We start from the raw sequence: 57,671 nt of genomic DNA, 5'->3' as shown, positions 1-57,671 counted from the left end.
TTGATCAGCGCCATCGCGCCGCCCGCCACGTTACGCGGCAGCATCTCCGGGATAATGGCGAAGAACGGGCCATAAGGCGCATACATCGCCGCACCGGCCACCACCAGCAGGCCATACGACACCCAGAAGTGGTTTGCCCCCACCAGATAAGAGCCGAGGAATGCCAGCGCGCCAATCAGCAGCAGCGGCCAGACGAACAGCTTACGGTTCTGCATTTTGTCAGAGAGCCAGGAAACCACGATCATCGCCACGGTGGCGGCGAGGTACGGCCCGGCAGAGAGCCAGCCCGCTTCCACCATGCCCATCTCCATGCCGCTGCGCAGGATAGACGGCAGCCACAGCACAAACCCATACACGCCGATGCTCCAGGCGAAATACTGCATACAGAGCAGGATCACATTGCGGGAACGGAACGCCTCGCCGTAGTTACGTACCGCTTTGATGCCTTCCTGCTCTTTCTGCAATTGCGCTTCCAGCGCCGCTTTCTCTTCCGCACTCAGCCAGGTGGCCTGTGACGGTTTGTCTTTTACCAGCACCCACCAGCAGAAAGCCCAGATCACCGCCGGGATGCCCTCGATGATGAACATTTCGCGCCAGCCGAATGCGTGGATCAAATAACCGGACACCACGGACATCCACAGCACCGTAACCGGGTTACCAAGGATCAGGAAGGTATTGGCACGTGAGCGCTCGGACTTGGTGAACCAGTTACTGATGTAGATCAGCATCGCCGGCATCACTGCCGCTTCCACCACACCCAGCACGAAGCGGATGGCCGCCAGCATCGGGATATTGCTCACCACCCCGGTCAGCGAGGCGCAGCCGCCCCAGACGATCAATGACCAGAAGATCAGCTTTTTCACGCTGCGGCGTTCGGCATAAATCGCGCCGGGGATCTGGAAGAAGAAATAGCCGAGGAAGAACAGCGCCCCTAACAGGGAGGAGATGCCCTTGGTGACGCCAAGATCCTCGTTAATGCCGGCGGCCGAGGCAAAGCTGAAGTTAGCGCGATCGAGGTACGCCAGGCTGTAAGTAATAAACACGATCGGCATGATGTACCACCAGCGTTTGGTGGCTATTTTGGCTTCGTTCATGTTCTGGTCCTTTGTCAGGTCAACGCACTCAGCGCACGTCTGTGTAGGGCAGAGGCTGCGATGCTGAGTAAATAGGGTATGTGTTCTGTTATCGGGCGAACTCCCGTACCGGATGCATCACGCGGCTATTCACCGAGGGCGGCGCGGGTCGGCAGGCCTTCGCTGTCCCCGACGGCCTGCACGGCCAGGCTGCCGATTTTATTGCCGCGCCCGACGGCCTGGTGCAGCGATAATCCCTCCAGCAGGGCGCTTATCACCCCGACCGCGAAGCCGTCACCGGCACCCACAGTATCCACGACATTCTCTACACGACAGGCCGGAACAGTGGCCTGTTCGCCGTCGGCACTTTTAAACCAGGCACCGTCAGCCCCCAGTTTAATTACCACGGCTTTTACCCCACGGGACAGGTAAAAATCAGCGATCTCTTCCGGGGTCTGTTTACCGGTCAGGATCTGGCCCTCTTTCAGCCCCGGCAATACCCAGTCTGCCTGGAAAGCCAGCTCATTCAGTGCTTCCACCATTGCCGCCTCGCTGGGCCACAGCACCGGCCGCAGGTTGGGGTCGAAGGAAATCGTTTTACCCATCCGGCGCATCTCTTTGGCCGCATGGCGCGCCAGTGCCAGCGAGCTTTGGGACAGGGCCGCCGCCACGCCGCTCAAATGCAGGTGGCGCGCCGCGCCGAAGTAATCGGCGTTAAAATCTTCCGGCGAGAGGTGGCTGGCTGCCGACCCTTTGCGGAAATACTCCACGGTGGGATCGGTGCCATCCAAACGTTTGTCTTTTAACTGGAAACCGGTGGGGTAGCGCGCATCCACCGTGACCTGCGCGCTGTTGACCCGCTCTTTTTCCAGTTGTTGCAGGGTATAGCGGCCAAACGAATCATTACCGACCCGGCTGGCCCAGCCGACGTTCAGCCCGAGGCGGGCCAGGCCAATCGCCACGTTCAGTTCTGCGCCGGCAATCCGTTTGGTGAAGTGTTCGGCCCCGGCCAGATCGCCGGGCTGGTCAGCGACGAACATCGCCATCGCTTCACCAAAGGTCACTGCGTCCAGCGGGGTCATTGCATTATTTTCAGTCGTCATCATCACTCCGCGCGAAGCAGGTCAACATAATGGCGGGTAACGGCAATCAGGTCGTCGCCCTCCAGGGGGAATTCAATGCCGCGGGGGGCGTCCATCGGCAGGCGGTTCAGCAGCTCGCGCCACTGGCCGTCGCTGTTGTCCAGCGCCACCGCTTGCCATTTTCCGGCGTGGCGTGTGGCGGCTTTGACGTGCACATAGGTCACGTGATCGGCCAGCGTGTCCGCCGCGCAGTGCGGCGCCTGCCCGACCCAGTGCCAGTTGCCCATATCAAACGTCATGCCCAGCGGCAGGCCGGCGTCTGACGCGGCGCGCAAAAAGGCGCTCATCGGCAGCAGGATGCCGCAGTCCGGCGTCTGGTCATTTTCCACCACCAGCCGCACCGGCTGGGCGTCCAATACCTTTTTCAGCACCGACAGATTGGTGCCGGGGCGGTAGTGGCCCAGCGAGAGTTTCATCACCCGCGCGCCCAGTTGCTGTGCTTCCAGAAAGAAGCCCTCCAGCCCGGTATGCAATGCGCCATCCTCGCGGAACAGCGCCTCCGGCACGGAGTAAACACACCCCAGCTGGTGATGGGCGATGGTGTCGCCTAATGCCGGCAGTTCCGTCAGCGACAGGGTGTCAAACAATTCGCGGCGGATCTCCACGCTGTCGGCCCCGGCTTTGGCAATCACCGGCAACAGCGCCGCCTGGCCGCCCAGCTCACGCACGCGATCGCTGCCGTAAGCGGCGGTTACTACAACAATTTCTCTGGTCATCTCTGTTCCTCATTGGCGGAATGTCCGCCGCACTCAACCCTGATGAACGGTGAACGTTCAAAAACCGGCCGTTGATGTTAATCACACGTTAGATGGAACCGGTTCCACTGAAAAGCGGGGAAATGCTGATTTACGATCGCCGTCACAGAGTTCGTTGAATCAGAGAGAAGGCTTTGCAGGGTTTCTCGGTCGGCGCAATGCCTGTTCACCCTGATAACGGCTGGGCCAGATCACCGCCGGGTGAACTTCCAGCGCTTCGGCTATCAGCCATTCGCCTTTCGGCCACGGGCGTACCAGTGTGTTGGACAGGGTAGACCGCGCCAGCCCGGCCTGGCGGGAAAGGGCGGAGAGATTGGTGCCGCGTTTTTTCAATGCGGCGATGATGTCGGCTGAGTGCCAGTCCTGAGGTTCCATGTGCATTTCCTTTGCCAGATCAGATTGACGAATTATCCGGTTTTGGGATAACCGCGTAAATAGCTGATATTCGATTTTGGGATAAAAGCGAGGCGTCAGGCATGTCATCTATTTATGCGGAAGAATACCAACGGCTCATCAGCCTGTTACGCACGGCAAGGCGTGAGAAAGGGCTGACCCAGCAGCAACTGGCGTCAGCATTAAAGCGCCCGCAATCCTTTATCGCGAAAGTGGAAAATGGCGAAAGACGGTTAGACGTGATCGAATTTGCGCATTTGGCCCATTTGCTTTCGCTTAACCCAGCCGATGTGCTGGGCGCAGTGATGAACCCTATGCCGAAGCCCTGAGCCTCACAGCGACGTCGACCCCCGCACAATCAGTTCGCCGGAAAACGCCTGTTCGCACGGGTCGTCCTGGCAGCCCTGGATGCGCTTCACTACCTGCTCAAGCGCAGCGTAACCCATTTCATACGTCGGTTGTTTGAACGTCGTGATGCCGACGCCCGCCAGCTCTGCCCACTCCAGCTCATCAAAGCCCAGCAGGCCGATGTCACTGCCCCAGCGGATGCCGAGGCGGCGCATAGCGCGGGCTATATGTAACGTCAGTGCACCATTTGCCGAGAGCACCGCTTTGCGGCGGCCACGGTTGCTGCGGCTGAAATCGCTGAGCACGGCATCGAGCTGCGCGCTGTCCGTCAGCAGCACTTCCGCGCTCCGGGCCTGTAAATCAGGGTAGGCCTGCATGGTGGCGCGGTAAGCGTCCAGCCGCTCCAGCCGCGTATTCACGGTGCCTACCGGCTCACTCAGGAACAGAATCGCCTCAAAGCCCTGATCGATCAGGTGGTGGGTGGCGAGCGTCGCCGCTTCGCGGTTATTCAGCCCCACCACATCACAGGTGAAGTCAGGGATTTTGCGGTCAATCAGCACCATCGGCAGCAGCGATTGTTGCAGCATCGACAGCGCCTCTTCACGCATCCCCACTGCGTTCACCACAATGCCCTCTACCTGATAGCTGCTCAGCAGTTGCAGGTAGTGCTGCTCCTGGTTGATCTCATTGTTGGTGTTACACACCAGCAGGGTAAAGCCCTGACGGCGGCAGGCGGCTTCGACCCCGCGCATCACGTCAACGGAGTAGGGGTTGGTAATGTCAGCAATGATCAGGCCGATAAGCCGGGTCTGGCCGCCTTTCAGGCTGCGCGCCATCTGGCTCGGCCGGTAATTGAGTGAATGAATTGCCGTCTCGATGCGCTGTTTCAGGTCATCGGAGAGCAGGTTCTGTTCGCCGTTAAGATAACGCGACACGCTGGTCTTACCGGTATTTGCCGCTCTGGCGACATCGCTGATGGTTGCGCGCCCCGCACCCTTACTTCTGTTCACTGCATATCCTCCTGGCTAACTGACACCGGAGACTACCATACTGCAGCGGCTGCCGAATATACGGCAGCCGCTTTTGGCTGCTATGAGGCGGCGCGGCCGGGCAGGGCATCCGTGTCCGGCAGGCTTTTCGGGCGGCTGCTGAGGGTAAAGGCGGAAATCACCGTCACGCTCAGCGCAATGCCGCCGAGAATGAAATAAGTGTCACTGAAGCCGATGCGGTCATACATTGATCCGGCGAATGCAGAGAGGAAAATCGCCGCCAGCTGTTTCGAGAAGCAAAAGCCAATCAAGTAGATAGAGGCGGAGAAGCGGGTGTCAAAAATGGCGGTAATGTATTTGAAGGCCCCCACCAGCAGGAACGGCACTTCCAGCGCGTGCAGCATTTTCAGCACGATCACCTCTGCGGCACTGGTGGCAAATGCCGAGCCGATAATCCGCACGGACATAATGGTGCCCGCGACCAGCAACGTATTTTTTGCGCCGATGCGGTTAATGATCCACGGCGAGCAGAACATGATCAGCGCGTTGGCCAGCTCACCGGCCGTGGTGACAAAGCCGAACACCTCGGTGCCGTGCTGCGGGGAGGTAAAGAACGTCTTGAAGAAGTTGGCGAACTGCTGGTCAAACACGTCATACACGCAGGCCACCCCAATGATGTAGAAGATAAACAGCCACAGCGCGCGCATCCGGAACAGCTCGCCGACCTGTTTCAGGCTGAACTGCCGGGCATTCGCCCCCAGGGCATTCACCACCACGGCATTGCGGTTCTCCTGGGGTTTGGCAATCAGCAACAGCAGCATCAGCAACACCGCCGCGCCGGAGCCCATCCAGAACACGATGTCCGGGTTGATGCTGAACATGATCCCGGCGGTGGAGGCGCACAACCCCCAGCCAAAACAGCCGAACATCCGCGCTTTGCCATATTCGAAGTGGCTGTTACGGCTTACCCGTTCGATATAGGCTTCGGTGGCCCCGGAGCCGCCGGCGAACACGAAGCCGATGTACGCCCCGCCGCACAGCGCGCCCAGCAGCACGTTAAAGCGCAGCAGCGGCGCGAACACATAGAGGAAGAACGGCGCAAAGAAGAACAGCAGCACCGCGATCACCCATAACAGGTGTTTTTTCAGGCCGAGCTTGTCAGAAATGAGGCCGAATATGGGCTGGAACACAATGGCAAACAGCGACATGCTGGCAAACACCACGCCGGTCTCGGTTTTGCTCAGGCCAATGACATCTGCCAGCCAGATCGGCAGGAACGGGTAGCAGGTTGCCATAATGAAGAAATAGAGAAAAAAGAAAGCGCCGAAAATCCAGAAGTTCCTGTTATTTTTGTAAGTACAGACGGGTGAATTCATAAGGTTTTTCCTTGCACGGCCTGTCATAAAAAGCCGGGCGTTTGCCCGGCCTGATCGGGTTAACAGCGTTCAATGCCCAACAGCAGGGCGCTTTCCGGGTCAAGTACCGGCAGCGCCAGCCCGGCCTGAGCCAGCCAGCTGCCGCCGGCTTCCACCGGTGCGCTGAGCCAGCCGGGCAGCACCCGCATCACATGGCCGCCCTGTTCTTCGGCTATCACCGGCGGGGCGTCCAGCACGGTCACGCGGTAGCGGGCATCCGGCAGCAATCCCGGAATACGCAACCGCCCCGGCATCGAGTACGTGGGCATCGCCAGCTGGGCCACGCAGAAAATCGCCCGGTCGCGCGCCGGGCTTATCACCCCGTGCGCCAGTGTGGCCGGGTCAGGGTGATCAAGCCGGACGCTGTCGCCGCTGTGCAGCAGGTCGCGCCACTGGCGGTGCAACTGAATATAGTGCGCAAAGGCGTGTTGTTCCTGCTCACCGGCGTTGGCCGGGTCGAGTTCAATCCCCATATGGCCGAACAGCGCGGTCAGGCCGCGGAACTGGATGTCGTGGCGGCGGTAGGTCGCATGGCAGCGATCGGCGCCAATATGCGACCCCATCACCTCGGGCGGGAAGAAGTAGCTCATGCCGCGCTGGATGCGCTGGCGCTCCAGGGCATCATTGTTGTCAGACGTCCAGAAACGGTGGCTGCGCTTGAGCACTTCATAGTCGATGCGGCCGCCGCCGGAGGCGCAGGCCTCAAACTCCACCTGCGGGAAGCGCGCCATCAGCGTATCCAGCAACCGGTAATACTGTGTGGTTTGCGCGGTCGCCGCTGCCCGCCCTTCATGCCCCGGCTGCACGACCTCGCGGTTCATGTCCCACTTCACATACTGGATATCATGCTCGCCCAGCAGCCAGCTCATGCGCGTGAGCAGGTAATCAAACACCGCCGGGTTGCTTAAATCGAGCACGTACTGGAAGCGCCCCGGCGGCTGCTGATAGCCCGGCAGCGCCAGCAGCCACTCCGGGTGCGCGCGGTAGAGATCGGAGTCCGGGTTAATCATCTCCGGCTCGACCCAGATGCCGAACTCCATACCCAGCTGGTGAACGTGCTCAATCACTGGTGCCAGGCCATTGGGGTATTTTTTCTCATCCAGATACCAGTCGCCCAGTGCGGCGCGGTCATGGTCGCGCCCCCGGAACCAGCCGTCATCAATGATGAAGCGCTCAACGCCAAGCGTGGCGGCCTGGGTGGCCATCGCCATGATGTAGCTGGGGTCGTGGTCAAAATAGATCCCTTCCCAGGTATTGAGGTGCACCGGGCGCGGGCGGGCGCTGGGGAAGCGCAGGATCTGGCTGCGGACATAGCGATGGAACTGCTGGCTCATCAGGTTCATACCCGTGCTGCTGTAGCTGGCGTAGAGCCACGGCGTGCTGAGGCTCTGCTGCGCGCCGAGGCTCTGCTCACCGGCAAAATAGAGCGCTTCGGCCTGCACCTGGCGGCGGCCGTCGGTTTTCACATCGGCGCGCAGGCGATGGTTGCCGCTCCAGCCCAGGTGCACGCCCCAGACCTCGCCCTGTTGCTCTGAAAAGCCGGGCTGGCCGAGGATCATGCCGGGAAAATATTCATGGGAGGTGCGGCCGCGGCGGTTCTCCTGCACCACGCCGCCATGCGACAGGTGGGTGCGGTGTGGCTGGAACTCACGTACCCAGCGGCCGTGGAAGCCCATCACCTCTGCCGCCTGTTCCGGCAGCGGCAGGGTCACGGCGAGGCGGCCGACCTGATAAGGCTGCGTATGCAGGTTGGTCAGGGTATTGCGCACGCGCAGTACGCCGCTTTGTGCATCCAGGTGCACTTCACTGGTGAAACGCAGGGCGGCCTGCTGATCCTCACCGGTGATCACCACGCCGTTGTCCTGTTGCTCGACCCGGCAGGTGGTAAACACCGGTGACCAGTCCAGCCCGTCACGGTGCCCCTCCACACCCGGTGAACCAAACAGCCCGCGGCCATTCTCTGCCGCCAGGGTCAGCGGCACATCCACATCCAGCCGCCCATTCGGCACCGGGCGGCTCAGGGTCGCGATATCTTCAGCATTGAAAGCCGGCAGGTGCGGCCCCCAGTAGAGAATTTCAGCCACCGGGGTGCAACGGATCACGACATCCGTGGCAGGGCTGGTCAGGCGGCAAATTGGGTTATCCATGACAAAACTCCGTGAAAAAGCGTGAATCAGCACGGTAAGCATTGATCCGAAACGTTTCGGATGGATAGAAAAAGGTGTGGGATGTGTGATCAGGATAAAAAATTATCGGGGAAGCGGCGGAAAGCGTGACGGTTAACGCAGGGGATGGGAGCTGATGCCGGGCTGTAAGGCAGGCTGCCAGAGTACCTGCAAGCCACTGACCGGCTCGCCGCGGATCAGCGCCAGCGTCATTTCCGCGATCTGCCGCCCGACCGCTTCGCGTGTCGCCTGGGTCACGGCAGTGATCGGCAGGTCAATCAGGCTGTCAGGCGGCAGGCCGTCATAGATCACCAGCGAAACCTGGCCGCTCTCCAGCAGCCCCGCCTCATGCAGCGCCATCACCGCGCCTTCGCCGTGCATATTGTTGTCGGTGATCAGGGCCGTGGGCGGTTGCGGCAGGGCCAGCAGCGCGCGCGTCGCCTGGTAACCGGCGCGGCGGGTCGGCAAAATCCGGCCAAGATACGCCGGCGGCAGCGGCAATCCGTGCCTCTGCATACCGTCCAGAAAGCCCTGGCGGCGCTGGCCGACAAACGTCTGCGGGCTGGTTTCCCCCAGATAGGCGATGCGCTGGTGGCCGAGCGCGACCAGGTGGTTCACCGCCAGCAGCGTACCGGCATGGTTATCGAAATCGAACCAGGCGTAAGGCTGGGTAAGCCGGCTGCGGCCGAGCGCCAGAAAAGGGAAACCGATCTGTTGCAGCACCTGGAGGCGCGGGTCGTCCGGCTGGGTGTGCGCCACCAGCAGCGCATCCACCCGTTTGCTTTCAATCAGCCGCGCTATGCCTGCGGGTTCCTGCTCCTCGGCCACCAGCAGCAGATCGATCTCCTGGCGCGCCAGTTCATGGCTGATGCTCCCTACCATCTCGATGAACGCCGAGTTGTTCAACGGGCGCGGTTCGAACGGAAACAGCAACCCCACGGCATCGATCTTGCCCATTTTCAGGCGGCGCGCCAGCGTGTTGGGGCGGTAACCCATGCGCTGGGCAGCGGCATCCACCCGCTGTTTGGTGGCGGGGGCCACATCGTCATAGCCGTTCAGCGCCCGGCTGACGGTGGTGACGGAGAGGCCCAGCTCACGGGCCAGCGCTTTCAGTGACATAGGAGATTCCACGCGGCAGGGAAGACGCAGCGAGAGTAGCACAGAGTGGGGGCAGAGCAGAAAGGCCCGGCGCACGGCACCGGGCTTTGTTCGTCACGGAAAAGCGTTTATTGCAGCGGGCTGAGGGTGATCTCAACGCGGCGGTTCTGCGCTTTGCCTTCTGCGGTGCTGTTGGAGGCGATCGGGTTGTCCGGGCCGGCACCGCTGGTGCGGATGCGCGCGGCTGAAACGCCCTGGGTGATCAGCGCACTGGCGACGCTGTCTGCACGCTGCTGGGAGAGCGTCATGTTGTGTGCACGCGCGCCGCTGCTGTCGGTATAGCCGATCACATTGACGGCGGTTTTCTCATACTCTTTCAGTACCATCGCCACGCCGGACAGGGTATTGGCCCCGGCCGGTTTCAGGTTGCTGGCGTCGGTATCAAAGGTGACGTTATTCGGCATATTCAGCACGATGTTGTCGCCTTCGCGGGTCACGCTGACGCCGGTGCCCTGCATTTTCTGGCGCAGTTTGGTTTCCTGCACGTCCATGTAGTAGCCTGCGCCGCCGCCCAGGGCTGCCCCGGCTGCCGCGCCGATCAGGGCGCCCTTGCCGCGGTCTTTTTTGGAGGAGGAGAGCACCCCGACGCCTGCGCCCAGTGCGGCCCCCAGCCCGGCACCGATGCCGGCTTTCCCGGCTTCACGCTCACCGGTGTAAGGGTTGGTGGTACAGCCCGCCAGGGCCAGTGACAGGCTAAGCGCGCCGGCCACAATCAGCGTACGTTTTTTCATTGTCGATCCTTTGTAACAAGTCAGCATGGTGAAGAGTGCCCTCACCTAATTAATCAAGCACAGGTCATTATCTTTTGAGCTACCGGGCCAACCGCGCGGCAGAGGGGCATTATGACCGGGAAAACTAAGAAAAGTGCTAGAGATAATTCTCAAAATGTTACGGGTCAGGGCTGCGCTTTCCACGCCATGATCAGCGTCATCGCGTGGGTGTCGCGGTGGCGCAGTTTCCGCTGCGGCACAAACCCCCATTTGCGGTAAAAGGCCACCGCCCGGTGGTTGCGCATATAGACTTCCAGGCTGAGCAGGGGAAAGCGCTGCTGCACCCAGGCCATCAGGCCATCCGCCACACCGGTGCCGAAGCGTGCAGGTGCCACAAACAGCGCGCCGACAAAACGGCCGTCCATCACGCTGATAAACCCGGCCAGCCCGCCGTCGCGCTCATCCACCCAGGTATCGGCACGCGGCAGATAGGCTTCGCGCACCAGCGGCGCACTTTCATGCCAATAGCGCGCCTCAATAAACGGGTGCCCGGCGATGGTGCTCGCCAGCCACAGCGCCATCAGCGGCTCCATATCCGCCGGCCGGAACGCCCGGATCATACCGTGGCCTGCTCCGGGCAACAGAAACAGTCCGCCTGATGATCGTTCACCAGGCCGCACGCCTGCATAAAGGCGTAACAGATGGTCGGGCCGACAAAGGTAAAGCCACGTTTCTTCAACGCCTTAGAGAGCGCCTCCGACGCGGCAGTTTTGGCCGGGATCGCCGCGCCCTGCGGGCGGTTCAGCTGCGGCTGGTGGTCAACAAACCCCCAGATAAAGCGGGTGAAATCTTCGCCCGCTTCCGCCATGGCCAGCCAGGCGCGCGCATTGATAATGATCGCCTCCAGCTTGCGGCGGTGGCGGATAAGCCCGGCGTCCTGCATCAGCCTGTCGACATCCGCAGGCGTCATCGCCGCCACGTTGTGCGGGTCAAAATCATGAAAACATTCGCGGTAATGGGCACGTTTTCTCAGCACCGTGATCCAGGAAAGCCCGGCCTGCTGCCCTTCCAGGCAGAGCATCTCAAACAGCACGCGGCTGTCGTGCTGCGGCACGCCCCACTCATGATCGTGATAGTCGATATACAGCGGGTCAGCGCTGACCCAGCGACAACGCAACATAACGGTTTCCCTCTCTCCCGGACAGGCAATAACGGCGTATACCGAATCATAGCGCGGCGGCCGGGGTGCGTCCTGGATGAATGCAAAGGAAAATCAGCCGGTAAGGTGGCGATTCCTTGTCTATGCTTTAGTTTTCACGTTTTCAGAAAGACCTTTATTCCCTTTACAACGAGGTGGTTATATGAAAAAGCTGTCAACGCTCCTGCTGGTGGTCACCGCATTAACGTCACTGGCGGGCTGTTCACACCAGAGCAGCGCCGTCAAAGAGGATGGCCGCCCGCACGCGCCGAGTGGCCAGGCATCGCCGGGCGGCACGCTGGGCGCCGGGCCGGTAGGCCAGCCGCAATCGTAATCTTGCCCGCCCCGGCCGCCGTGCCGGGGTTTTTTATGCCCTCTTTTCCCCAACCTGTGCGACCTCCTGCATTTTTTCAATCAGATACCTTGACGCCCGTCAGAAGCGAACAATAGTTATACTTGCATTGTGCAAAATTAAAGCAAAAGTAAACCAATCCTGATTGTGCTGGCGTAACCTATTCTGTTCCTTGATATAGCCTGATGGCTCTTTGGAGTCCCCATGCCGGAGATAAAAAAATCTGACGGCCGTAAAAAAGCGGCTGCACTGGCAGTGGCAATGATGTTGTGGGGAAGTAATTCAGCGCAGGCCTATGACGCGGTATATGTCTTTGGCGACAGCCTGAGTGATTCCGGGAATATTGGCCGCTTTACCTACAGCGGTGCCGATGCCGCGCTCTATGATGAGATCCTGGCGGAACGCGCCGGGCAGACGCTGGCGCCCTCGCAATCCGGCGGAACCAACTATGCCACCGGCGGCGCTACCGCCGTGCCGGAAACCGACCCCCTTTACAATACTACCGGCGATCAGGTCAGTGAATATCTGAGCCTGACCGGCGGGCAGGCTGACCGTGATGGCCTCTACATTCACTGGGTCGGCGGGAATGATCTGGCGGCGGCCGCGTTGAATATCGACACCGCTGCCGCGGTAGCGGCCGCCAGTGCCGGTGCCGCCGCCGGGCAGGTGCAGGCGCTGGTCAATGCCGGGGCCGGCACGGTGATTGTGCCGACGGTGCCGAACATCGGCCTGACGCCGGCGATCATGGAGCTGGTGATCACGGCGGCGCTGCCGGCCAATGCCGACGCGGCGTTGCAGGCGGCTTATAGCGTGCTCAACAGCCAGCGGACGATTGACGCCGCGGCCCGCCTTACGGCTATCCATCAGGCCCTGACCGCCGCGGTACAATCCACCGGCGCGCCCGATGCCGTGGCGCAGACATTGTCGCAGACCTTAATCGCTGCCTATGACCAGCTCGCCACGGCGGCGGGCACACTGACAGCGGTGTATAACCAGACGGAAGACGCCGCGCTGGCCGCGACCGGCGGCAATATCGTGCGTGTGGACGTGGACGGCCTGCTGAATGAAGTGCTTATCGATCCGGCGATTTATGGCCTGACCAACACCGCCGGTATGGCCTGCCCGCCGGGGCTCTCTGCGGCGCTGTGTAATGCCGCCACGCCCGGCTTCAGCAGCAGCCAGGCGTTCCTGTTTGCCGATCACCTGCACCCCAGCCCACAGACCCACGCGCTGATCGCCGACTATATCCAGTCCGTGCTGGACGGCCCGGCGCAGGCAGTGGCTTTGAACCAGGCCACGCTGGCATTGGGGCGCAACGCGCAAGGGATCCTCGACAGCCGCTTCCAGCAATTGCGCACCACCCCTAACCCACAGGGCAGCCTCGGTATGTTCGGCGGTTATATGGGGCAGCATATGGAGTACAGCGCCAATACGGCAGCAGGGGACGGCAACGCCACCTCGCATAACGTCAGTATCGGCATGGATTACCAGCTGACCGACACCTGGCTGGTGGGCGCACTGCTGGCCGGTGCCGACGACCGCCAGCGCCCCTCCAGCCGCTATAACTACAAGGCGCGCGGCTGGTTGCTGTCGGCTTACAGCACGGTGAACGTCGCTGAAAATGGCTGGTTTAATGCCGATGTGCACTGGGCGACGGTGAATTTCGATGACATCAACCGCAGTATGCGGCTGGGCGAGGCCACCCGCCGGGAAGAGGGCGACACTGACGGCAAACAGGTGGGCGCCCGGTTGACGGCAGGCTGGGATTTCCCGGTCGCAAGCTGGCTGACCACCGGCCCGATGGCGCAGTTTGCCTGGGATTACAGCAGCGTGGACGGTTACAGTGAGAAAAGCAGCCGCAGCACCGCCATGCGGTTTGACGACCAGACCTACCATTCGCAGATTGGCGCACTGGGCTGGCGGATGGATGCACGCTTTACCCGCATTAATCCCTATGCGGAGCTGAGTTATCAGCACCAGTTCGGCGACGATATCTACCGCGCCGGCGGCGGGATTAAATCGACCCAGACCCGTTTTTCCCGTACCAGCGCCACGCAGGACACTAACTGGGTAGACGTCACGGTTGGGGCTAACCTGCCGCTGACTGACAACGTCGCGGCCTTTGCGGCCGTCTCCCAGACCGGCGGCCTCAGCAGCGGCGAGCAGTTTATGTATAACCTCGGCGTCAGCGCCCGGTTTTGACAGCGTTACCGGAAATAAGCAGGCCGCCTCAGGGCGGCCTTATTTATGCGCGCTTTAACCAGCTATTGCTGTGGATAAGATGGCCGTCAAGATAGTGCCAGGTGATTTTTTCATAGCGGAATTCGACCAGTTCAAGATGGTTGAATTTCTCTTTGGTGGCATCTTTTATGTCATGCATGAGGGGGAGAACGTTGACGACTTTCGCTTTTTCCAGCAGGACAGTGTAATACTCCTCTTCCTGCCCCGCATCATTAATCCGGTAGTGTTTTAATTCTACGGAATTCAGGGTTTGCCCGGATGTCATTGCTTTATATAAATAAGGCGTGGCGCAGTCGATCTCTTTTTCAATCAGAAAAGGCAGGTGCTGGCATTTTTCGCTGATTCTCCCGGTATGGTCATCGGTGGGCATATCCACGCTATGATGAAAACCCAGCACTTCCACGCTGTTTTCCCGGCCATAAACATCAACGCCGCCCTTGATAAGGTTATTCGCATCATCTTTCAGGTACATATAAACGGGTATTGCCATGTTAATCCCCCTCCCACGACGGGTCAGATTGGCCTACGGTTTTGATTAATTGCTGCAAACATTTCTGCGCCTGCACGCTGTTGCTTTTATAGAGCACCTGGATGGCGTTGACGACATACTCATTTCGTTCAGGCCGGGTCTTGTTATTGAACGGCATGGAACAGACATCACGTGTACTGATGGGGATGAAATGGTCATTAATAATAGACAATACACCTTCAGTGTTATTTACCAGTGCCAGCGCTACTGCACGGCTGATATCAATGCTCATGCCTTCAGGGCCCGTGTCGGCAAGTAAAGGTACAACGTTAAGCCACTCACTCTTTCCAGAGGAAATCTTATCCATCACATACTTCCACTCCCCACCATCACCATCAGTGCCGGAAAGCGTTGAAATCGCATTGTCAGCTCCCTGTTGGCGGACGAGTTCAGCTAATTGAGACGCAGTGATGATGGGTGACCGCTTCTCCTTTTTCTCGTCAGAAGCCATAACATTTAAGGATAATATGACTGCAAGAAGTATTATCTTTTTCATCTGACCACCAATATTGTATCGCCTGAGTTATAAATACGTCTCCGCAGCCCGCACCGTTAATAATCATATGGCCTTCAGATGAATTGCCAATAGCGTCAGAGTTATCTCCATGGATTAAAAAATAGCCCTGGCCAATCGCGTCGTCTTTCAGGAAGATATAGACTGAAATTACCATATCAATCCACCACCCAGGAGGGGTCAGATTGGCCTACGGTTGTGATTAATTCCTGCAAACATTTCTGTGCCTGCACGCTGTTGCTTTTATAGAGCGCCTGAATGGCTTTAACGACATACTCGTTTTCTTCAGGGATGGTCATGTTATAAAGCGGCAGGGAGCAAACCTCGTTCGTACTGATGGGGATAATACGGTCATCAAGAATGGCTAATACCTCATCGGTGTTCTTCACCAGCGCTAAGGCTAATGCCTGACTGATATCAATATTCATACCTTCAGCGCCCGCGTCGGCAAGCAAAGGTATAACGTTTAGCCAGTCACTGTTCCCATTGGTAAGGTGATTTAAAATGTAATTCCACTCCCCGCTATCGGCATTGACATCGTAGTAAAACATATCGTGAAGTACCTTATGTGCCCCCTGTTGACGGACACGCTCAGCTAATTGGGAGGCAGCGATAATTGGCGATGTATTTTCTTTTCCCTCCTCAGAAGAAAACACATTAAAGGATAATATAAGCGCAAGAGATAGTATCTTTTTCATCTGACCACCAATACGGTATCGCCTGAATTAAAGATACTTCTGCGTAATTCGGCACCATTAATAATGATGCAGCCTTTAGATGAATCCCCCACGGTTCTCCGGTTATCGCCATGAATTAAAAAAGAGTCACGTCCGAATGTATTGGTTCCCGCTAAAGGCTCTAATACGAGCGTCCAGGGGCTCTTATTATTGTTATGACCGGCAATTCGCCAATAGCCTTTAGGGATGGGGCCGTTATCCCTAATATGCTGCTTTGATGGATCATTTTTAGCTACGCCTTTCCCACTATACCCCTGAGCAATAAACTCGCCGTTATGTCTTAATTCGCCCGTTTTCTGATTATATTCCCATGTCATCATTATCTCCTGTTATCACCTTGCGTGGCCGGGAATAATTAGCTGCCTATGGGGTAATAAATTCAACTGAATTGATATGTTAGAAATAATTAACTAATTGGTGAAGGTTATAAAATGCAGTGGATTATTCAGAAGAGGAATTGACAGCAGAAGAAAGGCCGCTTAAGGCGGCCGGAGGGCATATCAGCGGGCGGTTTCGGGGTCGGGCTGGATCAGGGGCTTGCCTTTGACCACCATAAAATAGGTCAGTAAAAAAGCCAGACCTAATGAGAGCGTGACGCCCATCAGAATATACATAAAGTAGGGGCCGATATAGGCGGGCAGGCTGAAGATACTCGACAGAATATAGCCGTAGAGCCGCACGCCAAAGAAGGCAATAAAGGCAGAGGCCAGGGCGCTGCTGATGGTGGTGGCAATAAACGCTTTTTTATATTTCGTCAGCACGCCAAACAGTGCCGGTTCAGTTATGCCTAACAGGGCGGAAATTGCCGCTGACAGCACGACCGATCGCTCTGCACGGGTTTTGCTGTGAAAACAGAGCGCGAAGGTGGAGCCGGCAATGGCCATATTGGCCATAAACATCATCGGCATCAGCATGTCATAGCCTTTGGTGGCAAAATTTTGCAGCGCGACCGGCGTCATGGCGTGGTGCATTCCGGTCAGTACTGCCACCGGGCGGATTGCGCCGACAATGACCCCGGCAAATACCGCAGAAATATCAAACAGCCCCTGAATAAACAGCGCCAGCGCTTTCCCTACGTAGATCCCCAACGGGCCGATAAGCGTTAATGAAACCAGTGCGGTGATAAACAGCGTCAGCGTCGGGGTAAAGACGGTTTTGAACACCTCCGGCATCAGGGCATTGACCCCGCGGTGAATATAACTCAGCGCCCAGACAGACATAATCACCGGAATGACGCTGGCCGAATAGTTAAAAACAGATACCGGGATCACGTCGATAAAATAGAAAGCACCGGCCGCACCCGGCGTATGCGCGGCCAACGCTTTGGCGGCGTCCATTAATGTGGGGTACATCAGGCAGGCAGCGACGGCGGCGGCCAGGTATTCATTGGTGTTAAATATCCGCGCGGCAGAGACGGCGAGGAAAAACGGCAGAAAATAGAACACCCCGCTGGCGATAAGATCAATCACCATCACTGTGTCGCTTTTGGCGGAAATAATATTCAGCGCAATCAGCCCGGCAAGTAACCCTTTTATCATTCCCGCCCCGGCGATGGCCGGAACAATCGGGCCAAACACGCCGGAGACCGTATCCATAAACCGCGAGATCAGCCCCTTATGCGTTTTTACGGTGGCCTCCCCGGCGGCAGGATCGCGTTTCGCCATAATGGCCTGATACCAGAGTGTGACCTGTGGGCCAATAATAACCTGTACCTGATCGCGCTGATATTGTGCACCCAATACGCCGGGCAGCTTTTTAATGGCGTCCCACTCCACGCGGCTTTCATCCACCACGTCAAAACGCAGGCGCGTCATACAATGCCAGATCTTATTAATATTATTATTACCGCCCATCAGCGGAATAATGGCCTGGGCTGCCTGGGTATTTTCCATAAGGCCTCACTGTCAGACGAGAAGGGACTCCTGATAGAAAAGGATGGTAGGGTGGCCCTCTGCGCAAAACAAGCCAATAAACCATGCGGCGCGTCACATCCTCAGGCAGCACACGGGATGAAAAACGAATTGGTCTGGTTTTTAACGGCATTATTTCCCTTTTCCAGACCAAAATAAAAGTCCGGATTATCCGTTTACAAATAGCGCCGGAATAGGATGAAATGAGAAAAATCATTATTTTTTCTATTCCCCTCGTTGGCCGGGAAATACCCTTTCCGTGAAGGAGAAAGCAATGCAGCCCACCCTGATTACCGATATTGAATGCCGGATCACCCGCCCTGACCGCCATAATCTGGTGGTGGTAAAGATCACCACAGATAAAGGGATCACCGGGTTGGGCTGCGCGACCTTTCAGCAGCGGCCGCTGGCGGTAAAAGTCATGGTCGACGAATACCTCCGGCCTTTGCTGGTCGGGCGGGATGCGAACCACATCGAAGATCTCTGGCAGATGATGATGGTCAACGCCTACTGGCGGAACGGCCCGGTGATCAACAATGCGATCGCCGGTATTGATATGGCGTTATGGGACATCAAAGGCAAACTGGCGGACATGCCGCTTTATCAGCTGTTTGGCGGGAAATCAAAGGATGCGATCGCTGCTTACAGCCACGCCGCCGGTGACACGCTGGAGGCGCTCTGCCTGGAGGTGGACCGGCTGCTGGCGCAGGGCTATCGCCATATCCGCTGCCAGCTGGGGTTTTATGGCGGCCACGCGCCGGATTTACATGCCACCCGTGCGCCGACGCCGGGGGCCTATTACGATCAGGAGCGTTATATGGAAACCACGCTCGCCATGTTCCAGGCGCTGCGTGAGAAATATGGCCACCAGTTCCATATCTTGCATGATGTGCACGAACGGCTGTTCCCACAGCAGGCGGTGCAGTTTGCCAGGCAACTTGAGCGCTACCAGCCCTATTTCATTGAGGACATCCTGCCGCCGGAGCAGAACGAGTGGCTGGCGCAACTCCGCCAGCAGACGGCAGTGCCGCTGGCGACCGGGGAGCTGTTCAATAACCCGTCCGAGTGGAAAGAGCTGGTGATTAACCGGCGCATCGATTTCCTGCGCTGCCATGTGTCGCAGATTGGCGGCATTACCCCGGCACTGAAGCTGGGCCATTTCTGCCAGAGTTTCGGCGTGCGGCTGGCATGGCATTGCCCGCCGGACATGACGCCAATCGGCGCAGCCGTGAACACCCACCTCAACATTCACCTGCACAACGCGGCAATCCAGGAGTTTGTGGCCTATCCGGACGCTACCCTGCGGGTCTTTCCGGGCGCGGTGGCCCCGGAAGCGGGCTACCTCTACCCCCTGGAGCAGCCGGGCATCGGCGTCGGGTTTGACGAGGCGGTCGCCGGTGCATTCCCGGTGGTCTACCGGCCGCATGAGTGGACGCAAAGCCGCCTGCCGAACGGGGCAATGCATACGCCCTGAGCGTCAGGTCTGGCGGAATGCCAGATTATCGCGGTTAAACGGGATCACATAAGAACAGGCGTAGTCGATATCAATGATGTCGCTGAAAATCGCCACCCGCCCATCGGGCAGAATGCCGCGGTTAAGGATGTGCATGGCCGCGATGCCTTTCTTGCAGGCTAACAGTTCCGCCTGGGCCTTGCTGACGGTGGTGGCGCGGTAGTGGGTCAGGGAATGGGAAAGGGCGCACCCTTTGCTGAGCAGGTATTGCTGGATTGAGTGCTCAATGGTGTCCGGCGTCAGGTCAGCAAACCCGGCAGCGGGCATCCGGGCGTATTCAAGCTGCACATTGGCCGCATCCACTTTGCGCAGCCGGGTAAACGCCCAGATAAAATCGTCGTCCGTCAGGCCGAAAATCTGCCGCTCCTCGCTGTCCGGGCGGCGTTTATGCAGTTCCAGCAGGCGGTAACTGATCTGGTTGAATTTCTTTTCGGTAATCGAGTTATAAATCAGCGGGTTGTTGCCGACGCCGGGATTAATGAAGATGCCGGCGCCCTGCACAATGCGTACCGCCCCGATGGCCACCAGTTTCTCCAGCGCTTTGCGCAGGGTAAAGCGTGAAACGCCATACTCCTCAGCGAGCCGGCGCTCCGGCGGCAGTTTTTCCAGCGGGCTGTCGCGGTGCTGGTAGATTTTGCTGAGTAGATCCTGCGCGATGAACTCTCTTTTTTTCATGGTCGGTTAGCCGTCACCCCTCGGTGGCACCACTATAGCGCCGAACGGCGATAAAAAATGCCGCCTGGTGAGGCGGCATCTCAGTTACTTCTGTTTGTTTTTACCGAAGACCTTCATCAGTACGCCGATGATCAGGCCGATGGCGATCCCCGTCATAATCCAGCCGACAAATCCCATCTTTTCCTCCTGTTCCTGCTGTCACTTGCGCGGAGTATAAGGGATCCGGCCGGGATGCGCTTCAGGAGGCCACGCCCTTTTTCCAGGCAGGCGCACCGGCCGGGGCGTGCAGTTTCTTCTCCGGCTGCAACAGCGTCATGCAGAACATGCTGCAAAATGACACCGCCGCCGTGGCGAAAAACATCGCGTTATAGCCGTGGTGCTGCGCCAGCCAGCCGCTCAGGGTCGGGGCGAGAATAGACGCCAGGTTGGCGATGGCCAGCGTCATGCCGCTGTAAGCCCCCACCGACGGCGTGGGCGAGACATCAATCACCACCGACCAGTACACGTTATTGACCAGCGCATTCAGGGCGTTACCCAACGTCATCAACGCGATGATGGCTGCCGGGGAGTGCATAAACGGGATCAGCACAAAGCAGCCGGCAGTCAGCAGCAGGGTCACGGCGGCGAACAGGTTGCGCGCCAGCCGCAGGTTCCGGGTGCGTTTCAGCAGCGTGTCAGCAATTTTCCCGCCCAGCAGCACCGTGAAACAGGCACCGCTCCACGGGATCATCGCCAAATACCAGAGTGAGTGCAGGTCATAGTTAAAGGTGTCCTGAAGATATTTCGGGCTCCAGGTGACCAGCACAAAGGTGACATATAAAAAGGAGAAGTAACCCAGCGCATTGAGCACCAGCGTGCGGCTGCTGAAGAAACGCCACCACGGCAGGCGCGGCTGGGCGCGTTGGGTGGCCTGATCGCCGGTGATGATCGCCAGCTCCGCCGGGTTGACCTTCGGGTGCTGGTGCGGCAAGTCGGTAAACACGCGGGCAAACAGCCCGATGGCCAGCAGCGAGAACAGGCCGAGCAGGATGAACATGCTGCGCCAGTCATCGGTCAGCAACAGCAGCCCCACCGCCAGCGGCGCGGTCAGCAACGAGCCGACCTGCGTGCTGAGCAACCCGATGCCGAGCGAAAAGCCGCGCTCTTTTTGCGGTGCCCAGTGGGCAATGGTTTTGTTCATCAGCGCATACGCCGGGCCTTCGGAGAAGCCGAACAGGATGCGCAGTGCGGCAAAGCCCATGATTGCCGAGCCACCAAACAGCGCCATGCCGACTTCCCCGGCCCAGGCGGTGGCAATCTCCAGCAGTGACCAGAGCACCCCGGCCAGCAGCCACACTTTTTTGGTGCCGATGCGGTCGGCCAGGAACCCACCGCACAGCGAACCGAACAGGTAGCCGAAGCCAAAGTAGCCCAGCACCGCGCCCAGTTGCGCTTTGTTGAAGTAGAATTCATTGGCGATGTCGTTGGCCGCAAAGGACAACGCGCCGCGATCGACGTAGTTAATCAGCGCGATGAAAAACACCATCGCAAAAATACGGTAACGGTAACGGCTGTCGTGGACGGTGGGCATAACCTGCTCCTTGTGCGCAATAGGCTCAGGGATAGCTAGCAAAGTTGATGCCACCCGTTTTCGCGGCAAAAAAGGGGCAGGTTGCGCCGTGGCGGTGCGTTGGCCCGGCCATAACGCCGGATCAGTGCGCGTTTTCGGGCAAAAAAGAGGGCAGCGCCGCAACAACCGACACAACGTAATAACAGCCGCGGCCCGCGGGTGCCGCCTCTGCGGGATTGAGGCTGTATATCTGCCGGTCAACGGGTATACTGGCCCATTCCATCTAAATCCACTTGTATCGCTGCGAATCCAACATGCAAAAGTTTGATACCAAGACCTTTCAGGGCCTGATCCTGACCCTTCAGGATTACTGGGCACGCCAGGGCTGCACCATCGTCCAACCTTTGGACATGGAAGTCGGTGCCGGCACCTCCCACCCGATGACCAGTATGCGCGCCCTCGGCCCGGAGCCGATTGCCGCTGCCTATGTTCAGCCTTCCCGCCGCCCGACCGACGGCCGTTACGGCGAGAACCCGAACCGCCTCCAGCACTACTACCAGTTCCAGGTGATCATCAAGCCATCGCCGGACAACATTCAGGAGCTGTACCTCGGCTCACTGAAAGAACTGGGGCTGGACCCGCTGGTACATGACATCCGCTTCGTGGAAGACAACTGGGAAAACCCGACGCTGGGTGCCTGGGGCCTCGGCTGGGAAGTGTGGCTCAACGGCATGGAAGTGACGCAGTTCACCTACTTCCAGCAGGTGGGCGGCCTGGAGTGCAAGCCGGTCACCGGCGAGATCACCTACGGCCTGGAGCGCCTGGCGATGTACATCCAGGGCGTGGACAGCGTCTATGATCTGGTCTGGTGTGACGGCCCGCTGGGCAAAACCACCTACGGCGATATCTTCCACCAGAACGAAGTGGAGCAGTCCACCTATAACTTCGAACACGCTGACGTCGATTTCCTGTTCACCTGTTTCGAACAGTATGAGAAAGAGGCCCAGAAGCTGCTGGCGCTGGAAAAACCGCTGCCGCTGCCGGCCTATGAGCGCATCCTGAAAGCGGCCCACTGCTTCAACCTGCTGGATGCCCGCAAGGCGATCTCCGTGACTGAGCGCCAGCGCTATATTCTGCGCATCCGCACCCTGACCAAATCCGTGGCCGAAGCCTATTACGCCTCGCGCGAGGCGCTGGGCTTCCCGATGTGCAAAAAGAACGAGAAGTGAGAGACAGCCATGACTGACAAGACTTTCCTGGTGGAAATCGGCACGGAAGAGCTGCCGCCGAAGGCGCTGCGCTCACTGGCTGAATCCTTTGCCGCCAACGTCACGGCGGAACTTGACGCAGCCGGCCTGCAACACGGCGATGTGCAGTGGTTCGCCGCGCCGCGCCGCCTGGCGCTGAAAGTACCGGCGCTGAGCGCTGCCCAGGCTGACCGCGAAATCGAAAAACGCGGCCCGGCAATTGCCCAGGCGTTCGACGCCGACGGCAACCCGACCAAAGCGGCCGAAGGCTGGGCGCGCGGCTGCGGGATCACCGTGGATCAGGCGGATCGCCTGAGCACTGACAAAGGCGAGTGGCTGGTTCACCGCGCCCACGTGAAAGGCGAAAGCGCGCAGAGCCTGCTGCCGGGCATGGTCGCCACCGCCCTCAGCAAATTGCCGATCCCGAAACTGATGCGCTGGGGTGATTCCGACGTGCAGTTCGTGCGCCCGGTGCACACCGTGACGCTGCTGCTGGGTGATGAGCTGATCCCGGCCACCATCCTGGGCATCCCTTCCGATCGCGTGATCCGCGGCCACCGCTTTATGGGCGAGCCGGAATTCCGTATCGACCACGCTGACCAGTACCCGGCGATCCTGCTGGAGCGCGGCAAGGTGCTGGCCGATTACGAACAGCGCAAAGCCAAAATCAAAGCCGACGCCGAAGAGGCTGCCCGCCAGATTGGCGGCCGGGCTGACCTGAGCGACAGCCTGCTGGAAGAGGTCACCTCGCTGGTGGAGTGGCCGGTGGTGCTGACGGCGAAATTCGAAGAGAAATTCCTGGCGGTACCGGCGGAAGCGCTGGTCTACACCATGAAAGGTGACCAGAAATATTTCCCGGTGTATGACGCCGCAGGCAAACTGCTGCCGAACTTCATTTTCGTTGCCAACATTGAATCGAAAGATCCGCAGCAGATTATCTCCGGTAACGAAAAAGTGGTGCGCCCGCGTCTGGCGGATGCCGAATTCTTCTTCAATACCGACCGCAAACAGCGGCTGGAAGATAACCTGCCGCGCCTGGAAACGGTGCTGTTCCAGAAACAGCTCGGCACCCTGCGCGACAAAACCGACCGCATTCAGGCGCTGGCGGGCTGGATCGCCGGCCAGATTGGCGCGGATGTTGAGCACGCGCGCCGTGCCGGCCTGCTCTCCAAATGTGACCTGATGACCAACATGGTGTTTGAGTTCACCGACACCCAGGGCGTGATGGGGATGCACTACGCGCGCCACGACGGCGAAGCGGAAGATGTGGCCGTGGCACTGAACGAACAGTACCAGCCGCGCTTTGCCGGCGATGCCCTGCCGGCCTCGCCGGTGGCCTGCGCGCTGGCGATTGCCGACAAAATGGATACCCTGGCGGGCATCTTCGGCATCGGCCAGCACCCGAAAGGGGCCTCTGACCCGTTCGCCCTGCGCCGCGCTGCGCTCGGCGTGCTGCGCATCATCGTAGAGAAGAACCTGGACCTCGATCTGCAAACCCTGACGGAAGAAGCGGTGCGCCTGTACGGCGACAAGCTGACCAACGCCAAGGTGGTGGATGACGTGGTGGAATTCATGCTGGGCCGCTTCCGCGCCTGGTACCAGGAAGAGGGCCACGCGGTCGACACCATCCAGGCCGTGCTGGCGCGCCGCCCGACCCGCCCGGCAGATTTCGATGCCCGGATGAAAGCGGTGTCGCATTTCCGTGGCCTGGAAGCCGCCGCCGCGCTGGCTGCCGCCAACAAACGCGTCTCCAACATTCTGGCGAAATCCACCGAAACGCTGAACGACAGCGTGCAGGCGTCGCTGCTGAAAGAGAACGAAGAGATCCAGCTGGCTACCTTCGTGATGGCGCTCAGCAGCAAGCTGCAACCGTACTACGCGGAAGGCCGTTATCAGGAAGCGCTGGGTGAACTGGCCCAACTGCGTGAAGCGGTCGATAACTTCTTCGAAAAAGTCATGGTGAATGCAGACGACCAGGCCGTGCGTATCAACCGCCTGACCCTGCTGAGCAAATTGCGTGACCTGTTCCTGCAGGTCGCGGACATTTCGCTGTTGCAGTAACACGCGCCTTATCAGGCAGATAAACGCCGGGCTAACTGGCCAGGCAGAAAAAAACCCGCTCCGGCGGGTTTTTTATTGGGCGGCCCTTTCAGCGAAGCGGGCAGGTGCGTCAGGCTGCCGGATTAGCTTTCCAGCAATTGACGGCTGAGATACGGGTTGGCATTCAGCAAACGCATCAGTTTCTGTGCGGTGGAAGAGGGGCGGCAACTGTTGGCTTCCCACTTTTTCACCTGCGCCACACTGACACCCATGCATTTGGCGAACTCATCGATTTGCATCCCTGCGCGTTCACGCAGCTTTTTCGGTTCCGGCAATTGGTCATTGCCTTGATTTGCCATCAAATTCCCGGCAGGTAATGCCCCATATTCAAAACTATCCAGTAATTCATTGAACAATTCACGATCCATAGTGGCTCCCGAAACTAGCTGTTACGACGACATTCAACAACCGTCATTCCTTTTTGCTTAAAACTATAAGCACTAAGACTATAAGCCAGAATTCGCCGGGGAGGGGGAAATTTTGTGCATATTTTGCTGTTATTTTGTCCCTGAATTGTCACTTTTCCGAACACATGCCGGGAAAACCCGGCGAATTTACCGCTGGATCGCGCTCGCAACCCTGCACAGGATGAGTACCTTCTCAACGGCAGATGATCTATTCTTAGGGCACAAAACATGCCCGCACAGTGGGCGGAAATCATGGACATCGAAGGGGAGTTGGGCACATGGCAGCAGGGATTAACAGCAGAACCGTTGCGCGCTGGATGGCGCCGTTACTGGCACTTATGGTGGTATTGCAGCTCACCGCCTGTGGCGACAAAGAGGGCGACGAGCGCAAGGCGTTCATCGACTACCTGCAAAACACCGTGATGCGCAGCGGGCAGAACCTGCCGACGCTGAGCGAAGACCAGAAACAAAAACTCGGCAACTATGCCAATGATTATCAGGTGCTGGTGACCTTCTCCCGCCAGATGAAACAGGGCATCAACAACAGCCTGGGGCCGGTGGTGAACACCCTCGGGCAGATCCGCGTGCCGCAGGATTATATGCAGCAGCATGATACCCTGGCGCAGGAGCTGGGCGCGCTGAACATGCTCGGCCAGCAGATCCAGACGGCCAAAGCGCAGGCCGACACTGCGCACGCGGCGATGAAACACCCGGACGATCTGAAAGGCATCTACAACCAGGCGTATGACAACATCGTGACCCGCCCGGCCAACGGCATTATGCCGGTGATCCCGGCGCTGGCAGGGTTCGCGCAATCCGTGGTGCAGGTGGGGGATTACCTGATCCAGCAGGGGAACCAGGTCACTTTCAGCAATAACCAGGTACAGCTTCAGACCCAGCAGCAGGTGACGCAGTACAACACCATGATGTCAGAGCTGACAACGAAACAATCGGCGCTGCTGGCGGCGCAAAAAGCGATGCTCGGCCAGTTCTGATCGCCTGCCGTACCCAAGCCACCTGCGGGTGGCTTTTTTACATCCTGCCTCTCAGTGAGGCGTGCGTGAGAAAATGTGGTCGTTTTTGACGACCGGCAAAGCAGCGGATACCGTAGGCTGCGAACTTCACCAGACAACGTGATGTCGCCGGAAAAGTGCCTGCCGGAAAACACCACGCCGCCGGGAAACGTGATAACCAGAAGGAAATGCTATGAAATACCCTGTAATGACGCTGGCCAGTGTGCTGATGCTGGCACCGGCTTTGTCCCACGCGGCGGACGCCCCCGCCTTTACGCCTGCCCAGCAGGAAGCGATCGGCAAAATTGCCGCTGACTATCTGGTGCAGCACCCGGAAGTGCTGGTGCAGGCCAGCCAGAAACTGGAAGCGCAACAGCAGGAGCAGCAGCAACAGGCGTCACTAAATGCGGTGCTGCAAAACAGCGAGGCGTTGCTGAATGACGCTGACACCCCGGCCATCGGCCCGAAAAATGCCAAAGTGGCGCTGGTGGAGTTCTTCGATTACCAGTGCGTTTATTGCAGCCACATGGCCCCGCTGGTGGAACAGACAGTGAAAGCCAACCCGCAGGTGCGGTTTGTGTTTAAAGAGTGGCCGATCTTTGGCCAGCGCTGGGAGCCGTCCATCACTGCGGCGGAAACCGGCATGGCGGTCTACAAAGAGAAGGGCGCAGACGCCTACTTCGCTTACCACAATGCGATTTACCATACCGGCCATGATGAGGGCAAACTGACGCAGGCTGACATCACGGCTGCCGTCAAAGCGGCGGGTGCTACCCAGCCGGATGAAGCCACCCGTAACAAGACCCACGCCGCGCTGGCGAAAACCGACGATCTGGCGCGGGTGCTGGGCTTCAGCGGCACCCCGGCGTTTGTGGTGATGCCGACCCAGGGCGCAACGGCGCAAAACAGCACCGTGTTGCCGGGCGCAGTGTCAGCGGAAGCGCTGCAAACCGCCATTAACAAAGCGCAGGGTAAATAACCCCGGCGGCCTGCCCTGTGCACAGGGCAGGCCCGCGTCCTCGTTCCCCCCGGTTTTCCCCTCTTTTCGCCCGCTGCCGCTGCGATAACGCATTCATCTGCCTGCCATCACATTCTTTCAGAATTCATCACATTGTTGGCTGGATTGGCTACAGTTGGGTGTAGGACAAATCTTAAGCAGTTCGTTGGCGTCTCAGTGATAAATAATTTGTGAGAAAAATCACAATTTCGAGAAAAATCGGCATTTAACAAATGTGATACATATCACGGTTTATTCTGTCAGTAACCGGTTTACCGGGCTATCTTGCGGTTCTTTAAGGCAATTTTGTGATGAGCGTCACGCTATGTACCGGGTTAACCGGGGCTATAGTGTGAGGTAGATCACAAAAAGGCGGGGCGCTACGCGTGCAAAAAAGAGCGTGGTAGAGTCCGCCCTGCATACGGCAAAAGCGACGGGTTCGCCGTCCCGTCTCAACGACTTCACGCGCTCTTATTGGCAGCGCGTATCAATAGGGGTGTGTTTTATGTTTTCACCAGACGTTAAGGTCAAAGTCCAGAATTTTGGCCGCTTTCTGAGCAACATGGTGATGCCCAACATCGGCGCATTTATCGCCTGGGGGATTATCACCGCACTGTTTATCCCAACCGGCTGGTTGCCGAACGAAACCTTAGGCAAGCTGGTCGGCCCGATGATCACCTACCTGTTGCCGCTGCTGATAGGCTACACCGGCGGTAAACTGGTGGGCGGTGAGCGCGGCGGCGTGGTGGGCGCGATTACCACAATGGGCGTGATCGTCGGCGCAGACATGCCGATGTTCCTCGGCGCGATGATTGCCGGCCCGCTCGGCGGCTGGGCGATCAAACGCTTCGACCGCTGGGTAGACGGCAAAATCAAAAGCGGCTTCGAGATGCTGGTCAACAACTTCTCGGCCGGCATCATCGGGATGCTGCTGGCGATCCTGGCGTTCCTCGCCATCGGCCCGCTGGTGGAAACCCTCTCCAAGGTGCTGGCGGCCGGTGTGCACGTCATGGTGGTCAATAACCTGCTGCCGCTGACCTCCATCTTTGTCGAACCGGCGAAAATCCTGTTCCTCAATAACGCCATTAACCACGGGATCTTCTCGCCGCTGGGCATCCAGCAGGCTACGGAAGCCGGGAAATCGATCTTCTTCCTGATCGAAGCCAACCCCGGCCCAGGCATGGGCGTGCTGGTGGCCTACATGTTCTTTGGCCGCGGCAATGCCAAGCAGTCTGCGGGCGGTGCGGCGATTATCCACTTCCTCGGCGGCATCCATGAGATCTACTTCCCGTATGTGCTGATGAACCCGCGCCTGCTGCTGGCGGTGATCCTCGGCGGGATGAGCGGCGTCTTCACGCTGACCCTGCTGAACGGCGGCCTGGTCTCCCCGGCCTCTCCGGGTTCCATCCTGGCGATTCTGGCGATGACGCCGAAAGGCGCGTATTTCGCTAACCTGTGCGCCGTCGTTGTGGCCTTTGCTGTCTCCTTTATCGCGTCTGCCATCCTGCTGAAAAGCACCAAAGCGAAAGAAGAAGACGACCTGGAAGAAGCCACCCGCCGGATGCATGACATGAAAGCCCAGTCCAAAGGCGGCCAGCCTGCGGCGGCCACGGCAATGGCGAATGACGGTGACATGAGCACCGTGCGTAAAATCATTGTGGCCTGTGACGCCGGTATGGGCTCCAGCGCCATGGGTGCCGGTGTGCTGCGCAAAAAAGTGCAGGATGCGGGGCTGAAAAATGTGTCAGTGACCAACAGCGCCATCAACAACCTGCCGGATGACGTCGACCTGGTGATCACCCACCGTGACCTCACCGAACGCGCGATGCGCCATGCGCCGCAGGCCCAGCATATTTCGCTGACCAACTTCCTGGACAGCAAGCTCTACAGCGACCTGACCAACCGCCTGGTGGCGGCCAATAACAGCAGCCTGCACCAGCAAAAAGTGATCACCACGCTGGATGACAGCTTTGACGCCACCGAGCAGAACCTGTTCCGCCTGACGGCGGCCAACGTATTCCTCGGCCAGCAGGCCAGCGACAAAGAACAGGCGATCCGCTTCGCCGGTGAGCAACTGGTGAAAGGCGGCTACGTGCAGCCGGAATATGTCGAGGCCATGCTGGCGCGTGAAAAGCTCACCTCTACTTACCTGGGTGAGTCGATCGCGGTGCCGCACGGCACCATTGAGGCGAAAGACCGGGTGCTGAAAACCGGCGTGGTGTTCTGCCAGTACCCGCAGGGCGTGCGCTTCGGCGACGAAGAGGATGAGGTGGCGAAACTGGTGATCGGCATCGCTGCCCGCAACAATGAGCACATCCATGTGATCACCAGCCTGACCAACGCGCTGGATGATGACACCGTGATCGCACGGCTCTCCACCACCCGTGACGTGCAGGAAGTGCTTAACCTGCTGACCGGAAAACAGGTCGCCTGACCCTGAACAGACCGGGCCGTAATGGCCCGGTTGCTATTTATAGGGCAGTGCGGTTATAGGGCAGTGCGGGTTATAGGGCACGGCACGTTATCGCGATAGCGTGCCGCAAGATTCAGGGGAAGGGCGGGCACTGCGCGCTTCCCGCTTTTCAGGTTTGTGACGTGCAGTATCGTCACTCGTTTTAAGGATGACATGATGAAAGCATTACATTTTGGCGCCGGGAATATTGGCCGCGGCTTTATCGGGAAATTGCTGGCAGACGCCGGGATTGAGCTGGTGTTTGCAGACGTGAACCAGACCGTGCTGGACGCGCTCAACAGCCGCGGCAGCTATGATGTGCACGTGGTGGGCGAGCAGGCGCGTGTGGAGCCGGTGAGCAACGTCTCCGCCGTCAACAGCAGCAGCCAGGAGGCGATTGACCTGATCGCATCGGTTGACCTGGTCACCACCGCCGTCGGCCCGAACATTCTGGAACGCATCGCCCCGGCCGTCGCCAAAGGGCTGGTGAAACGCCACCAGCTCGGCAACCAGCAGCCGCTGAACATCATCGCCTGTGAAAATATGGTGCGCGGCACCAGCCAGTTTAAACAGCACGTCTATGACGCCCTGCCGGAAGAAGAGAAAGCCTGGGTGGATGAGCACGTCGGCTTCGCGGATTCCGCCGTCGACCGCATCGTGCCGCCTGCCGCTGCCGGCAGCACCGACCCGCTGGAAGTCACGGTGGAAACCTTCAGCGAATGGATTGTCGACAAAACCCAGTTCGTCGGCCAGCCGCCGCAGATCGCCGGCATGGAACTCACCGACAACCTGATGGCCTTTGTGGAGCGCAAACTGTTCACCCTCAACACCGGCCACGCCATCACCGCGTACCTCGGCAAACAGGCCGGGCACGCCACCATCCGTGATGCCATCCTGGACCCGGCCATCCGCAAGGTGGTGAAGGGCGCGATGGAAGAGAGCGGCGCAGTGCTGATTAAACGCTACGGTTTCGATGCAGAAAAACATGCCGCCTACATCAACAAGATCCTGGGCCGGTTCGAAAACCCCTATCTGCAGGATGATGTGGAACGCGTCGGCCGCCAGCCGCTGCGTAAACTCAGCGCCGGTGACCGCCTGATCAAGCCGCTGCTCGGCACACTGGAGTACAACCTGCCGCACGCCAACCTGATCACCGGTATCGCGGCAGCGCTGCACTACCGCAGCGAAAGTGACCCGCAGGCCGCGGAGCTGGTGGACTTGCTGGCGAACCTCGGGCCGCAGGGCGCGTTGTCCCAGATCTCCGGCCTGCCGGCAGACAGCGCGGCGGTGGCCGAAGCGGTTGAGGCATATAACGCCCACTAACCGCGAAATGTGGTAAAAAGAGCGGCTGGCGGCAGGGTGCCGTCAGCCGCCCGCACTGTTTTTCACAACACGGGGGCGTTGCCTCCGCCCGTATGGAGGCCAGGTATGGCCGGGTTTCCGGACGTTGTGACTCCCCTAACGCAAAATGTCGCCATGATTGAAGCTGCACAGGCCTTTGAAAACCGGGTACTGGAAAAACTGAACGCCGGGAAAAGCGTTCGCGGGTTTATTATCGCCGCCGTTGAGCTGCTCACTGAAGCCGTCAACATTCTGGTATTGCAGGTTTTCCGCAAAGATGATTACGCGGTGAAATACGCCGTCGGGCCACTGCTGAGCGGCTCCGGCCCGCTGGGCGATTTGTCGGTGCGGCTGAAACTGATGTACGGGCTGGGGGTGATCAGCCGTAATGAGTATGAAGATGCTGAACTGCTGATGGCGATGCGCGAGGAGCTGAACCATGACGGCAACGAATACCGCTTTACCGATGATGAAATCCTCGGCCCATTTGGCGAATTGCACTGTGTGCCCGCCCTGCCGCCTGCCCCGGTGCTGACGCCGGGCGTGGTGCCGCTGGATGAGGCGTTGCAGGCGATGCAGCGCCAGCGCTATCAGCAGATGGTGCACTCCACGATGGTGCTGTCGGTCACGGGGCTTATCGCCGGGATCAGCCTGAAAAAGGCATTCTGAAGGCGGATACCGGCCCGCTGGTGCTGTCACCGGGCTGATGAAGCGCCCACTTCCTGCTACACTGTGCGCCAATCCCCCTCTTGATAACGTGCCTGACAGCGGCATAAACGGGCCATGACTATGAAAGAAAAAGAAAAAGCAGAGATCAAACTCCTCAGCGACAAGCTGGATGCCCTGAACCACAAAGACGCGGCCATCCTCGCGCAGGGTAACGGTGAGTTGATCGCCAAGCACGAAGAAGAGAAAGAGAAGCTGGTTAAAGAGATCGCCCGCCTGAAAGAGGTGCAGATCAGCAAACTGAGCAAACAGGCGCAGGAACTCTCCCGCCTGCCGTTCAGCCGTGAAATCTCCAAAAAAGAGCAGGCTGATATGGGCACCCTGAAAAAGAGCGTGCGCGGGCTGATCGTGGTTCACCCGATGACGGCCCTGGGCCGCGAAATGGGCCTGAAAGTCGTGACCGGCTACGCGAAAAAACCGTTCTGAACCTGCCGGGCCGGTGGCTTACCGGCCCGCCTCTCTGTTTCAGCCGCCCTGCGGTTTGCCGTCCATCCGGGCGCTGAAACTCTCAATCTTCCGGCTCTCCAGCCTGACCTGCATCTTCTTGCTCCAGCTCGCGGCCAGCCCGGCTGCCCCTAACAGCCGCCGGTACTGCTCTTCGTCATAAGGCTGGTTAAAGGCGATCGAAATGGCCTCCGCGACGCTGACCTCGCTGTTGCGCGTCAGTAGCTCCAGCGGCTGCCCGTCACTGATGTAACCCGGCGACAGCACGCGGTAGAGCCAGCCACAGCGGCCGCTCTGCTGGATAATGTGTGAAAGCTGCGCCACGCCCAGGTGAATCCCGATCTTGTAGCAGGGGGAGCGCGGCTGCGTTATCTGGATCAGCGCCTCGCCCCAGCGGAAAATATCCCCGATAAAGACGTTCTGCTCAGTGAGGCCGAGCGTCGAGATATTTTCGCCAAAGCCGGGCGGCTGGAAGTGCTCTGCCTGCTGCGGGAACTGCTGGCTCAGGTGAGCGTAATGCTCACGCGGGAAGTGGCACAGGGCGCGATCCGGCCCGCCATGCACATGCGTTTCTGCCTGCTGGTCACCCTCCAGGCCGAGCGGCGTCAGCAAAATCCGGCCTTCTGCGGCCCGTTTGCTGATGGCGCTCGGGCGCATGGTTTCATGCTCAGTGACCGGGCCGATAAACACCTGAGGATAGTGCATAGTCTCTCCTTTGCGTGGCAGGCGACGCCTGCGGATGCTTCCAGCTTATGGCAGCGCATAAAAAATGCCAGCGCAGGCGCCGGCATTCTTGTGGTCAACCGCGGCCGGGGCCGCGTGTGTAACGGGAATTATTTTTTCGCAGCGAAACGTGCAGCCGCTTCATCCCAGTTCACCACGTTCCAGAACGCCTTGATGTAGTCCGGGCGTTTGTTCTGGTATTTCAGATAGTAAGCGTGTTCCCACACATCCAGACCCAGCAGCGGGTAACCGGAAGCGCCGGCAACGGCTTCGCCCATCAGCGGGTTGTCCTGGTTTGCGGTGGAAACCACAGCCAGTTTGCCGTCATCTTTCAGCACCAGCCAGGCCCAGCCGGAACCGAAACGGGTCGCAGCCGCTTTCTCAAAGGTTTCTTTGAAGCTGTCGATGCTGCCGAAATCACGTTCGATGGCGTCTTTCAGCTCACCCTGCAGGGTGGTGCCGATTTTCAGGCCTTTCCAGAACAGGCTGTGGTTGGCGTGGCCGCCGGCGTTGTTACGCAGCACGGTTTTCTTGTCAGCCGGTACCTGGTCCAGTTTGGTGATCAGTTCATCAACCGGCAGGGCAGCCAGTTCCGGCAGGCTTTCCAGCGCGGCATTGGCGTTATTGACGTAAGTCTGGTGATGTTTGGTGTGATGGATCTCCATCGTCTGCTTGTCGAAATGCGGCTCAAGTGCGTCGTATGCGTAAGGCAGGGATGGCAGTGAGTAACTCATATTCTTCATCTCCATTGGTGTTTTGCGGCGCAGGGCAGGTGCAAGCACCGCGTAAGCAGTGGGATCATTATAGTTAATTAAATGATATTGAAAATGATTATCTCAGACCGCCCCGGCGGTGGCGCGGGGCGGTATCCGTGACTTATAGCGCACTGAAATATCGGCAGGAAAATCGATCTAAGCGCGTCAGTACAGCCGTTGCGGATGGGTATAGACAGTGGCGCGCCCCGGTTTGCTGAAGCCGACCAGCGTCAGGTTGCAGCGTTCGGCCACTTCCACCGCAAGCGTAGTGGCCGCGGAGACGGCGAACAGAATCTCCGCGCCGCACATCGCGGCTTTTTGCACCATTTCATAACTGGCACGGCTGGACACCAGCACCGCGCCCGCCTGCCACCCCGGTTTCCCGCTGCGCACGCCCAGCAGTTTGTCGAGCGCCACGTGGCGGCCGACATCCTCACACCCGCCGAGCAATGTGCCCTCCGGGGCGACCCAGGCGGCAGCATGGGTGCAACCGGTCAGCTGGCCGACCGGCTGATATTCCTTAAGCGACGCCAGCGCGCCATCGAGCCGGGCCAGCTCAAACTGCTGGGTAAACGGCAGCGGTGCCAGCGGGCGGAAAAGATCGCCGAGCTGCTCCACCCCACACACCCCGCAGCCGGTGCGGCCCGCCATCGCGCGGCGGCGCTCCTTCAGCCCGGCAAAACGGCGGCTGGACAACTCCACCTGCACTTCAATGCCGTTGCAGGAGGGGAGAATGTCGATGCCGTAAATCTCCTGCGGTGTCTCGATAATGCCTTCAGACAGCGAAAAACCGAGCGCAAACGCCTCCAGGTCTTTGGGCGTTGCCATCATCACCACATGGGAGATGCCGTTATACACCAGTGCCACCGGCACCTCTTCCGCCAGCCAGTCCGCTTCGGCGGTGGCCAGCCGGGTGCGCTGGAAAACCTGACGCTGTTGCGCGCCGTCACGCGGTGCGTCGCCGGCGGTGACTGCGCCGTTACTCTGTTTTGTACGTTCGTTCACGAGCCTGTACCTGATTTTTAACACCCACAGGGTTACTGTGGTACTGTGCCGGAAAGGGCAGAAGTGCCCACCTTAGCGCTGTTGAGACGGGAACAGAACCGATTTGTTCTATTGGCGCTGTCACGACGACGGCCATTCATCAGGAGAGCGATCGCCATGAGCATCCGTATTGTGCCTAACCACGGTGCCCACGCACCCCAAACCAGGATGTCCGCGGCGCATAGCATACCGCCGCTGCTGTTTGCCAACCTCAAAAGTCTCTATGCGCGGCGCGCAGAGCGGCTGCGTCACCTGGCTGAAGAGAGCCCGCTCCAGGATTTGCTGGCCTTTGCCGCGCTGATTGCCGATGCGCAGCAGCACGCCCTGCACGACCACCCGCTGACAATGGATATGGCTGCCCTGCTGGCGCGCACGGCGAAAACCACCCTGCCGCCGCTGGATATCCACACCTTCGTGCGTGACCCGCACTGGCGCACGCTGTTGCAGGCGATCATCGCCGAACTGCGCCCGCAGGTTGATCCGCACCTGCGGGCAGTGCTGGAGAACCTGGAAAAGTGCTCGGAAAACCAGTTGGAAAATTTCGCCGACGCGCTGCTTACCCGTGAATTCACGGACGTAGGCAGCGAAACTGCCCCGCTTATCTGGGCGGCCCTCTCCCTGTACTGGGCGCAGATGGCGGCGCTGATCCCCGGCAAAGCGCAGGTGGAGCACGGCGAGCACCGCCAGTTCTGCCCGACCTGCGGCAGCATCCCGGTGTCCAGCCTGGTGCATCTCGGCTCGGTGAGCGGGATGCGTTACCTGCACTGCAACCTGTGTGAATGCGAGTGGCATGTGATGCAGGCCAAATGCAGCAACTGCGAACATACCCACGGGCTGAATTACTGGTCGCTGGATGATGTCTCCTCGCCGGTGAAGGCCGAAAGCTGTGACGACTGCGGCACCTACCTGAAAATCCTGTTCCAGGAGCATGACCCGAACGTGGAGCCGGTCGCGGATGACCTCGCCACGCTGGTGCTGGATGCCAAAATGGAAGATGAGGGGTTTGCCCGCAGCAGTATTAACCCGTTCCTGTTCCCCGACGGCTGAGCAACGTGGTCGGCGGCTGCTACGCTTAAGGGTGCGCCGGTGTTTCAGAGCATTCTGTGGCGGTGGCGGCCCCGGCGTGGGTTACCCTTGCGGTACGCAACACGTTAACTGATAACAAGAGGAACAAGGATGATGTTAAAAAGCGCAATGAAATTTACCGCCGTGGCACTGTTGGCGGCCGGGCTGATGGCCTGTGATGACAAACCGGATACCACCCCGACGCCGCCGCCGCCCGCCTCCAAACCTACCGTGGCCGCGAACCCGTCATCCGTGGCACCAGAAACCCAGGTGGTGCAGGGCAGCCAGCCGGCCCCGGTCGCCCCAGCCAACGGCGTGGATGTGTCACTGCTGACCGGCAAAATCGGCTTCCACCTGCCGGCCGGCTTCTCCGACCAGACCCAGCAGGCGGGCATCGCCAATACCGAGCAGTCCCATACCCAGCTGTTTATCGACAGCCACAGCCGCCAGCTCGCTGTGACCTCTGAAGTGGTGCCGCCGGCCGGGCAGGTGATTGATACCAGTGACGCGGCGTTTGCCGGGCTGTCAAAAGGGTTGCTGAACGGCCTGAGTAACCAGTATCAGGATATCAAGAAAACCGACGAGAAAACCCTGACCCTGGGCGGCCAGCGTTTCCGCCGTATGGACACAGAACAGCGCGTGAAGGGCCAGCCGGTGCTGGCAACGACCCTGTTCACCGTGCTCGACAAAAAAGTGATCACCCTGCAGGTGGTGACGCCGGTCAACAACGGCGAGGCGCATAACACCCTGATGAAATCCATCACAGACAGCATCAAGGTAAAAAGCTAAGGCCTGCGGTGCCCTTACGCATTCCTGAAGGAGGACGGTAAAGTTGAAACTCATCGGCAGTTATACCAGCCCTTACGTGCGCAAGATTTCAGTCATGTTGCTGGAAAAGGGCATCCCTTTTGATTTTGTGAACGATTCCCCCTGGGCTGACGGCACGCAGGTGCCGCACGTTAACCCGCTGGGCAAAGTGCCGGCGCTGGTCGCGGATGATGGCGAAATCTGGTTCGATTCCCCGGTGATCGCCGCGTATGTCGACACCTTGCCCGGTGGTTCGCCCCTGTTGCCTGCCGACCCGGCGGCGGCGCTGCGCGTGCGGCGGCTGGAAGCGCTGGCTGACGGCGTGACGGACGCCGCCGTGGCGCTGGTGCTGGAAAAACGCCGCGAGGCGGATAAACAGGACGCAGCGTGGGTGGTGCGCCAGCGTGAAGCCCTTAACCGCGGGCTGGATGCGCTGGAGCAGCACGCGGCCGCAAGGCGCTACCTTAACGGTGAAACGCTCAACCTGGCGGACATCGCCGTCGCCTGTGCGCTGGGCTACATCAATTTCCGCCGCGTGGCACCGAACTGGTGTGTTGAGCGGCCAACGCTGATCGCACTGGTGGAGCGGCTGTTCCAGCGGGAAAGTTTCGCCCGTACGACACCCCCTTAACCCCTTTCCCTCTCTTCTCCGGCCGGTGTGTGATGCACCGGCCTTTCTGTCTTAACCCCGCCGCCGGCAAAAATAGTGTGAGATAACTCGAAGAGTTAGGGTGCGCGCCCGGCGTGCGGTGCGCCTGCGTCTACATTTTAAGCAACCCTGTCAACCCGGCCCCGGTTGTTCAGCGCTTGCTGTGTGGGAAAGAGGTGCCGGGCACTACACACTCCCTACTACCCATGCGTGCGGGCGCGCCCCGTCACGCCAAGGAGCACACCATGCCTTATGATCAACCTTCGAGTGCCGTGATCCCCGGTGAATATGGTTTCCCGCTGAAACTTAAAGCGCGTTATGACAACTTCATCGGCGGCGAATGGGTGCCGCCCGCCAATAACCAGTACTTCCCGAACGTTACGCCGGTCACCGGCCAGGTGATGTGCGAAATCGCCAGCTCCGGCACGCAAGACGTGGATCGCGCACTGGATGCCGCGCACCAGGCCAAAGGCGAATGGGGGCGTATGTCGGTGCAGCAGCGCGCCACCATCCTTAACCGTATCGCCGATCGTATGGAGCAGAATATCGAGCTGCTGGCCGCCGCGGAAACCTGGGACAACGGCAAACCGATCCGCGAAACCACCGCCGCTGATGTGCCGCTGGCGATTGACCACTTCCGTTATTTCGCCGCCTGCATCCGTGCGCAGGAAGGGGGCATCAGCGAAATTGATCAAGACACCGTGGCTTACCATTTCCACGAGCCGCTGGGCGTGGTCGGGCAGATTATCCCGTGGAACTTCCCGCTGCTGATGGCCTGCTGGAAAATGGCCCCGGCGCTGGCCGCCGGTAACTGCATTGTGCTGAAACCGGCCAAACTCACGCCGATGTCGATCCTGCTGATGATGGAGCTGATCCAGGATCTGCTGCCGCCGGGCGTGATCAACGTGGTCAACGGCTCCGGCAGTGAAATTGGTGAATATCTGGCGACCTCAAAACGCATCGCCAAAGTGGCCTTTACCGGCTCTACCGAAGTCGGCCAGCAGATCATGAGCTATGCGGCGCAAAACGTGATTCCGGTAACGCTGGAACTGGGCGGCAAATCGCCGAACATCTTCTTTGCCGATGTGATGGACAAAGAAGACGCTTTCTTTGACAAGGCGCTGGAGGGTTTCGCGCTGTTCGCGTTCAATCAGGGCGAAGTCTGTACCTGCCCAAGCCGCGCGCTGGTGCAGGAGTCGATTTACGAGCGCTTTATGGAGCGCGCCATTAAGCGTGTGGAGAGCATCCGCAGCGGCAACCCGCTCGATTCCGCCACCCAGATGGGCGCACAGGTGTCGCAGGGGCAGATGGAAACCATCCTCAACTATATCGAGATTGGCAAAAAAGAGGGCGCGGACGTGCTGACCGGCGGCCGCCGTAAAACCCTGGGCGGCGATCTGGCGCAGGGCTACTACCTGGAGCCGACCATCCTGTTCGGTAAAAACAGTATGCGGGTCTTCCAGGAGGAGATCTTCGGGCCGGTGCTGGCCGTGACGACCTTTAAAGACATGGAGGAGGCGCTGGCGATCGCCAACGACACTGATTACGGGCTGGGGGCGGGCGTCTGGAGCCGCAACGGCAACGTCGCGTACCAGATGGGGCGGCAAATCCAGGCCGGGCGCGTCTGGACGAACTGCTACCATGCTTATCCGGCCCATGCGGCGTTTGGCGGCTACAAGCAGTCGGGCATCGGGCGCGAAACCCATAAAATGATGCTGGAACACTACCAGCAGACCAAATGTTTGCTGGTCAGCTATTCAGAAAAACCGCTCGGCCTGTTCTGACCCTGCCGGTACACAGGCGAAAAAAAACGGCAACGCAGAGCGTTGCCGTTTTCTTGCCGGCGTGATTAATGCAGGCCCATTGCCCGCTGTTCGCGCTTATGCCCACGCATAAACAGCACCACCAGCGTCAGCCAGCACAGGCCGCTTAAGAAGTTGAACAGGTTAAACACCCCGCTGCCGCCCCAGCCATAGGCCACTTTGGCAATCTCAATGCCCAGGGTAAACACCAGCATACTCAGCACGCCCATCGCGGCTGACACCGTGCCTTTGCTCATCTCGCTGGAGAACAGCGTCAGGCGGTAAAGCCCGGCGTTGGCGATACCAATGCCGAAGGCGTAGAAGCTCAGCCCGGCCACCATCCACAGATAGGCATGGGACGCATAGAGCGTGGCCGCAGCCGCCAGCAACAGCCCGGCGACCATCGGCACGGCACCCAGCCAGATCAGCGTTTCCACGGACTTTTTGCCGGTCAGGCGCGCCAGCGTGATATTGCCGATAATCAGCGCGCCAAACACCGGCACCTGCATCAGACCATAGTCCAGCGTGCTCAGCCCTTCACCGCGGATTAACAGTACCGGCGACTGGGCAATCCAGGCCAGCAGCGGCAAACTGGCAAAGCCAATCGCCAGCGCGCCGCACACAAAGCGACCATTGCCCAGCACCACCCGGTAATCACGCCCCAGCCCGCTGATAGACAGCGGCTCGCCCCGGCGGGTGGCGGTTTCCGGCATCGCCCGCCACAGGCCGTAAAAGGCAAAGGCAGAGAGCAGGGCAAACAGCACAAACATGCTCTGCCACGGCAGCCAGGCGATCAGCGCCGCGCCTGCCAGCGGGCCAAGCAGCGGGGCAATCAGCGCCACGTTCGCCATCAGCGCGGTGATTTTGATACACACCGACTCTTCAAACGATTCCTGAATGGTGGCGTACCCCACCGCGCCGATAAAGCACAGCCCGATGCCCTGCAAAAAGCGCACCGCGATGAATTGCTCAATGGTCTGGGTAAACAGGATCGCCAGGCAGCTCAGGGTAAAAAAGGCGACGCCTGAAAGCATCACCGGGCGGCGGCCGCGCCGGTCAGAGAGCGGCCCCAGCAGCCATTGCAGAAACATGCCGCCGGCCAGATAGGCGGTCATGGAGGTCGGCACCCACTCCTCACCAGCATGAAACGCGGCCACCACTGCCAGCATACCGGGCTGGATCATATCGTTGCCGATATAGGTCGCAAATTCGAACAGCACCAGCGAGAGCGGAAACCACAGCGCCCGGCGGCCCAGTCGGGCAACAGGAGGTATTGTGTTTGTCATAAATTAACTTAATGAATGTAAAAAAGAAAAACCGAAAAAGCCGCGAAGGCTATCGTCGGGAAAACGGTAAGGGCGGCTATTTTGCTGCCAATTGGCGGCCTTGGCAATCACACCCGGTAAATATCGCACAATCTGAGTTTAGCGGATTTCAGGTTGTTGAATTGTGCGGCTATATATAACCTCTTTTTAACAATAAATAATGACAAGGATGCGGCAGCGGCATGACTCACCGACTTATCTGGGTGGATAACCTGCGGGCACTGGCCTGCCTGATGGTTATCCTGATTCACACCACCACCTATTATGTGACCACCGGCGTGTCTGTGGGCAACCTGAACTGGGATATCGCCAACCTGCTGAATTCCCTGTCGCGGGTCAGCGTGCCGCTGTTTTTTATGATCTCCGGCTATCTGTTTTTCGGGGAAAAGAGTGCCGGAAAGAAGCACCTGCTGCGTATCGGCTGCTGTTTGCTGTTCTACAGCGCGGTATCGCTGCTTTATATCGCCCTGTTTACCCGCATCGGGTTCTGGCCGTCGCTGCGTAACCTGCTGTTCAAACCGGTGTTTTATCACCTCTGGTTTTTCTACGCGATCGCGGTGATTTACCTGCTCTCCCCGCTGATCCAGGTGAAGCCCGTGGCGGCACGCACGGCGCTGGTTATCGGTGTGGTGCTGGGGATTCTGGTGAACCCGCAAATGGCGCAGATTTCGTGGCATCAGTTTCACCTTATCCCGGTGAACCTGTTTGTGGCCGGTGACACCTTCTATTACGTGCTGTACGCGCTGCTGGGCCGCGCCATCGGCATGATGGACACCCAGCGGCGTGGCGTTACGATGCTGGCCGGGCTGTTGTTTGCCGCTGCCGTAGGGCTGATTGCCGTCTCCACCAAAAAACAGATGTTTATCAACGGCGCGTTTGCCGATACCTATTACGTTTACTGTGGCCCGCTGGTGTTTATCGCAGCCATTGCGCTGTTTGTCTGGGGCAAAAACAGCCTCGCCACAGCGATGCTGCCGGGTATGCGCCGGGTTGCCGATCACTCGCTGGCGATTTACGGGTTCCATGCGTTGATCATTAACCTTATCCGCAGCCAGAAATGGGATGTGATCCGCTGGCCGCTGCTGGATATGGTGTATGTGTTCGCGGTGGCGCTGGGCGTCAGCCTGCTGCTGGGCTATGCGGTGCGCCGCCTGGACCCACGGCGGCTGGTCAGCTGAGGCTCCAGCGTGCCTGGGCGCGCCGCAACTGGCGCGCAGAGGTAAACCCGGCGGCCAGGGCGGCCTGCTCAACGCCGCACCCCTCCTGCAAACGCTGGCGCGCCACCGCCAGCCGCAGCTGCTCGTGGTAATCCCGCACGCTGATGCCGAGATGCTCGCGGAACAGCCGGGTCAGGTGGCGCTCACTGACATGGGCGCGCGCCGCGACCTCCTCTACCTGCCAGCGAGCCTCGGGCGCAGCGATCAACGCATTCTGCGCCCGGTGCAGCGCCGGGTGCAGATGGTTGCGGTAACGCAGCCAGGGCGAAAGCTGTGGGTCATCACCGGAGCGGCGGAAATAGACCACCATGTCGCGCGCGACTTCCGTGGCCGCCTGCGGCCCCTGCACCCGGGCGATAAGATGCAGTGCGACATCGATGCCCGCCGTGATGCCTGCGCTGGTCAGCACCTGCCGGTCTTCAATAAAGATGCGGTTTTCCCGCACCTGGGCAGCCGGGGCCTGCGCCCGCAACCGGGCAATCACATCATGGTGAGTGGTGCACTGGTAACCATCCAGCAGCCCTGCACGGGCCGCCAGCAGGGTGCCGGAACAGACACCGACCAGCAGCAAATCGCCCTGTTCCAGCGCCGGGCGCTGCGCCCGCAGCCACGCCTCCACCCTCTGCGCCTCGGGAGTGTCAAACCCGGTACGCGAATCTTTCACCCCCGGTACGATCAGGATTGCGCCGGGCGGCAGCACATCCGGCAACGGGCAAATCCCACCTAATACCAGCCCGGTAGAACTGGTGACCTGCGGGGCCGGGCCGATATAGCGCAGGGCGAACTGCCCGGCAAGCTGTAACGCTTCTGCCGGGCCGGTGACATCCAGCGCCATAACGCCCGGCAGCACGATAAAGTACGCGTCGCGCTGCGCAGGTATGCTGTGCTGAACGGTGCGTTCAGCCTGATTCAGGGTCATCGCTTTTCTATACCGCCTGCTGTCAGTAGCCTGGTGTGATGGCCAATTGCTGCGCCAGATAACCCGCCCGATCCGGCTGCTCCTGTAGCAACATCCTGACGAACGCGTCACGCTCAAACGCCATTACCTGCATGTCCCAGACGCAGAATGACTCTTCACGCGCACGACGCCAGACGCCGTTATCAGTGACCCAGACGCTCATGCGCAGTTCGTTTTCATTGTCCCACCAGCCGGCTACCAGATAGTTCATGGTCTTGCCCTGATGCTCAATCAAAAAACCGACGCCGGGGCGCTGGGGCGTTTGCGCCTGCGGCGGCAACCACTGGGTGACCAAAGGATGCGCCGCCGCAAAATCCGCTTCTCCGGCCGCCAGCGGATAACGGATGGCGTAACGCTTCAGCGCCCAGTTGCCAAACGTCATCACGCCAAGCGGCGTGACCGGCCGCGGCAGATAAGGCTGGGGCTGCCAGACGGCCTCCGCCGCGGGCGCGGCTGCCGGCATCTCATCCAGCTCCCGTAAGGCACCCTCCACATTGCAGACATGGGCGAAACGCTCCGCCAGCACCAGCTCAGTCCGGTGCTTGATCGCCGCCGACGTGCTGGTTTCCCCGTTGGCATGCGTCATCGGGAAGGTCAGCGTCGCCTCGGTGACGTATGTCACACGGTAACCGAGATCGGAGGCTACCCGTGCCGTGGTCTCGCAGCACTGTTCAGTACGCATCCCACTGATAATCAAATGGTTAATGCCGCGGTCACGCAACCATTGGTCCAGCCCGGAGTCGGTAAGGGCGTTATGCACCTGCTTATGCACCACCAGATCCGGCTGATGTGTCAGGAACGGCAGCCGGGTCACCAGCCCGGAAGCCAGCGCAAACGGCCCCTGCGACACATGGAACACATCCACGACTGCCACCCCGCGTGCCTGGCAGCCTTCAACCAGTTGCTGCAAACGCTGCCGGAACAGCGGCAGATCCTCTTCCTGCCAGAATGGCTTATGGAGAAAGGAGTGTTGAACATCGATAACCAACAGCGCGCTCTGTGACATATCCGGCCTCCGCCTGAGTAAAGTAACCCCATAGTGGCGTAAGTAAAAAAGAAGCGGAATGCCAAAAACAGCCATTCACCTGCCAGGGCAGGACGTATCACCTGCCAGGGCAGGACGTATCACCTGTCAGGGCAGGCTTGCCCTGCGTTGAAACGCCTGACTTATTGCATCAACGGCGCAAGCTGCCGGTAAAGTTGCCGGAACGTCTCCCGCTGCGCCGCATAGACCTGATGTTTTTCTGCATCCGGCTCGTGCGTTTGTTCCAGCGGCAACGGCGGTAACAGTTCGGCCAAAGGGATGCCGGGGCTGAGGGCGATTTGCGCCAGCCGCGCCGCGCCGAGTGCCGGGCCGACATCCCCCCCGGTGCGGTACTCCAGCGTCTGGCCACTGACATCCGCCAGCATCTGCCGCCAATAGGCACTGCGCGCACCGCCGCCGATAAGCGTGATGCGTTGTGGCCGCAGGCCGGTTGCGTGCAAGACGTCCATCCCGTCTGCCAGGGCAAAACTCACCCCTTCCAGCACCGCCCGCCCGAGGTCGGCCGGGCCATGCTGGTGGGTCAGCCCAAAAAAGGTACCGGTGGCATTTGGGTTATTATGTGGCGTCCGTTCGCCGGAGAGATAGGGCAGGAACCAGACCGGAGACGCAGCCGGCGGTGCCTGTTCAACCTGTTGCAGCAGCGCCGGCACGCTGTCACACCTGGTCAGGCGGCAGACCCAATCCAGGCACGAGGCGGCGCTCAGCATCACGGACATCAGGTGCCAGGTCTGCGGCAATGCGTGGCAGAAGCTGTGCACCGCCTGCTCCGGGTTACTGAGGAAGCCGTCACTCACCGCAAAATAGACGCCGGAGGTGCCCAGGGAGAGCATCGCCTGCCCGGCCTGGTATAGCCCGACGCCGACCGCCCCGGCGGCATTGTCGCCGCCCCCGGCAATCACCGGCACGTCGGGCATCGCCCAGCGGCGCGCGACCTCCGGTTTCAACCGGCCGGTGATGTCACTGCCTTCATAGAGCGTTGGCATCTGCGCACGCGTCAGGCCACAGGCGGCCAGCAGCGTGTCACTCCAGTCACGTTTGCCGACATCCAGCCACAGAGTGCCTGCCGCATCCGACATATCGGTCGCGAAGTCGCCGGTCATGCGCAGGCGCAGGTAATCTTTCGGCAACAGCACCTTATCAACACGGCGGAAAATCTCGGGCTCATGTTGGGCTACCCAGAGCAGTTTCGGGGCGGTAAACCCCGGCATCATCAGGTTACCGGTGATGCGGCGCGCATCCGGCACGGCCTGCTCCAGCGCGCGGCACTGGGCAAAACTGCGGCCATCATTCCATAAAATGGCCGGGCGCAGCACCTGTTGGTCGGCATCCAGCAGCGTGGCACCGTGCATCTGCCCGGTCAGCCCCAGGGCTTTCACACGGCTGAGATCCTGCTGCCCGCCCAGCCCCTGCATTGCGCGGTCAACTGCCTCCCACCATGCGTGCGGGTCTTGCTCAGACCACAGCGGGTGGGGGCGCGACACCGCCAGCGCCTCACTCTGCTGGGCGACGACGTCTCCCGCCTCGTTGATCAGAATCGCTTTGACGCCCGATGTGCCCAGATCAATACCGATGTACATGATTTCTCCCCGAAACAGGCAAACAAATTACATGAGCAACACAGGCCGGCATCTGCGCCGGCCTGTTTTCGGGCTTGCGCCCGGATGTCAGCAAAATAACCGGTCAGCCAAACAAATAGCGGTTGACCAGGTTCTCCAGCTGTTCCTGGCGGCCACTCTGGTGGTGCGGGGCCAGGTTATGTTGTTCAGCGTAGGCGGCCAATGCTTCCAGCGACAGCTTCCCTTGCAGGATCTGCTGGCCGAGCTCCTCACTCCAGCCGGCATAACGTTTGGCGACCAATGTGTCCAGCCCGCCCTCTTCGACCATTTTCGCCGCCACTTTCAACGACAGCGCCATCGTATCCATCGCGCCGATATGCCCATAGAACAGATCATATTTATCCGTGCTCTGGCGGCGGACTTTGGCGTCAAAGTTCAGGCCGCCGGTCGTGAAACCACCGGCTTTTAAAATCTCATACATCACCAGCGCGTTCTCTTCCACGCTGACCGGGAACTGGTCAGTGTCCCAGCCCAGTTGCGGATCGCCGCGGTTGGCATCTACCGAACCAAAGATGCCGAGCGCAATGGCCGTGGCAATCTCATGATGGAATGAGTGCCCGGCCAGGGTGGCGTGGTTAGCCTCAATGTTGACCTTGATCTCTTTCTCCAGGCCGAACTGTTTCAGGAAGCCATACACGGTGGCGACATCGTAATCATACTGGTGTTTGGTCGGCTCCTGCGGTTTCGGCTCAATCAACAGGGTGCCCTGGAACCCGATCTTATGTTTGTGCTCCACCACCATCTGCATAAAGCGGCCAATCTGTTCCCGCTCCTGACGCAAATCGGTATTCAGCAGTGTTTCATAGCCTTCACGGCCGCCCCACAGCACATAGTTCTCACCGCCCAGCTTTTGGGTGGCATTCATGGCGGTGAAGACCTGGGTCGCAGCCCAGCTGAAGACTTCCGGGTCCGGGTTGGTGGCGGCTCCGGCGGCATAACGCGGATGGGTAAAGCAGTTGGCGGTGCCCCACAACAGTTTCACGCCGCTCTCCTGCTGCTTCTGCGCCAGGATGTCAGTCATCTCGGCAAAGTTGCTCAGGTACTCTTTCAGGGAGTTGCCCTCGGGCGAGACGTCCACATCATGGAAGCAGTAGAACGGGACATTCAGCTTCTGGAAAAACTCAAATGCGACATCCGCCTTGCGTTTTGCCAGCGCCAGCGCATCACCGGACTGCTGCCACGGGCGCTCAAACGCACCGACGCCGAACATATCTGCGCCGTTCCAGCAGAAGGTGTGCCAGTAGCAGGCGGCAAAGCGCAGATGATCAGCCATGCGTTTGCCCAGGATAAGCTCATCCGGGTTGTAATGGCGGAATGCTAACGGGTTGGTACTGGTGGTGCCTTCGAACCGGACTTTATCAAGCTGATCAAAATAGGATGGCATTATGGGCTCCTCGGGATCTGGCCCAGCACTGGCTGAGCATGCGGAGCGGTTATCTTGGGATCCTTCGGCAGCCCTCACAATTACGTTATTTCACACTCAACTTCAGAGAATACACAATTGTGCAGCAGATCTCATAAATAGCCCTGCCAAGCGAAAAAAAGCCGGTATTTGCGTGATGCTTTCCAGCCTGAGGCTGATTGGAAATAAGTTTCAGCAGGGAACTATGATCTCCATCATAAAACGGAAAATAAACTAAAAAACGTAATAGGCCAGTTAAAATCTGCAATTGCTGATAATTTATGCAGCGTTAACAATTCACCAGCCATTAAAAGTGGGCCATTTCTCTTACCCTGTACGGTTCATTAAAAAAGGTTTACACAATGAAAATGAAAAAAGTATTGCTCGGTGTATGTGCGGCGTTGGCGCTGATCAGCCAGCCGGGGATGGCAAAAGAGATTAAAATCGGCATGGCGATTGATGACTTGCGGCTGGAGCGCTGGCAAAAAGACCGGGATATTTTTGTCAACCAGGCTAAAACCCTGGGGGCGGATGTATTTGTGCAATCCGCTAATGGTAATGAAGAAACTCAGATGTCGCAGATTGAGAATATGATTAACCGCGGCGTGGATGTGCTGGTGATTATTCCCTATAACGGCGAAGTATTAAGTAATGTGATTGCCGAAGCCAAGCGGGAAGGTATTAAAGTGCTGGCTTATGACCGGATGATTAATAATGCCGATATCGATTTTTATATCTCTTTTGATAATGAAAAAGTCGGGGAATTGCAGGCCAAAAGCCTTATCGAAAAAGTGCCGCAGGGGAATTATTTCCTGATGGGTGGCTCGCCGGTGGATAACAACGCCAAACTGTTCCGAAAAGGGCAGATGAACGTACTTAAGCCACTGATAGACAGCGGAAAAATAAAAGTGGTGGGTGATCAGTGGGCGGATGCCTGGTTGCCGGAAAATGCGCTGAAAATTATGGAAAATGCGCTGACGGCCAACAATAACAAAATTGATGCCGTCGTCGCCTCCAATGATGCCACCGCAGGCGGTGCGATTCAGGCGCTGTCCGCACAGGGGCTGGCGGGTAAGGTGGCTATTTCCGGCCAGGACGCGGATATGGCGGCAGTAAAACGTATTGTGGCGGGCAGCCAGACCATGACGGTGTATAAACCGATTACCCAATTAGCCACAGAGGCGGCAAAAATCGCCGTTGAACTGGGTAACGGAAACACGCCGAAATCGAATGCCACATTAAATAACGGCAAAAAAGAGGTGCCCTCTTATTTACTGACGCCGATTCAGGTTGATAAGAACAACATTGACAGCACCATTGTCGCGGATGGTTTCCATAAGAAATCAGATATCTATTAATGCCGGCCTGCCGGCATTTACCGCCGGTGCCGGCCCGTTCACCTTACGGCACCGGCCGGGATTATCGCTGAATCACGCGGCATCTGGAGGGAATTATGCCCTGCCTGCTGGAAATGCATAATATCACTAAACAATTTGGCGTGGTTAAAGCCGTTGATAATGTCAGCCTGCAACTGGACGCCGGACAGGTACTCTCTCTGTGCGGTGAAAATGGATCGGGTAAATCTACATTAATGAAAGTGTTATGTGGTATTTACCCACACGGCAGTTACCAGGGGGAAATCTATTTCGCCGGTGAGCTGCTGGCCGCAAAAAATATCCGTGAGACAGAGCAGCGCGGCATCGCGATTATTCATCAGGAGCTAGCGCTGGTAAAGCAGATGTCAGTGCTGGAAAACATGTTCCTCGGCAGCGAGTGGGGCCGTTATGGCGTGCTGGATTATGACGGCATGTATTTGCGCTGTCAGCGGATGCTGGCGCAAGTGCGGCTGGAGATAGACCCCGATACGCCGGTGGGCGAGCTGGGGCTGGGGCAACAGCAACTGGTGGAGATTGCCAAGGCGCTGAATAAGCAGGTGCGGCTGCTGGTCCTGGATGAGCCGACGGCGTCCCTGACCGAGCGGGAAACGGACATCCTGCTGGACATTATCCGCGACCTGCGCAATCACGGCATCGCCTGCATCTATATTTCCCACAAGCTGAATGAGGTCAGCGCCATCTCTGACCTTATCTGCGTGATCCGCGATGGGAAGCACATTGCCACCCGTGAGGCGGCTACCATGAGCGAGGAGAGCATTATCGCCATGATGGTGGGGCGCGAACTGACCGAACTCTACCCGCCACACCAGCATCAGCCGGGGGAGGAGATCCTGCGGGTGGAGCACCTGACGGCGTGGCATCCGGTTAACCGCCATATCAAACGGGTGGATGATGTCAGCTTCAGCCTGCGGCGCGGTGAAATACTGGGTGTCGCCGGGCTGGTCGGTTCCGGCCGGACGGAGACCGTGCAGTGCCTGTTCGGGGCCTATCCGGGGCGCTGGCAGGGCAGCATTTTCATCGATGGGCAGCCGGTCACCCTTCGTACCTGCCAGGACGCCATGCGCAGCGGCATTGCCATGGTGCCGGAAGACCGGAAGCGGGACGGCATCGTGCCGGTGATGGGGGTCGGGGCCAATATTACCCTGGCCGCGCTGGCTGATTTTACCGGACGGCTCAGTGTGCTGGATGACGCTCAGGAGCAGTCAGTTATTCAGCGTTCCATCAGCGCCTTGCGGGTCAAGACCTCCTCCCCGGAGCTGGCGATCGGCCGCCTGAGCGGCGGTAACCAGCAGAAAGCGATTCTGGCCAAGTGCTTGTTGCTCAACCCGCGCATTCTGATCCTGGATGAGCCAACGCGTGGGATTGATATCGGGGCGAAATCTGAGATCTACAAACTGATTAACCAACTGGCCCAGCAAGGGATCGCGGTGATAGTTATCTCATCGGAATTGCCGGAAGTTCTGGGCCTGAGCGACCGGGTGCTGGTCATGCATCTGGGTAAATGCAAAGCCTCCCTTATTAACCGCAACCTGACGCAAGAGCAGGTGATGGAAGCGGCTCTCAGGAGTGAACCCTATGTCGAAAATTACACAGTCTGACGCTGCGCCGGTGGCCGAACCACGCGGCGTTTTGCAGCGCCTGAAGCACATTAACCTTCAGGTGTATGTGATGCTGGCCGCGATCGTCATCATCATGCTGTTTTTCACCTTTACCACGGACGGGGCCTATATCAGCCCGCGCAATATCTCTAACCTGCTGCGCCAGACAGCCATCACCGGCATTCTGGCGGTCGGCATGGTCTTCGTGATTATTTCCGCTGAAATCGATCTTTCGGTGGGGTCGATGATGGGCCTGCTTGGCGGTGCCGCCGCGATTTTTGATGTCTGGCTGGGCTGGCCATTACCGCTGACCGTGATCGTTACGCTGGCGCTTGGGTTGCTGTTGGGTGCCTGGAACGGCTGGTGGGTCGCGTACCGAAAGGTGCCCTCATTTATCGTGACCCTGGCGGGGATGCTGGCATTCCGTGGGGTATTGATCGGGATTACTCACGGCACAACCGTTGCCCCCACCAGTGAAGGCATGTCCCTGATTGGGCAAAGCTACCTGCCGGGCGGCGTAGGCTTCGGCATTGGTGCCGTAACGCTGCTGCTGTTTATCGGCTGGCAGTGGCGGCGGCGTCAACAACGGCAGGCGCTGAACCTGCCGCTGCCTGCGGCCGGGAAAGCGGCGTCCGGCCATGCACTGACCGCCATTATTGTGCTGGGTGCCATCTATTTGCTGAACGATTACCGCGGCGTACCGACACCGGTGCTGGTGCTGGCTGCCCTGATGCTGGGTGGTCTTTTTATGGCCACCCGTACCGCCTTCGGCCGCCGTATTTATGCGATTGGCGGCAATATTGATGCGGCACGTCTCTCCGGCGTGAACGTTGAGCGTACCAAACTGGCGGTATTTGCCATTAACGGGCTGATGGTCGCGATTGCCGGGTTGATCCTCAGCTCCCGGCTGGGTGCGGGCTCACCTTCTGCCGGGAATATTGCCGAGTTGGATGCCATTGCCGCCTGTGTGATCGGCGGCACCAGCCTGGCGGGCGGGGTTGGCAGTGTCGTCGGCGCGGTGATGGGCGCGTTTATTATGGCGTCGCTGGACAACGGCATGAGCATGCTGGACGTCCCCACGTTCTGGCAATACATCGTCAAAGGGGCCATTTTGCTGCTGGCGGTATGGATGGATTCTGCCACCAAGCGCCGTGCCTGAGCCTCTTCATTGATAACCGGCGGCGTGTGAAGCGGATTAAATGCTTCACCAGACAAATAGCTCGAGAAGGATCACACTTGGTTCATCTTTTATGCCATGAAGGCAGGTGGCTGTGCTATCCAGAAGGCAGTGAATCAACGGGATAACTCACCATGTTCGAAAAGCGCTACCGCATTACGCTGTTGTTTAATGCCAATAAGGTTTATGACCGGCAGGTAGTTGAGGGAGTAGGCGAGTACTTACAGGCGTCACAGTGCGACTGGGATATTTTCATCGAAGAGGATTTCCGTTGCCGGATTGACAACATCAAAGACTGGCTGGGCGACGGCGTGATCGCTGACTTTGACGACCGGAATATTCAGTCCCTGTTACAGGGGGTGAATGTGCCGATTGTCGGGGTCGGTGGTTCGTATCACCGGCCGGAGGATTACCCGGCCGTGCACTATATCGCCACGGATAACCAGGCGCTGGTGGAAGCGGCGTTTCTGCACCTGAAAGAGAAGGGCATCAACCGGTTTGCGTTCTATGGGTTGCCGCGTGCCAGCGGCAAACGTTGGGCGCAGGAGCGGGAACATGCCTTCCGGACGCAGGTTGCGGCTGAACAATATCAGGGTGTGGTTTATCAGGGTATGGAGACCGCGCCTGAGAACTGGCAACACGCGCAAAACCGGCTGGCCGACTGGGTGCAAACCCTGCCGCAGCAGACCGGCATTATTGCCGTTACTGATGCGCGCGCCCGCCACCTGTTACAGGTTTGCGAGCATCTGGATATTCCGGTACCGGAAAAATTGAGTGTTATCGGCATTGATAATGAGGAGCTGACCCGATACCTCTCGCGCGTGGCGCTTTCTTCCGTGGTGCAGGGCACGCGCCAGATGGGCTACCGGGCCGCCAAATTATTGCATCAGTTACTGAGTGATAACTCCCTGCCACTGCAACGTATTTTAGTGCCGCCGGTAAAAGTGGTTGCCCGCCGTTCAACGGATTTCCGTTCATTGCGCGATCCGGCCGTCATTCAGGCGATGCACTTCATCCGCTATCACGCCTGTAAGGGCATCAAAGTCGAACAGGTGCTGGATGCGGTGGGAATTTCCCGTTCTAATCTGGAGAAACGCTTCAAAGATGAAATTGGGCAAACCATTCACGGCGTCATCCACGAAGAAAAGCTGGAGCGGGCGCGTAACCTGTTAAAAGCAACATCGCTTTCCATCAACGAAATTTCGCAGATGTGCGGCTACCCCTCGTTACAGTATTTCTATTCCGTGTTTAAAAAAGACGATGATATGACCCCAAAAGAGTATCGTGAGCGCTACGGCGAGAGTGTGTATTAGATCGCGGTCAGATCGGAAAAAATGGTATTGAAAAAGCGTCACCGGCTTTCTTTTTCTCTTTCATTTTCTTTGTGAATATAAATAAAGTCCTAAAAAATCAAAGAGTTGAGTAATGAAATGAAAGGCGTATGATAACGGCGGGTGCCTGGACATGTCTGTTCCGGGCAGTCCGGCACAGACAAAGAAAAGGCCCCACTTAACGTTAATCAAGTGAGGCCGATCTGTATGACTCACAACATCAGGTTAGCCTCTTACCCGCCGCAAGGCAAGGAATTGGAGGCCAGTATGCTGCAAAAAAGTGGGGTTATTTGTGTGATCGTTATTTGCATCACGTTGTTGATTTTTATGTGGATAACGCGCAGTTCGCTCTGTGAAGTGCGGATCAGGAATAACAATATCGACGTTGCAGTCATCCTGGACTACGAATCCTGAGGGTAAGGCAACCGGGGCGGGCGCTTGCCCGCCCCTTCGTTGCGATGCATCGCTGCCCTGCACCCTTTTAACAAGCCCGCTTCGGCGGGCTTTTTTATTCAGGATTGCAGGGGGTCAGGGCAGGGTAATAGTGATACTTTCGGCGGCTGTTTCCGGCGTAATCATTGTACCTCTTTCATCCTGCTGATAACCCGCGTGGCGGACGTCAGTCAGTGTCATCACATTACGCAGGCAGAGCCGCCAGCCTGGGGCATTGCCTGTTGTCTGCAATGTAATCTGTTGGCCGTGTCGTTCAGCCCGCAGGGTAAATTGCGTCACCCCTGCCTGATCCACCAACCGGCTTTCGGCATGGTGTCCATCTTCCAGCTCAAACAGCTGGAAGAGCGGGCGTTCGCAATAATCATAATCAGGGCGTTGATCCTGGCTGCCCAACGCCAGCAGGGTATTCGGGCGGACATAGAGCGGCAGGCTGGTAAAATCATGCTGCTCTTTATGCCAGCGCCCGCCGTCAAGACGGGTATTGCTGAACAGGTGCGTCCAGCGTCCTTCCGGCAGATAGAAACTGACATCGCCCCGTTCACTGAACACCGGAGCCACCAGCAGGCTGTCACCCAGCATATATTGCCGGTCAAGATAATCGCAGGCGGGATCGTCCGGGAATTCCAGCATCATGGCGCGCATCATGGGGGTGCCGTGTTCGGCGGCATCGGCGGCCTGTGTATAGAGGTAAGGCATCATCCGGCATTTCCATTCAGTAAAGTGGCGAACCACATCACAGGCCTCATCATCATAGGCCCAGGGCACCCGGTAGGATTTGCTGCCGTGCAGGCGGCTGTGGCTCGACAGCAGGCCAAAAGCGCACCAGCGTTTGTAGATATGCGCCGGAGCGGTATTTTCAAACCCGCCGATGTCATGGCTCCAGAAGCCAAAGCCGGAAAGGCCCAGTGAGAGTCCGCCACGCAGGCTCTCTGCCATAGATTCATAAGTCGCATAGCAGTCACCGCCCCAGTGCACCGGGAATTGTTGTGCGCCTACTGAAGCTGAACGGGCAAACAGCACCGCCTGATCACGCCCCAGTTTCTCCTGAAGCGTGCGATACACCAGTTCGTTGTAGATAAAAGCATAATGGTTATGCATTTTTTGCGGACAGGCACCGTTTGCCCACACCACATCCGTTGGGATCCGCTCGCCAAAATCGGTTTTAAAGCAATCAACACCCATGTCAATCAGGCGCTTAAGATGCCCCGCATACCATTCACAGGCGCCGGGATGGGTGAAATCCACAATGGCCTGTCCGGGCTGCCACTTATCCCATTGCCAGACATCGCCGCCAGGGCGCTTCAGCAGGAAGCCTTTTTCCATCCCTTCCTTAAACAACGGGGATTTCTGGCCGATGTAGGGGTTAATCCACAGGCAAATTTTTAAACCGCGCGCTTTCAGCCGGGCCAGCATACCTTGTGGATCAGGGAAGGTGGCCGGGTCCCATTCAAAATCGCACCACTGGAATGCTTTCATCCAGAAGCAATCGAAATGGAACACATGCAGCGGCAACCGGCGCTCTGCCATGCCGTCAATAAAGCGGTTAACGGTTTCTTCATCATAGTTAGTGGTGAACGACGTGGTCAGCCACAAACCGAAAGACCAGGCGGGCGGCAGTGCCGGGCGACCGGTGAAGCGGGTGTAGCGATCGAGTACCTGCTTAGGCGTCGGGCCGTCAATCACAAAATAGTCCAGATGCTCGCTTTCCACGCTGAACTGCACTTTAGAGACTTTTTCCGAGCCCACTTCAAAGGAGACACATTCCGGGTGGTTTACCAGCACGCCGTAGCCTTTGTTGGTCAGGTAAAACGGAATATTTTTGTAGGCTTGTTCAGTGCTGGTGCCGCCATCACGGTTCCAGGTCTCGACTGTCTGGCCGTTTTTCACAAAAGCGGTAAAGCGTTCACCCAGGCCATACACTGTTTCCCCCACTGCCAGGTCGAGCCGCTCATAGAGGTAGTTTTTCCCGGTCTGGCCATCCTGCACATAACCGGCTGATTTTGCGCCGCTGCCGGTAATGCGTTCACCCTGCCGCAAGAAGTCGAGCGCCCAGTTCTCCCCTTTGGTAATGCGTACGGTCAGGTCGCCGCTGTGCAGGGCGGCGAATTCGCTGTTCTCTTCACTGTGGATTGGGGTATCCGCCAGGCAGTTCAACGGGTAGTGTGGGCCGCGCGGTAATACCCCCTCAAAGTGAGCAATACGGACGCCGATGATGCCGGGTTGCGGTGCGGTGAAGCGCAGGGTAAAGAGCGGTGAGTCAACCTGCCCGGCCCGTTCGCGTGCATCCCGTGGCGCGGCATAGACCACCATTTCCTGTGCAAGATGCTGCACCTCGAATACCTGTAAAGGGTGGATAAGCGTAAGGCCCGGCTGGATTAACCAGTTGCCGTCACTGATTTTCATCTCACTTCTCCTGTTACTTCAAAAATTGTTGCTGGTTACGGCGAACGCCTGCGGCCAGCTCATCAAGAATGGTTCGCAGCATCGGGGTGCGCAGGGTATAGAAGCGCTTGCAAATTAACGCGCTCAGCAGGTAGCAGATCCCCGGTACCAGGGTGAACAGGGCGATAATGCTGGTGAGGGTGGCTGCATTTTGCGTTGCCGCGCCGGACTGGTAGCCCGCCCCGGCCAGTAACCAGCCAATCAGTGCGCCGCCGAGGGCCAGCCCGAGCTTCAGCACAAACAGGGTGCCGGCAAAGCTGATGCCGGTCAGGCGCTTGCCGTTTTTCCATTCGCCGTAATCCACGGTATCGGACATCATCACCCACTGGATCGGCGTCACCAGCTGGTGCAGCACACCGATAATAAAGATGAAGATAAACATGGTGATATTGGCACTGACCGGTACCCAGAACATGGCAAGGCTGAGCACGGCCAGCGCTGCGTTAGTCCACCAGAAGACGCTGACTTTGCATTTCCAGTCTGTGAGCGGTTTTGCCAGGGCACTGCCGAACAGATTCCCTACTGAGTAGGTGGCGAGGAACATCGCGAACACGGCCGGGTTGCCGAGAATATAGGTGACGTAATACATCATTGCCCCGCCACGCACCGACACCGCCAGGATATTCAGCAACGTCAGCCAGCCCACCACGCGCCACTGGTCGTTTTGCCAGATGTCGCGCAAGTCCTCACGCATGGTGCCTTTGAGTGTGCCTTCGTCACTGACACGCTCTTTGGTGGTGGCGAAACAGATAGCCAGCATCACCACCGCGACCAGCGCCAGCACGGCAATCCCGCCCTGGTAACCGAGCGCTTTATTCTCCCCGCCAATCAGTGACACCAGCGGCATCATCAGCACGGTGCTCAGCATGCCGCCTGCGGTGGCCAGCACAAACCGGTAGGATTGCAGAGAGATACGCTGGGCCGGATCGGCAGTGACCACGCCGCCCAGGGCGCAATAAGGGATATTGACCACCGTATACATCAGCGTCAGCAGGGTATAGGTCACGGCGGCATAAATCATTTTTCCGCTCATGCTGAGATCCGGGGTGCTGTAGGTAAAGACGCAGACAATGCCGAAAGGAATGGCACCGAACAGAACATAAGGACGAAATTTGCCGAAGCGGGTGCGCGTGCGGTCAGCGATGAGCCCCATGCAGGGGTCGGAAATGGCATCCAGCGCACGGGCCAGTAAAAATAGGGTGCCGACATACCCGGCCGGGATGCCGAAAATATCCGTATAGAAAAACATCATATACAGCATGACATTATCAAACACGATGTGGCTGGCTGCATCCCCGAGACCGTAACCGATTTTTTCTTTAACCGAGAGAACTTCACTCATTTCAACCATCCCTAATCAGGCGTGCTGCGCGTAAAGGTAGCCACGTTTTTAAACCAGCCGGATGAGGGCGGCCATTCTGATATTTGTTTATGAAATTACGTTTCTTTATTTATGTGATCGCGGTAACCGGTTTTTGTGAAAGGATTTTTTCCTTTACGGCAGCACAGGCCGGTAAAAGAGGATCTGTGGAGATGAAAATAAAACGTGATGATGGGAGCATCACGTTTTATCAATAACAGGAATGGATTGGCGTATTACTGCGGGACGCGCCAGCTGTCGTAATAAATATGTTCCGCCTGAAAATTGATTGCTTCTTTTTCGCCGGTCAGCCGCCAGGCCAGATAAAAAGCGAAGTCGAACGCCACGCCCAGGCCCCGGCCGCTGATCAGGTTGCCATCCTCCACGACATGCGCATCCACGTAGACGCCATCATCCACGGTGTGGTGGAGATCGCCTGAGCAGACGTAGCGCCTCCCCCGTAACAGCCGGTTGCCGCCGAGTACCCGTGCTGCGGCCGAGCAGAGCGGGCAGATCCATTTTTCTGCCTGATCGTGTTCACGGATAAACTCCGTCACCTGCGGGCTGGCCGCCAGGTTTACCGTGCCTTGCGGGCCGCCGGGCAGCACGACCGCATCAAACAGCGTGGTGCGCACGTCTGATAACAGGCAGTCGGCCGTGACATTCAGCCCGTGATAACTCACCACGTGGCGCGTGGCCTGGCAGGCCACGGTGACGACGTCCACCCCCAGCCGCTGTAACACGTCGAGTACGATAACTGCTTCCGCTTCTTCAAATCCTTCTGCCAACAGTATGGCGACACGCTTGCTCATCCTGACTCCTGCTCGTTAATGAATGGGCGACCAGGGGGCAGCATAACAAAGGGATTTTTATAATTGGAACGCTGTTTTAAAAATTTACGAGGCGGATCGCAGAAAAGGTAAGCGTGACAGGAAGGGGCCGGAAGCGGCCCCTGAACGGGCGGTTAATCGCTGAGGGACAAAATCGCCCGCCCATTTATTTTTATTTCTCCTGTTAATAAAAGATACCGCGGTATCTTTATTATGCACGTGCTCGCCGTGTGCCTCATTAAATAATAAAGTGTGGGGTAGATGGATTTTTTTTTGGTCAGGGTGTTGAGCATCGGGTAGCACGGTAAATTTCACCTGCCTTTTATGCTCTTTAATGTAACGGGGAAATGTGATTAATGGATAACCATAAAGTCTTCGATAGCAACAATATGGTAATTTCTCTGGCCTGCAACAGGGAGTGTTTCATGGATAACACATTTCACCAGTGTAGACGGGAAACCCGGCACAAAAGGCGTTCTCTTACAAATCAGCATATAATTAGTGCCATGAACACGCTGGTGCCCACAATACAGCACCGGCATATAGCCTATACCGACCAGCGGCTCCACCAGTGCGGGAAAG

53 protein-coding genes (2 of these 53 running past the window's edge) are annotated in these 57,671 nt (G+C 58.5%); 22 read left to right on the top strand and 31 right to left on the bottom strand.

Features of this window, described 5'->3' with window-relative positions; translation table 11 throughout:
- From CYR52_RS01225 to CYR52_RS01210, 4 genes are all read right to left on the bottom strand, one after another.
- Nucleotides 1-1,094 carry the 5' portion of an MFS transporter gene (locus CYR52_RS01225; protein ID WP_072927783.1) on the bottom strand. It extends 175 nt beyond the left edge of the window, so 1,094 of the gene's 1,269 nt are visible here — the first part of the coding sequence; it begins with the start codon at nt 1,092-1,094; the stop codon falls past the left edge of the window.
- A 125-nt stretch (nt 1,095-1,219) separates the two neighbouring features.
- Entirely contained in the window at nt 1,220-2,155 is a 936-nt protein-coding gene (locus CYR52_RS01220) for a sugar kinase (RefSeq protein ID WP_101827839.1), read from the bottom strand.
- Between the two features lie 23 nt (nt 2,156-2,178).
- The gene (locus CYR52_RS01215) at nt 2,179-2,931 is read right to left on the bottom strand and encodes a sugar phosphate isomerase/epimerase family protein (RefSeq protein WP_072927780.1); all 753 of its coding nucleotides are present in this window, start codon (nt 2,929-2,931) and stop codon (nt 2,179-2,181) included.
- A 159-nt stretch (nt 2,932-3,090) separates the two neighbouring features.
- Nucleotides 3,091-3,345, bottom strand: coding sequence for a helix-turn-helix domain-containing protein (locus CYR52_RS01210; RefSeq protein ID WP_072927779.1), 255 nt, complete (start codon nt 3,343-3,345; stop codon nt 3,091-3,093).
- A 101-nt stretch (nt 3,346-3,446) separates the two neighbouring features.
- Between CYR52_RS01210 and CYR52_RS01205 the strand changes: the two genes are divergently transcribed.
- Nucleotides 3,447-3,692, top strand: a complete 246-nt coding sequence (locus CYR52_RS01205; RefSeq protein ID WP_072927777.1) for a helix-turn-helix domain-containing protein — start codon at nt 3,447-3,449, stop codon at nt 3,690-3,692.
- 3 nt (nt 3,693-3,695) lie between these two features.
- Here the strand turns inward: CYR52_RS01205 and CYR52_RS01200 are convergent, their stop codons facing one another.
- The 7 genes from CYR52_RS01200 to CYR52_RS01170 all read right to left on the bottom strand — a co-directional run bounded on the left by CYR52_RS01200 (nt 3,696) and on the right by CYR52_RS01170 (nt 11,328).
- Nucleotides 3,696-4,721, bottom strand: coding sequence for a LacI family DNA-binding transcriptional regulator (locus CYR52_RS01200; protein WP_072927776.1), 1,026 nt, complete (start codon nt 4,719-4,721; stop codon nt 3,696-3,698).
- Nucleotides 4,722-4,801: 80 nt separating this feature from the next.
- Nucleotides 4,802-6,076 (bottom strand): MFS transporter, encoded by a 1,275-nt coding sequence (locus tag CYR52_RS01195; RefSeq protein WP_101827807.1) that lies wholly within the window; start codon nt 6,074-6,076, stop codon nt 4,802-4,804.
- Between the two features lie 59 nt (nt 6,077-6,135).
- Nucleotides 6,136-8,262, bottom strand: coding sequence for an alpha-galactosidase (locus CYR52_RS01190; protein ID WP_101827806.1), 2,127 nt, complete (start codon nt 8,260-8,262; stop codon nt 6,136-6,138).
- Between the two features lie 132 nt (nt 8,263-8,394).
- A complete protein-coding gene (locus CYR52_RS01185; RefSeq protein WP_072927771.1) occupies nt 8,395-9,399 on the bottom strand; it encodes a LacI family DNA-binding transcriptional regulator in 1,005 nt (334 codons plus the stop codon).
- 107 nt (nt 9,400-9,506) lie between these two features.
- The gene (locus tag CYR52_RS01180) at nt 9,507-10,169 is read right to left on the bottom strand and encodes an OmpA family lipoprotein (RefSeq protein ID WP_072927770.1); all 663 of its coding nucleotides are present in this window, start codon (nt 10,167-10,169) and stop codon (nt 9,507-9,509) included.
- Between the two features lie 164 nt (nt 10,170-10,333).
- Nucleotides 10,334-10,768: an N-acetyltransferase gene (locus CYR52_RS01175; RefSeq protein ID WP_072927768.1), complete on the bottom strand. Its 435-nt coding sequence runs from the start codon at nt 10,766-10,768 to the stop codon at nt 10,334-10,336.
- Nucleotides 10,765-11,328, bottom strand: coding sequence for a DNA-3-methyladenine glycosylase I (locus tag CYR52_RS01170; protein WP_101827805.1), 564 nt, complete (start codon nt 11,326-11,328; stop codon nt 10,765-10,767). The genes CYR52_RS01175 and CYR52_RS01170 overlap by 4 nt, the downstream gene beginning before the upstream one ends.
- Before the next feature lie 181 nt (nt 11,329-11,509).
- Here CYR52_RS01170 and CYR52_RS22555 point away from each other — a divergent pair, with 181 nt between their 5' ends.
- Entirely contained in the window at nt 11,510-11,680 is a 171-nt protein-coding gene (locus CYR52_RS22555) for a YgdI/YgdR family lipoprotein (protein ID WP_165698478.1), read from the top strand.
- A 222-nt stretch (nt 11,681-11,902) separates the two neighbouring features.
- Entirely contained in the window at nt 11,903-13,900 is a 1,998-nt protein-coding gene (locus CYR52_RS01165) for an autotransporter outer membrane beta-barrel domain-containing protein (RefSeq protein WP_072927765.1), read from the top strand.
- Between the two features lie 43 nt (nt 13,901-13,943).
- Here CYR52_RS01165 and tssD read toward each other — a convergent pair whose 3' ends face one another.
- The 5 genes from tssD to CYR52_RS01140 form a co-directional block, all read right to left on the bottom strand.
- Nucleotides 13,944-14,429, bottom strand: a complete 486-nt coding sequence (tssD, locus tag CYR52_RS01160; RefSeq protein WP_101827804.1) for a type VI secretion system tube protein TssD — start codon at nt 14,427-14,429, stop codon at nt 13,944-13,946.
- Nucleotide 14,430: 1 nt separating this feature from the next.
- On the bottom strand, nt 14,431-14,964 hold the full coding sequence (locus CYR52_RS01155; protein WP_072927762.1) for a hypothetical protein: 534 nt from the start codon (nt 14,962-14,964) through the stop codon (nt 14,431-14,433).
- Between the two features lie 176 nt (nt 14,965-15,140).
- Entirely contained in the window at nt 15,141-15,680 is a 540-nt protein-coding gene (locus CYR52_RS01150; RefSeq protein WP_101827803.1) for a hypothetical protein, read from the bottom strand.
- Nucleotides 15,677-16,039, bottom strand: a complete 363-nt coding sequence (locus tag CYR52_RS01145; protein ID WP_241522372.1) for a tlde1 domain-containing protein — start codon at nt 16,037-16,039, stop codon at nt 15,677-15,679. The genes CYR52_RS01150 and CYR52_RS01145 overlap by 4 nt, the downstream gene beginning before the upstream one ends.
- A 180-nt stretch (nt 16,040-16,219) precedes the next feature.
- Nucleotides 16,220-17,611, bottom strand: coding sequence for a PTS transporter subunit EIIC (locus CYR52_RS01140; protein ID WP_101827801.1), 1,392 nt, complete (start codon nt 17,609-17,611; stop codon nt 16,220-16,222).
- A 292-nt stretch (nt 17,612-17,903) separates the two neighbouring features.
- On the opposite strand from CYR52_RS01140, the gene CYR52_RS01135 reads away from it, so the two are divergent.
- Nucleotides 17,904-19,103 (top strand): enolase C-terminal domain-like protein, encoded by a 1,200-nt coding sequence (locus CYR52_RS01135; protein ID WP_101827800.1) that lies wholly within the window; start codon nt 17,904-17,906, stop codon nt 19,101-19,103.
- Nucleotides 19,104-19,106: 3 nt separating this feature from the next.
- Here the strand turns inward: CYR52_RS01135 and CYR52_RS01130 are convergent, their stop codons facing one another.
- The gene (locus tag CYR52_RS01130) at nt 19,107-19,817 is read right to left on the bottom strand and encodes a GntR family transcriptional regulator (protein WP_072927755.1); all 711 of its coding nucleotides are present in this window, start codon (nt 19,815-19,817) and stop codon (nt 19,107-19,109) included.
- 238 nt (nt 19,818-20,055) lie between these two features.
- Nucleotides 20,056-21,387 carry an MFS transporter gene (locus tag CYR52_RS01125; RefSeq protein WP_101827799.1) on the bottom strand — a complete coding sequence of 444 codons (1,332 nt, stop codon included), beginning with the start codon at nt 21,385-21,387 and terminating at the stop codon, nt 20,056-20,058.
- Nucleotides 21,388-21,680: 293 nt separating this feature from the next.
- Here CYR52_RS01125 and glyQ point away from each other — a divergent pair, with 293 nt between their 5' ends.
- On the top strand, nt 21,681-22,595 hold the full coding sequence (gene glyQ, locus CYR52_RS01120; protein ID WP_072927751.1) for a glycine--tRNA ligase subunit alpha: 915 nt from the start codon (nt 21,681-21,683) through the stop codon (nt 22,593-22,595).
- A gap of 9 nt (nt 22,596-22,604) precedes the next feature.
- Entirely contained in the window at nt 22,605-24,674 is a 2,070-nt protein-coding gene (glyS, locus tag CYR52_RS01115; protein ID WP_101827798.1) for a glycine--tRNA ligase subunit beta, read from the top strand.
- A gap of 122 nt (nt 24,675-24,796) precedes the next feature.
- Here glyS and CYR52_RS01110 read toward each other — a convergent pair whose 3' ends face one another.
- Nucleotides 24,797-25,081 (bottom strand): helix-turn-helix domain-containing protein, encoded by a 285-nt coding sequence (locus tag CYR52_RS01110; protein WP_072927748.1) that lies wholly within the window; start codon nt 25,079-25,081, stop codon nt 24,797-24,799.
- Nucleotides 25,082-25,398: 317 nt separating this feature from the next.
- On the opposite strand from CYR52_RS01110, the gene CYR52_RS01105 reads away from it, so the two are divergent.
- The 6 genes from CYR52_RS01105 to CYR52_RS01080 all read left to right on the top strand — a co-directional run bounded on the left by CYR52_RS01105 (nt 25,399) and on the right by CYR52_RS01080 (nt 32,075).
- Complete coding sequence (locus CYR52_RS01105) at nt 25,399-26,115, top strand: DUF3053 domain-containing protein (RefSeq protein ID WP_072927746.1); 717 nt, start codon at nt 25,399-25,401, stop codon at nt 26,113-26,115.
- Between the two features lie 211 nt (nt 26,116-26,326).
- The gene (locus CYR52_RS01100) at nt 26,327-27,112 is read left to right on the top strand and encodes a DsbA family protein (protein ID WP_072927744.1); all 786 of its coding nucleotides are present in this window, start codon (nt 26,327-26,329) and stop codon (nt 27,110-27,112) included.
- Between the two features lie 523 nt (nt 27,113-27,635).
- Entirely contained in the window at nt 27,636-29,564 is a 1,929-nt protein-coding gene (locus CYR52_RS01095) for a PTS mannitol transporter subunit IICBA (protein ID WP_072927743.1), read from the top strand.
- A 195-nt stretch (nt 29,565-29,759) separates the two neighbouring features.
- Entirely contained in the window at nt 29,760-30,905 is a 1,146-nt protein-coding gene (mtlD, locus tag CYR52_RS01090) for a mannitol-1-phosphate 5-dehydrogenase (protein WP_072927741.1), read from the top strand.
- 105 nt (nt 30,906-31,010) lie between these two features.
- On the top strand, nt 31,011-31,592 hold the full coding sequence (gene mtlR, locus CYR52_RS01085; RefSeq protein WP_072927740.1) for a mannitol operon repressor MtlR: 582 nt from the start codon (nt 31,011-31,013) through the stop codon (nt 31,590-31,592).
- Nucleotides 31,593-31,712: 120 nt separating this feature from the next.
- Nucleotides 31,713-32,075 carry a YibL family ribosome-associated protein gene (locus CYR52_RS01080; protein WP_072927916.1) on the top strand — a complete coding sequence of 121 codons (363 nt, stop codon included), beginning with the start codon at nt 31,713-31,715 and terminating at the stop codon, nt 32,073-32,075.
- A gap of 39 nt (nt 32,076-32,114) precedes the next feature.
- On the opposite strand, the gene yiiM is transcribed toward CYR52_RS01080, so the two are convergent.
- The 3 genes from yiiM to fdhD form a co-directional block, all read right to left on the bottom strand.
- Nucleotides 32,115-32,798, bottom strand: coding sequence for a 6-hydroxyaminopurine reductase (yiiM, locus tag CYR52_RS01075; RefSeq protein WP_072927738.1), 684 nt, complete (start codon nt 32,796-32,798; stop codon nt 32,115-32,117).
- A gap of 128 nt (nt 32,799-32,926) precedes the next feature.
- Nucleotides 32,927-33,550 (bottom strand): superoxide dismutase [Mn], encoded by a 624-nt coding sequence (sodA, locus tag CYR52_RS01070; RefSeq protein ID WP_072927736.1) that lies wholly within the window; start codon nt 33,548-33,550, stop codon nt 32,927-32,929.
- Nucleotides 33,551-33,736: 186 nt separating this feature from the next.
- Complete coding sequence (gene fdhD / locus CYR52_RS01065) at nt 33,737-34,576, bottom strand: formate dehydrogenase accessory sulfurtransferase FdhD (protein WP_072927734.1); 840 nt, start codon at nt 34,574-34,576, stop codon at nt 33,737-33,739.
- A 156-nt stretch (nt 34,577-34,732) separates the two neighbouring features.
- On the opposite strand from fdhD, the gene fdhE reads away from it, so the two are divergent.
- The 4 genes from fdhE (at nt 34,733) to exaC (ending at nt 38,920) form a co-directional block, all read left to right on the top strand.
- The gene (fdhE, locus tag CYR52_RS01060) at nt 34,733-35,662 is read left to right on the top strand and encodes a formate dehydrogenase accessory protein FdhE (RefSeq protein ID WP_101827797.1); all 930 of its coding nucleotides are present in this window, start codon (nt 34,733-34,735) and stop codon (nt 35,660-35,662) included.
- A gap of 129 nt (nt 35,663-35,791) precedes the next feature.
- Nucleotides 35,792-36,469, top strand: a complete 678-nt coding sequence (locus tag CYR52_RS01055) for a DcrB/PsbP domain-containing protein (protein WP_241506135.1) — start codon at nt 35,792-35,794, stop codon at nt 36,467-36,469.
- Nucleotides 36,470-36,512: 43 nt separating this feature from the next.
- Nucleotides 36,513-37,118: a glutathione S-transferase gene (locus tag CYR52_RS01050; RefSeq protein WP_072927731.1), complete on the top strand. Its 606-nt coding sequence runs from the start codon at nt 36,513-36,515 to the stop codon at nt 37,116-37,118.
- Nucleotides 37,119-37,381: 263 nt separating this feature from the next.
- The gene (exaC, locus tag CYR52_RS01045) at nt 37,382-38,920 is read left to right on the top strand and encodes an acetaldehyde dehydrogenase ExaC (RefSeq protein WP_072927730.1); all 1,539 of its coding nucleotides are present in this window, start codon (nt 37,382-37,384) and stop codon (nt 38,918-38,920) included.
- 65 nt (nt 38,921-38,985) lie between these two features.
- On the opposite strand, the gene CYR52_RS01040 is transcribed toward exaC, so the two are convergent.
- On the bottom strand, nt 38,986-40,224 hold the full coding sequence (locus CYR52_RS01040; RefSeq protein WP_072927728.1) for an MFS transporter: 1,239 nt from the start codon (nt 40,222-40,224) through the stop codon (nt 38,986-38,988).
- Between the two features lie 221 nt (nt 40,225-40,445).
- Between CYR52_RS01040 and CYR52_RS01035 the strand changes: the two genes are divergently transcribed.
- A complete protein-coding gene (locus CYR52_RS01035; protein WP_101827796.1) occupies nt 40,446-41,441 on the top strand; it encodes an acyltransferase in 996 nt (331 codons plus the stop codon).
- Here CYR52_RS01035 and CYR52_RS01030 read toward each other — a convergent pair.
- From CYR52_RS01030 to xylA, 4 genes are all read right to left on the bottom strand, one after another.
- On the bottom strand, nt 41,434-42,399 hold the full coding sequence (locus CYR52_RS01030) for a GlxA family transcriptional regulator (RefSeq protein ID WP_072927726.1): 966 nt from the start codon (nt 42,397-42,399) through the stop codon (nt 41,434-41,436). The two genes, CYR52_RS01035 and CYR52_RS01030, sit on opposite strands and share 8 nt — an antisense overlap.
- Nucleotides 42,400-42,421: 22 nt before the next feature.
- Nucleotides 42,422-43,444, bottom strand: a complete 1,023-nt coding sequence (locus CYR52_RS01025; protein WP_072927725.1) for a cysteine hydrolase family protein — start codon at nt 43,442-43,444, stop codon at nt 42,422-42,424.
- Nucleotides 43,445-43,605: 161 nt separating this feature from the next.
- On the bottom strand, nt 43,606-45,060 hold the full coding sequence (xylB, locus tag CYR52_RS01020) for a xylulokinase (RefSeq protein WP_101827795.1): 1,455 nt from the start codon (nt 45,058-45,060) through the stop codon (nt 43,606-43,608).
- Nucleotides 45,061-45,163: 103 nt separating this feature from the next.
- A complete protein-coding gene (gene xylA, locus CYR52_RS01015; protein ID WP_072927722.1) occupies nt 45,164-46,483 on the bottom strand; it encodes a xylose isomerase in 1,320 nt (439 codons plus the stop codon).
- Between the two features lie 380 nt (nt 46,484-46,863).
- On the opposite strand from xylA, the gene xylF reads away from it, so the two are divergent.
- The 5 genes from xylF (at nt 46,864) to CYR52_RS00990 (ending at nt 52,418) form a co-directional block, all read left to right on the top strand.
- Nucleotides 46,864-47,859, top strand: a complete 996-nt coding sequence (gene xylF / locus CYR52_RS01010; RefSeq protein WP_101827794.1) for a D-xylose ABC transporter substrate-binding protein — start codon at nt 46,864-46,866, stop codon at nt 47,857-47,859.
- Nucleotides 47,860-47,954: 95 nt separating this feature from the next.
- Entirely contained in the window at nt 47,955-49,496 is a 1,542-nt protein-coding gene (locus CYR52_RS01005; RefSeq protein ID WP_072927719.1) for a xylose ABC transporter ATP-binding protein, read from the top strand.
- Complete coding sequence (gene xylH, locus CYR52_RS01000) at nt 49,474-50,655, top strand: xylose ABC transporter permease XylH (RefSeq protein WP_072927717.1); 1,182 nt, start codon at nt 49,474-49,476, stop codon at nt 50,653-50,655. Before CYR52_RS01005 ends, xylH begins: the two co-directional genes overlap by 23 nt.
- A gap of 152 nt (nt 50,656-50,807) precedes the next feature.
- Nucleotides 50,808-51,986 (top strand): D-xylose utilization transcriptional activator XylR, encoded by a 1,179-nt coding sequence (xylR, locus tag CYR52_RS00995; protein WP_072927715.1) that lies wholly within the window; start codon nt 50,808-50,810, stop codon nt 51,984-51,986.
- 225 nt (nt 51,987-52,211) lie between these two features.
- Complete coding sequence (locus CYR52_RS00990; RefSeq protein WP_101827793.1) at nt 52,212-52,418, top strand: Hok/Gef family protein; 207 nt, start codon at nt 52,212-52,214, stop codon at nt 52,416-52,418.
- A 114-nt stretch (nt 52,419-52,532) separates the two neighbouring features.
- On the opposite strand, the gene yicI is transcribed toward CYR52_RS00990, so the two are convergent.
- From yicI to CYR52_RS00970, 4 genes are all read right to left on the bottom strand, one after another.
- Entirely contained in the window at nt 52,533-54,860 is a 2,328-nt protein-coding gene (gene yicI / locus CYR52_RS00985; RefSeq protein ID WP_101827792.1) for an alpha-xylosidase, read from the bottom strand.
- A gap of 13 nt (nt 54,861-54,873) precedes the next feature.
- Nucleotides 54,874-56,241, bottom strand: coding sequence for a glycoside-pentoside-hexuronide family transporter (locus tag CYR52_RS00980; protein WP_101827838.1), 1,368 nt, complete (start codon nt 56,239-56,241; stop codon nt 54,874-54,876).
- 254 nt (nt 56,242-56,495) lie between these two features.
- Entirely contained in the window at nt 56,496-57,071 is a 576-nt protein-coding gene (locus CYR52_RS00975; protein WP_101827791.1) for a DJ-1/PfpI family protein, read from the bottom strand.
- Nucleotides 57,072-57,442: 371 nt separating this feature from the next.
- Nucleotides 57,443-57,671 carry the 3' portion of a hypothetical protein gene (locus CYR52_RS00970; RefSeq protein ID WP_072927707.1) on the bottom strand. It continues 68 nt past the right edge of the window, so the window shows 229 of its 297 coding nt (coding positions 69-297); its start codon lies off the right edge, out of view; it ends in the stop codon at nt 57,443-57,445.

Origin of the sequence: Chimaeribacter arupi, from assembly GCF_002858805.1 — a bacterium.
In the GTDB taxonomy this organism is placed as follows: domain Bacteria; phylum Pseudomonadota; class Gammaproteobacteria; order Enterobacterales; family Enterobacteriaceae; genus Chimaeribacter; species Chimaeribacter arupi.
The sequence above is the reverse complement of the archived record's forward strand: the minus strand, read 5'-3'. Positions and strand labels throughout refer to the sequence as shown.

Coding starts and splice junctions, on each gene's coding strand:
- CYR52_RS01040 (WP_072927728.1), bottom strand. CDS start 40,224: ATGACAAACACAATACCTCCTGTTGCCCGACTGGGCCGCCGGGCGCTG.
- CYR52_RS01035 (WP_101827796.1), top strand. CDS start 40,446: ATGACTCACCGACTTATCTGGGTGGATAACCTGCGGGCACTGGCCTGC.
- CYR52_RS01165 (WP_072927765.1), top strand. CDS start 11,903: ATGCCGGAGATAAAAAAATCTGACGGCCGTAAAAAAGCGGCTGCACTG.
- glyQ (WP_072927751.1), top strand. CDS start 21,681: ATGCAAAAGTTTGATACCAAGACCTTTCAGGGCCTGATCCTGACCCTT.
- mtlD (WP_072927741.1), top strand. CDS start 29,760: ATGAAAGCATTACATTTTGGCGCCGGGAATATTGGCCGCGGCTTTATC.
- CYR52_RS01100 (WP_072927744.1), top strand. CDS start 26,327: ATGAAATACCCTGTAATGACGCTGGCCAGTGTGCTGATGCTGGCACCG.
- CYR52_RS01195 (WP_101827807.1), bottom strand. CDS start 6,076: ATGAATTCACCCGTCTGTACTTACAAAAATAACAGGAACTTCTGGATT.
- CYR52_RS01130 (WP_072927755.1), bottom strand. CDS start 19,817: ATGAAAAAAAGAGAGTTCATCGCGCAGGATCTACTCAGCAAAATCTAC.
- fdhE (WP_101827797.1), top strand. CDS start 34,733: ATGAGCATCCGTATTGTGCCTAACCACGGTGCCCACGCACCCCAAACC.
- yicI (WP_101827792.1), bottom strand. CDS start 54,860: ATGAAAATCAGTGACGGCAACTGGTTAATCCAGCCGGGCCTTACGCTT.
- CYR52_RS00975 (WP_101827791.1), bottom strand. CDS start 57,071: ATGAGCAAGCGTGTCGCCATACTGTTGGCAGAAGGATTTGAAGAAGCG.
- CYR52_RS01110 (WP_072927748.1), bottom strand. CDS start 25,081: ATGGATCGTGAATTGTTCAATGAATTACTGGATAGTTTTGAATATGGG.
- CYR52_RS01150 (WP_101827803.1), bottom strand. CDS start 15,680: ATGAAAAAGATACTATCTCTTGCGCTTATATTATCCTTTAATGTGTTT.
- xylA (WP_072927722.1), bottom strand. CDS start 46,483: ATGCCATCCTATTTTGATCAGCTTGATAAAGTCCGGTTCGAAGGCACC.
- glyS (WP_101827798.1), top strand. CDS start 22,605: ATGACTGACAAGACTTTCCTGGTGGAAATCGGCACGGAAGAGCTGCCG.
- xylH (WP_072927717.1), top strand. CDS start 49,474: ATGTCGAAAATTACACAGTCTGACGCTGCGCCGGTGGCCGAACCACGC.
- CYR52_RS01145 (WP_241522372.1), bottom strand. CDS start 16,039: ATGATGACATGGGAATATAATCAGAAAACGGGCGAATTAAGACATAAC.
- CYR52_RS01180 (WP_072927770.1), bottom strand. CDS start 10,169: ATGAAAAAACGTACGCTGATTGTGGCCGGCGCGCTTAGCCTGTCACTG.
- CYR52_RS00990 (WP_101827793.1), top strand. CDS start 52,212: ATGACTCACAACATCAGGTTAGCCTCTTACCCGCCGCAAGGCAAGGAA.
- mtlR (WP_072927740.1), top strand. CDS start 31,011: ATGGCCGGGTTTCCGGACGTTGTGACTCCCCTAACGCAAAATGTCGCC.
- exaC (WP_072927730.1), top strand. CDS start 37,382: ATGCCTTATGATCAACCTTCGAGTGCCGTGATCCCCGGTGAATATGGT.
- xylF (WP_101827794.1), top strand. CDS start 46,864: ATGAAAATGAAAAAAGTATTGCTCGGTGTATGTGCGGCGTTGGCGCTG.
- CYR52_RS01140 (WP_101827801.1), bottom strand. CDS start 17,611: ATGGAAAATACCCAGGCAGCCCAGGCCATTATTCCGCTGATGGGCGGT.
- CYR52_RS01125 (WP_101827799.1), bottom strand. CDS start 21,387: ATGCCCACCGTCCACGACAGCCGTTACCGTTACCGTATTTTTGCGATG.
- xylB (WP_101827795.1), bottom strand. CDS start 45,060: ATGTACATCGGTATTGATCTGGGCACATCGGGCGTCAAAGCGATTCTG.
- sodA (WP_072927736.1), bottom strand. CDS start 33,550: ATGAGTTACTCACTGCCATCCCTGCCTTACGCATACGACGCACTTGAG.
- CYR52_RS01095 (WP_072927743.1), top strand. CDS start 27,636: ATGTTTTCACCAGACGTTAAGGTCAAAGTCCAGAATTTTGGCCGCTTT.
- CYR52_RS00980 (WP_101827838.1), bottom strand. CDS start 56,241: ATGAGTGAAGTTCTCTCGGTTAAAGAAAAAATCGGTTACGGTCTCGGG.
- CYR52_RS01155 (WP_072927762.1), bottom strand. CDS start 14,964: ATGAAAAAGATAATACTTCTTGCAGTCATATTATCCTTAAATGTTATG.
- CYR52_RS01005 (WP_072927719.1), top strand. CDS start 47,955: ATGCCCTGCCTGCTGGAAATGCATAATATCACTAAACAATTTGGCGTG.
- CYR52_RS01175 (WP_072927768.1), bottom strand. CDS start 10,768: ATGATCCGGGCGTTCCGGCCGGCGGATATGGAGCCGCTGATGGCGCTG.
- CYR52_RS01025 (WP_072927725.1), bottom strand. CDS start 43,444: ATGTCACAGAGCGCGCTGTTGGTTATCGATGTTCAACACTCCTTTCTC.
- CYR52_RS22555 (WP_165698478.1), top strand. CDS start 11,510: ATGAAAAAGCTGTCAACGCTCCTGCTGGTGGTCACCGCATTAACGTCA.
- CYR52_RS01135 (WP_101827800.1), top strand. CDS start 17,904: ATGCAGCCCACCCTGATTACCGATATTGAATGCCGGATCACCCGCCCT.
- yiiM (WP_072927738.1), bottom strand. CDS start 32,798: ATGCACTATCCTCAGGTGTTTATCGGCCCGGTCACTGAGCATGAAACC.
- CYR52_RS01080 (WP_072927916.1), top strand. CDS start 31,713: ATGAAAGAAAAAGAAAAAGCAGAGATCAAACTCCTCAGCGACAAGCTG.
- CYR52_RS01210 (WP_072927779.1), bottom strand. CDS start 3,345: ATGGAACCTCAGGACTGGCACTCAGCCGACATCATCGCCGCATTGAAA.
- CYR52_RS01220 (WP_101827839.1), bottom strand. CDS start 2,155: ATGACCCCGCTGGACGCAGTGACCTTTGGTGAAGCGATGGCGATGTTC.
- CYR52_RS01205 (WP_072927777.1), top strand. CDS start 3,447: ATGTCATCTATTTATGCGGAAGAATACCAACGGCTCATCAGCCTGTTA.
- CYR52_RS01030 (WP_072927726.1), bottom strand. CDS start 42,399: ATGACCCTGAATCAGGCTGAACGCACCGTTCAGCACAGCATACCTGCG.
- CYR52_RS01170 (WP_101827805.1), bottom strand. CDS start 11,328: ATGTTGCGTTGTCGCTGGGTCAGCGCTGACCCGCTGTATATCGACTAT.
- CYR52_RS01185 (WP_072927771.1), bottom strand. CDS start 9,399: ATGTCACTGAAAGCGCTGGCCCGTGAGCTGGGCCTCTCCGTCACCACC.
- tssD (WP_101827804.1), bottom strand. CDS start 14,429: ATGGCAATACCCGTTTATATGTACCTGAAAGATGATGCGAATAACCTT.
- CYR52_RS01190 (WP_101827806.1), bottom strand. CDS start 8,262: ATGGATAACCCAATTTGCCGCCTGACCAGCCCTGCCACGGATGTCGTG.
- CYR52_RS01215 (WP_072927780.1), bottom strand. CDS start 2,931: ATGACCAGAGAAATTGTTGTAGTAACCGCCGCTTACGGCAGCGATCGC.
- xylR (WP_072927715.1), top strand. CDS start 50,808: ATGTTCGAAAAGCGCTACCGCATTACGCTGTTGTTTAATGCCAATAAG.
- CYR52_RS01055 (WP_241506135.1), top strand. CDS start 35,792: ATGATGTTAAAAAGCGCAATGAAATTTACCGCCGTGGCACTGTTGGCG.
- CYR52_RS01105 (WP_072927746.1), top strand. CDS start 25,399: ATGGCAGCAGGGATTAACAGCAGAACCGTTGCGCGCTGGATGGCGCCG.